The sequence below is a fragment of the Massilia sp. Masssp93 genome (assembly GCF_059491295.1).
Genome location: NZ_CP168502.1, coordinates 914,888 through 970,447 on the forward strand (window position 1 = coordinate 914,888; position 55,560 = coordinate 970,447).

54 protein-coding genes and 1 other RNA gene (2 of these 55 only partly in view) are annotated in these 55,560 nt (G+C 66.4%); 26 read left to right on the forward strand and 29 right to left on the reverse strand.

Annotated elements, in window-relative coordinates; genetic code table 11:
• The 11 genes from ACEN9Q_RS03980 to ACEN9Q_RS04030 form a co-directional block, all read right to left on the reverse strand.
• Positions 1–350: the start of a flavodoxin family protein gene (locus tag ACEN9Q_RS03980; RefSeq protein WP_495627447.1), read on the reverse strand. The gene continues 718 nt to the left of window position 1, outside the view; only the first 350 of its 1,068 coding nucleotides appear in the window; it begins with the start codon at positions 348–350; its stop codon lies off the left edge, out of view.
• A gap of 139 nt (positions 351–489) precedes the next feature.
• Positions 490–1,788: a tetratricopeptide repeat protein gene (locus tag ACEN9Q_RS03985; protein WP_495627448.1), complete on the reverse strand. Its 1,299-nt coding sequence runs from the start codon at positions 1,786–1,788 to the stop codon at positions 490–492.
• A gap of 192 nt (positions 1,789–1,980) precedes the next feature.
• Positions 1,981–3,465: a glycoside hydrolase family 3 N-terminal domain-containing protein gene (locus tag ACEN9Q_RS03990; RefSeq protein ID WP_495627449.1), complete on the reverse strand. Its 1,485-nt coding sequence runs from the start codon at positions 3,463–3,465 to the stop codon at positions 1,981–1,983.
• 6 nt (positions 3,466–3,471) lie between these two features.
• Positions 3,472–4,482, reverse strand: coding sequence for an SIS domain-containing protein (locus tag ACEN9Q_RS03995; protein ID WP_200958298.1), 1,011 nt, complete (start codon positions 4,480–4,482; stop codon positions 3,472–3,474).
• A complete protein-coding gene (gene nagA, locus ACEN9Q_RS04000) occupies positions 4,475–5,584 on the reverse strand; it encodes an N-acetylglucosamine-6-phosphate deacetylase (RefSeq protein WP_495627450.1) in 1,110 nt (369 codons plus the stop codon). The genes ACEN9Q_RS03995 and nagA overlap by 8 nt, the downstream gene beginning before the upstream one ends.
• Before the next feature lie 11 nt (positions 5,585–5,595).
• Positions 5,596–6,471: a glucosamine kinase nucleotide-binding domain-containing protein gene (locus ACEN9Q_RS04005; RefSeq protein WP_495627451.1), complete on the reverse strand. Its 876-nt coding sequence runs from the start codon at positions 6,469–6,471 to the stop codon at positions 5,596–5,598.
• A gap of 65 nt (positions 6,472–6,536) precedes the next feature.
• Positions 6,537–7,667 (reverse strand): AI-2E family transporter, encoded by a 1,131-nt coding sequence (locus tag ACEN9Q_RS04010; protein WP_495627452.1) that lies wholly within the window; start codon positions 7,665–7,667, stop codon positions 6,537–6,539.
• Complete coding sequence (htpX, locus tag ACEN9Q_RS04015; RefSeq protein ID WP_056440617.1) at positions 7,664–8,533, reverse strand: protease HtpX; 870 nt, start codon at positions 8,531–8,533, stop codon at positions 7,664–7,666. Before htpX ends, ACEN9Q_RS04010 begins: the two co-directional genes overlap by 4 nt.
• 148 nt (positions 8,534–8,681) lie before the next feature.
• Positions 8,682–10,637, reverse strand: coding sequence for a CocE/NonD family hydrolase (locus ACEN9Q_RS04020; protein ID WP_495627453.1), 1,956 nt, complete (start codon positions 10,635–10,637; stop codon positions 8,682–8,684).
• Between the two features lie 56 nt (positions 10,638–10,693).
• Complete coding sequence (locus ACEN9Q_RS04025; RefSeq protein ID WP_495627454.1) at positions 10,694–11,068, reverse strand: hypothetical protein; 375 nt, start codon at positions 11,066–11,068, stop codon at positions 10,694–10,696.
• Between the two features lie 16 nt (positions 11,069–11,084).
• A complete protein-coding gene (locus ACEN9Q_RS04030; protein ID WP_495627455.1) occupies positions 11,085–12,461 on the reverse strand; it encodes a GIN domain-containing protein in 1,377 nt (458 codons plus the stop codon).
• Between the two features lie 321 nt (positions 12,462–12,782).
• Between ACEN9Q_RS04030 and ACEN9Q_RS04035 the strand changes: the two genes are divergently transcribed.
• The 8 genes from ACEN9Q_RS04035 to bufB all read left to right on the forward strand — a co-directional run bounded on the left by ACEN9Q_RS04035 (position 12,783) and on the right by bufB (position 18,843).
• A complete protein-coding gene (locus ACEN9Q_RS04035; protein ID WP_056440609.1) occupies positions 12,783–12,968 on the forward strand; it encodes a hypothetical protein in 186 nt (61 codons plus the stop codon).
• Complete coding sequence (locus ACEN9Q_RS04040; protein ID WP_056440606.1) at positions 12,950–13,456, forward strand: hypothetical protein; 507 nt, start codon at positions 12,950–12,952, stop codon at positions 13,454–13,456. Before ACEN9Q_RS04035 ends, ACEN9Q_RS04040 begins: the two co-directional genes overlap by 19 nt.
• A 15-nt stretch (positions 13,457–13,471) precedes the next feature.
• Complete coding sequence (locus tag ACEN9Q_RS04045) at positions 13,472–15,046, forward strand: ExeA family protein (protein WP_495628911.1); 1,575 nt, start codon at positions 13,472–13,474, stop codon at positions 15,044–15,046.
• 1 nt (position 15,047) lies between these two features.
• Positions 15,048–15,842, forward strand: a complete 795-nt coding sequence (locus ACEN9Q_RS04050; protein WP_495627456.1) for a general secretion pathway protein GspB — start codon at positions 15,048–15,050, stop codon at positions 15,840–15,842.
• A 19-nt stretch (positions 15,843–15,861) separates the two neighbouring features.
• The gene (mobB, locus tag ACEN9Q_RS04055) at positions 15,862–16,362 is read left to right on the forward strand and encodes a molybdopterin-guanine dinucleotide biosynthesis protein B (RefSeq protein WP_495628912.1); all 501 of its coding nucleotides are present in this window, start codon (positions 15,862–15,864) and stop codon (positions 16,360–16,362) included.
• A gap of 96 nt (positions 16,363–16,458) precedes the next feature.
• Entirely contained in the window at positions 16,459–16,659 is a 201-nt protein-coding gene (locus tag ACEN9Q_RS04060) for a YjfB family protein (protein WP_056440600.1), read from the forward strand.
• 253 nt (positions 16,660–16,912) lie between these two features.
• Entirely contained in the window at positions 16,913–17,182 is a 270-nt protein-coding gene (locus ACEN9Q_RS04065; RefSeq protein ID WP_056440598.1) for a BufA1 family periplasmic bufferin-type metallophore, read from the forward strand.
• A gap of 11 nt (positions 17,183–17,193) precedes the next feature.
• Complete coding sequence (gene bufB, locus ACEN9Q_RS04070) at positions 17,194–18,843, forward strand: MNIO family bufferin maturase (RefSeq protein WP_495627457.1); 1,650 nt, start codon at positions 17,194–17,196, stop codon at positions 18,841–18,843.
• Between the two features lie 42 nt (positions 18,844–18,885).
• Here the strand turns inward: bufB and ACEN9Q_RS04075 are convergent, their stop codons facing one another.
• The 3 genes from ACEN9Q_RS04075 to fumC all read right to left on the reverse strand — a co-directional run bounded on the left by ACEN9Q_RS04075 (position 18,886) and on the right by fumC (position 21,134).
• On the reverse strand, positions 18,886–19,173 hold the full coding sequence (locus tag ACEN9Q_RS04075) for a DUF883 domain-containing protein (protein WP_056440596.1): 288 nt from the start codon (positions 19,171–19,173) through the stop codon (positions 18,886–18,888).
• 145 nt (positions 19,174–19,318) lie between these two features.
• Positions 19,319–19,531 (reverse strand): RNA-binding S4 domain-containing protein, encoded by a 213-nt coding sequence (locus ACEN9Q_RS04080; protein WP_056440594.1) that lies wholly within the window; start codon positions 19,529–19,531, stop codon positions 19,319–19,321.
• Between the two features lie 208 nt (positions 19,532–19,739).
• Complete coding sequence (gene fumC / locus ACEN9Q_RS04085; protein ID WP_495627458.1) at positions 19,740–21,134, reverse strand: class II fumarate hydratase; 1,395 nt, start codon at positions 21,132–21,134, stop codon at positions 19,740–19,742.
• A gap of 85 nt (positions 21,135–21,219) precedes the next feature.
• On the opposite strand from fumC, the gene ACEN9Q_RS04090 reads away from it, so the two are divergent.
• A complete protein-coding gene (locus ACEN9Q_RS04090) occupies positions 21,220–22,560 on the forward strand; it encodes a type IV pilus assembly protein FimV (protein WP_495627459.1) in 1,341 nt (446 codons plus the stop codon).
• 470 nt (positions 22,561–23,030) lie between these two features.
• Here the strand turns inward: ACEN9Q_RS04090 and ACEN9Q_RS04095 are convergent, their stop codons facing one another.
• A complete protein-coding gene (locus ACEN9Q_RS04095; protein WP_258818456.1) occupies positions 23,031–23,315 on the reverse strand; it encodes a flagellar protein FliT in 285 nt (94 codons plus the stop codon).
• A 199-nt stretch (positions 23,316–23,514) separates the two neighbouring features.
• On the opposite strand from ACEN9Q_RS04095, the gene ACEN9Q_RS04100 reads away from it, so the two are divergent.
• From ACEN9Q_RS04100 to ACEN9Q_RS04110, 3 genes are all read left to right on the forward strand, one after another.
• Complete coding sequence (locus ACEN9Q_RS04100; protein WP_495627460.1) at positions 23,515–25,593, forward strand: M13 family metallopeptidase; 2,079 nt, start codon at positions 23,515–23,517, stop codon at positions 25,591–25,593.
• Between the two features lie 151 nt (positions 25,594–25,744).
• Positions 25,745–26,374 (forward strand): class I SAM-dependent methyltransferase, encoded by a 630-nt coding sequence (locus ACEN9Q_RS04105; protein WP_495628913.1) that lies wholly within the window; start codon positions 25,745–25,747, stop codon positions 26,372–26,374.
• 112 nt (positions 26,375–26,486) lie between these two features.
• Complete coding sequence (locus ACEN9Q_RS04110) at positions 26,487–26,666, forward strand: CsbD family protein (protein WP_056440586.1); 180 nt, start codon at positions 26,487–26,489, stop codon at positions 26,664–26,666.
• A 67-nt stretch (positions 26,667–26,733) separates the two neighbouring features.
• Here ACEN9Q_RS04110 and ACEN9Q_RS04115 read toward each other — a convergent pair whose 3' ends face one another.
• From ACEN9Q_RS04115 to ACEN9Q_RS04130, 4 genes are all read right to left on the reverse strand, one after another.
• Positions 26,734–28,953 (reverse strand): S9 family peptidase, encoded by a 2,220-nt coding sequence (locus tag ACEN9Q_RS04115; RefSeq protein ID WP_495627461.1) that lies wholly within the window; start codon positions 28,951–28,953, stop codon positions 26,734–26,736.
• A 310-nt stretch (positions 28,954–29,263) separates the two neighbouring features.
• Positions 29,264–30,667: an MATE family efflux transporter gene (locus ACEN9Q_RS04120; RefSeq protein ID WP_495627462.1), complete on the reverse strand. Its 1,404-nt coding sequence runs from the start codon at positions 30,665–30,667 to the stop codon at positions 29,264–29,266.
• Between the two features lie 84 nt (positions 30,668–30,751).
• Complete coding sequence (locus ACEN9Q_RS04125; RefSeq protein WP_229412903.1) at positions 30,752–31,657, reverse strand: c-type cytochrome; 906 nt, start codon at positions 31,655–31,657, stop codon at positions 30,752–30,754.
• A gap of 122 nt (positions 31,658–31,779) precedes the next feature.
• Positions 31,780–32,073, reverse strand: a complete 294-nt coding sequence (locus ACEN9Q_RS04130) for a hypothetical protein (RefSeq protein ID WP_495627463.1) — start codon at positions 32,071–32,073, stop codon at positions 31,780–31,782.
• Between the two features lie 276 nt (positions 32,074–32,349).
• Here ACEN9Q_RS04130 and ACEN9Q_RS04135 point away from each other — a divergent pair, with 276 nt between their 5' ends.
• The 8 genes from ACEN9Q_RS04135 to ACEN9Q_RS04170 all read left to right on the forward strand — a co-directional run bounded on the left by ACEN9Q_RS04135 (position 32,350) and on the right by ACEN9Q_RS04170 (position 38,485).
• Positions 32,350–33,084, forward strand: a complete 735-nt coding sequence (locus tag ACEN9Q_RS04135) for an alpha/beta hydrolase (protein WP_229412904.1) — start codon at positions 32,350–32,352, stop codon at positions 33,082–33,084.
• 137 nt (positions 33,085–33,221) lie between these two features.
• Positions 33,222–34,172, forward strand: a complete 951-nt coding sequence (locus ACEN9Q_RS04140; protein WP_495627464.1) for a DnaJ C-terminal domain-containing protein — start codon at positions 33,222–33,224, stop codon at positions 34,170–34,172.
• A 3-nt stretch (positions 34,173–34,175) separates the two neighbouring features.
• Positions 34,176–34,496 (forward strand): chaperone modulator CbpM, encoded by a 321-nt coding sequence (locus tag ACEN9Q_RS04145; protein WP_056450512.1) that lies wholly within the window; start codon positions 34,176–34,178, stop codon positions 34,494–34,496.
• 87 nt (positions 34,497–34,583) lie between these two features.
• Positions 34,584–35,915: an Nramp family divalent metal transporter gene (locus ACEN9Q_RS04150; RefSeq protein ID WP_495627465.1), complete on the forward strand. Its 1,332-nt coding sequence runs from the start codon at positions 34,584–34,586 to the stop codon at positions 35,913–35,915.
• Positions 35,916–36,009: 94 nt separating this feature from the next.
• Positions 36,010–36,585 carry a type 1 glutamine amidotransferase domain-containing protein gene (locus tag ACEN9Q_RS04155; protein ID WP_056450516.1) on the forward strand — a complete coding sequence of 192 codons (576 nt, stop codon included), beginning with the start codon at positions 36,010–36,012 and terminating at the stop codon, positions 36,583–36,585.
• A gap of 123 nt (positions 36,586–36,708) precedes the next feature.
• Positions 36,709–37,296, forward strand: a complete 588-nt coding sequence (locus ACEN9Q_RS04160) for a type 1 glutamine amidotransferase domain-containing protein (RefSeq protein WP_495627466.1) — start codon at positions 36,709–36,711, stop codon at positions 37,294–37,296.
• 80 nt (positions 37,297–37,376) lie between these two features.
• Positions 37,377–37,955, forward strand: coding sequence for a helix-turn-helix domain-containing protein (locus ACEN9Q_RS04165; RefSeq protein ID WP_495627467.1), 579 nt, complete (start codon positions 37,377–37,379; stop codon positions 37,953–37,955).
• Between the two features lie 2 nt (positions 37,956–37,957).
• The gene (locus tag ACEN9Q_RS04170; protein ID WP_495627468.1) at positions 37,958–38,485 is read left to right on the forward strand and encodes a GNAT family N-acetyltransferase; all 528 of its coding nucleotides are present in this window, start codon (positions 37,958–37,960) and stop codon (positions 38,483–38,485) included.
• Between the two features lie 65 nt (positions 38,486–38,550).
• On the opposite strand, the gene ACEN9Q_RS04175 is transcribed toward ACEN9Q_RS04170, so the two are convergent.
• Positions 38,551–38,769, reverse strand: a complete 219-nt coding sequence (locus tag ACEN9Q_RS04175) for a hypothetical protein (protein ID WP_157202159.1) — start codon at positions 38,767–38,769, stop codon at positions 38,551–38,553.
• A 26-nt stretch (positions 38,770–38,795) separates the two neighbouring features.
• Entirely contained in the window at positions 38,796–39,053 is a 258-nt protein-coding gene (locus ACEN9Q_RS04180; protein WP_157202160.1) for a hypothetical protein, read from the reverse strand.
• 516 nt (positions 39,054–39,569) lie between these two features.
• Between ACEN9Q_RS04180 and ACEN9Q_RS04185 the strand changes: the two genes are divergently transcribed.
• On the forward strand, positions 39,570–40,142 hold the full coding sequence (locus ACEN9Q_RS04185) for a hypothetical protein (protein ID WP_495627469.1): 573 nt from the start codon (positions 39,570–39,572) through the stop codon (positions 40,140–40,142).
• Positions 40,139–40,711: a DUF4123 domain-containing protein gene (locus tag ACEN9Q_RS04190; protein ID WP_495627470.1), complete on the forward strand. Its 573-nt coding sequence runs from the start codon at positions 40,139–40,141 to the stop codon at positions 40,709–40,711. The genes ACEN9Q_RS04185 and ACEN9Q_RS04190 overlap by 4 nt, the downstream gene beginning before the upstream one ends.
• Before the next feature lie 43 nt (positions 40,712–40,754).
• Here ACEN9Q_RS04190 and ACEN9Q_RS04195 read toward each other — a convergent pair whose 3' ends face one another.
• The 8 genes from ACEN9Q_RS04195 to ompA form a co-directional block, all read right to left on the reverse strand.
• Positions 40,755–41,474, reverse strand: a complete 720-nt coding sequence (locus ACEN9Q_RS04195) for a hypothetical protein (protein ID WP_495627471.1) — start codon at positions 41,472–41,474, stop codon at positions 40,755–40,757.
• Positions 41,446–44,295 carry an exonuclease/endonuclease/phosphatase family protein gene (locus ACEN9Q_RS04200; RefSeq protein ID WP_495627472.1) on the reverse strand — a complete coding sequence of 950 codons (2,850 nt, stop codon included), beginning with the start codon at positions 44,293–44,295 and terminating at the stop codon, positions 41,446–41,448. Before ACEN9Q_RS04200 ends, ACEN9Q_RS04195 begins: the two co-directional genes overlap by 29 nt.
• Positions 44,292–44,957: a peptidoglycan-binding protein gene (locus ACEN9Q_RS04205; RefSeq protein WP_495627473.1), complete on the reverse strand. Its 666-nt coding sequence runs from the start codon at positions 44,955–44,957 to the stop codon at positions 44,292–44,294. Before ACEN9Q_RS04205 ends, ACEN9Q_RS04200 begins: the two co-directional genes overlap by 4 nt.
• Positions 44,958–45,510: 553 nt before the next feature.
• Positions 45,511–45,869, reverse strand: a transfer-messenger RNA (tmRNA) gene (gene ssrA, locus ACEN9Q_RS04210).
• A gap of 107 nt (positions 45,870–45,976) precedes the next feature.
• Positions 45,977–46,510, reverse strand: a complete 534-nt coding sequence (locus ACEN9Q_RS04215) for a glycine zipper 2TM domain-containing protein (RefSeq protein WP_056450557.1) — start codon at positions 46,508–46,510, stop codon at positions 45,977–45,979.
• A 297-nt stretch (positions 46,511–46,807) separates the two neighbouring features.
• Positions 46,808–47,515 carry an HAD family hydrolase gene (locus ACEN9Q_RS04220; protein ID WP_495627474.1) on the reverse strand — a complete coding sequence of 236 codons (708 nt, stop codon included), beginning with the start codon at positions 47,513–47,515 and terminating at the stop codon, positions 46,808–46,810.
• Positions 47,516–47,525: 10 nt separating this feature from the next.
• Entirely contained in the window at positions 47,526–48,233 is a 708-nt protein-coding gene (ubiG, locus tag ACEN9Q_RS04225; protein WP_056450563.1) for a bifunctional 2-polyprenyl-6-hydroxyphenol methylase/3-demethylubiquinol 3-O-methyltransferase UbiG, read from the reverse strand.
• 117 nt (positions 48,234–48,350) lie between these two features.
• On the reverse strand, positions 48,351–49,067 hold the full coding sequence (ompA, locus tag ACEN9Q_RS04230; protein WP_056450566.1) for an outer membrane protein OmpA: 717 nt from the start codon (positions 49,065–49,067) through the stop codon (positions 48,351–48,353).
• A gap of 395 nt (positions 49,068–49,462) precedes the next feature.
• On the opposite strand from ompA, the gene gyrA reads away from it, so the two are divergent.
• The 4 genes from gyrA to hisC form a co-directional block, all read left to right on the forward strand.
• On the forward strand, positions 49,463–52,078 hold the full coding sequence (gene gyrA, locus ACEN9Q_RS04235; RefSeq protein WP_056450568.1) for a DNA gyrase subunit A: 2,616 nt from the start codon (positions 49,463–49,465) through the stop codon (positions 52,076–52,078).
• 254 nt (positions 52,079–52,332) lie between these two features.
• The gene (gene serC, locus ACEN9Q_RS04240) at positions 52,333–53,454 is read left to right on the forward strand and encodes a 3-phosphoserine/phosphohydroxythreonine transaminase (protein ID WP_495627475.1); all 1,122 of its coding nucleotides are present in this window, start codon (positions 52,333–52,335) and stop codon (positions 53,452–53,454) included.
• A 121-nt stretch (positions 53,455–53,575) separates the two neighbouring features.
• Complete coding sequence (gene pheA / locus ACEN9Q_RS04245) at positions 53,576–54,646, forward strand: prephenate dehydratase (protein ID WP_056450574.1); 1,071 nt, start codon at positions 53,576–53,578, stop codon at positions 54,644–54,646.
• A gap of 44 nt (positions 54,647–54,690) precedes the next feature.
• Positions 54,691–55,560, forward strand: partial view of a histidinol-phosphate transaminase gene (hisC, locus tag ACEN9Q_RS04250; RefSeq protein WP_495627476.1) — the 5' portion only. The gene runs 234 nt beyond the window's last position; the window shows 870 of its 1,104 coding nt (coding positions 1–870); the start codon lies at positions 54,691–54,693; the stop codon falls past the right edge of the window.

Consider the following 55,560-nt stretch of genomic DNA (forward strand, 5'->3'; position numbering starts at 1 on the left):
GAGACCTCGCCCGGGCAGCTGCCGTCGTTGCGGGCCGCGCCGTTGATCAGCAGGATGCGGCTCGGCGTCGCCGGGTCCTTCTGGCGCGCCTCGGCCGCGCGCAGGCGGTCGTGCGTTTCTTTCCATTCGACCGACAGGTCGTAGTCGGGGTCGGCGAAACCGGGGCCCGCCTTGACGGTGACGGGCGCCTTGTGCGAGCCGATGTAGTTCTGCCACGCGACTTCCTCGACGGCCGCCAGTTCCCGCGCCACGGCCTGGTAGGCGGGATCGTAGAAGTCGCGCGCAAAGACGAGGTGGAATTCGTTGCGGTTCAGCTTCGCGGGCGCCTGTCCCTTGCGTACGGTGCTCATGGCCGGCCTTTCGGAAAGTGGTGCGGCGATTATCCGCCGCCGGGCCGGCTGTGCCCGTACGCTGATTCACACAGACGAAAAAAAGCGGCGCGAACGTGAGTCCGCGCCGCCTCGTCCACGGGGCTGGCCCCGCCGGGAATTACTTGGCTGCCGCCGCGCCGCTCGGATGGTTCAGCAGCAGGATCCAGTACTTGGCGGTGTCCGCCAGGCCGCCGCCGGCTTTCACTTCCTGGAAGGTGGCGATGGCCTTGTCTTTCTGGCCGGCTTTCGCATAGGCCATGCCCAGGCGCAGCTTCGCTTCGTCCGGCGACTTCAGGCCGCCCTTGGCGATACCCTGCTGGATGAAGCCGATGCCCTTGTCGTACTGGTCCATCGTCGCGTAGGCCCAGCCCAGGTTGACGAGGCCGGCACCGGTCTTGGCCTTGTTGGCGCCCGCTTCGCCCGCCGCGATGTTCTTGGCGTCGCTCGCGGCTTCCTTGGTGGCGCGGTCGCGCAGCTGGCGGTCCTTGGCGGCGCCGCTGCCCGTGCCCAGCACGCCGGCCGCGAAGCCGGCGTCGACGACTTTCTTCGCCTCGGTCGGGAAGCCGTCCTTCAGGGCCAGCTCGGCCAGTTCCGTATAGGCGTCGCCCGACATCTGCTTGACGGCCGCGAATTCCAGGCGCAGCACGTCCGGGATGCTGGTGTCGGCGAAGCCCGGCTTGCGCACGATGCCGCGGTGGATCAGGTCGGTCCAGTAATCGTCGTTCGGATAGTAGGCGACCAGTTTTTCCAGGCCGCGCAGGTAGGCCGCGTCATCCTTGACCTTGTTCGCGGCGGACGCGTACAGGCGCAGGTCTTCCACCGTCGGCGTCTTGCCGGCCTGTTCCGCGGCCTGCAGCACCGGCTCCTGCGCCTTCAGCGCCGACGCGTAGTCGCCGCTCAGGTAGTAGGCGCGGATCAGCGCCGAGTTGATCTGGTCCGACGCCTTGCCGGACGCCTGGATCTGCTTGTACAGCTCGATCGCCTTCGGGTAGTTCTTGGCGTTGTAGTAGTAGGTCGCCAGCGCCTGAATGAAGTTCGGCTTGTCCGCCTCCGACAGCTTGCCCGAGGCCAGGATCGCTTCCAGCGCGTCCATCGCCATCTTGTCGTTGCCGGTCGACGTACCGAGCGACAGCTTCATGCGGTTCAGCACATAGGTTTCGTACGGGGTCTTGTCGGGGAACGCTTCCGCTTGCGTGATGCGGTTCTGCACCTCGGTGTAGTTCTTCGCGTCCATCAGCGGCTTGATCTGGGCCGGGTCGAGCAGCTTGTACAGTTCCGGGCGGACCGTGTCCGGCTTCGGCTGGGCAGCCGGCGCGTTCTTGTCCTGCGCCGACGCGTTGTGCATCAGGGCCGGCGCGGCATTCAGGCCGAGGGCGCCCAGCAGCAGGGCGAGGCGGGCAAAACGGAATTGGGACATTGAAAAATCCTCTCTTACTCTTTAATGACGATAAGGTTGCACCGCTGGTTGCTCTGGATACATACGCCGACGGTGCCTGGTGCCGAACTCGGACAAAGCGTGCATTCTCCCACAAACTGCTGATGGGTGTGACAATTGTGCCCGAGCCGTGCGGGTGCGCGCGGCCTCGTTACAATGCGTTACCCCGCACCGTCAAAAGCCCGGCACGGGGCAGTGGCCGGGCGCTTCGGCGGCGCCGGCCAGCCACGCCTGCACGGCGTCCAGCGCGGGCGGCGCGAAGCCGTACGTCAGCAGCGCGGGCGCCGCGAAGTCGAGCGCCTGGTACGGATTCCACAGCGCGAGATGCAGGTCCGGCGCCCACGTGGCGCGGGCGTGCGGGCCGTAGCGGCGGCGCGAGGTCGACGCGAGGATCGTGAAGCGTCCGTCGTCCGGCAGGGCGTTCCAGTCGAAGGCTTCCGCATCCGCGAACGTCACGAGGTCGACGTCGAACAGCCGTTGCAGCATCGCCGCGATGGCGCCGGCCGGCACGCCCGCTTCCGACACGCCGTCGCTGACGACGTCCTGGCGCGCCACCAGGCGCACCCTGGCCTGCGGCGCGGGCCTGTGCGGATTGCCGCGCGCCGTCAGTGCCCGGCGCCAGGCTTGCGCCATCAGCGCGCGGTCCGCGTCCTCCGTGGCGTACGGCACGGCTGCTGCCGGATGCGCGTGCGCGAGGCCGTCCAGGCGGGCCAGCCGCGCGTGCACCTCGTTCAGCGGCAGGCGGCCGTCCGCGATGGCGGCGGCGATGGCGGCTATGGTCTCTTCCTGCGTGGCGCGGCTGCCGATGGCCATCACCATGTCGGCGCCGGCCACCAGCGCGTTCACTGCGGCCTCGCCGGCGCCGTAGCGGTGCGCGATCGCATGCATGTCCATGCCGTCCGTGATGATCACGCCTTCATAACCCCATTGCGCGCGCAGCAGGTCGTGCAGGATCGCGCGCGACATCGTGGCCGGATGGTCCGCGTCGAGGGCGGGGTAGACGATGTGCGCCGTCATCACAGCGGGTGCGTGCGGTGCCGCCGCGCGGAACGGCGCGAATTCGAAGCGCTCCAGTTCCGCCAAGGGTTTGTTCACCGTGGGCAGGTCGCGGTGCGAGTCGACGTGCGTGTCGCCGTGGCCGGGGAAGTGCTTGACGCAGCAGGCCACGCCTTCGCTCTCGCTGCCGGCCATCCACGCGAGCGCCAGCCTGGTCGCCTGCGCCGGATCGGCGCCGAACGAGCGCTCGGCGATGACCGGGTTCTGCGGATTGTTGTTCAGGTCCAGCACGGGCGCGAAGTTCCAGTTGAAGCCGAGCGCGCGGATCGCCCGCGCCACGGCCGCGCCCACGTCGCGCGCGAGGGCCGCGTCGCCGGCGGCGCCCAGCGCCATCGCGGATGGCGGCGGGGGCACCCACAGCGCGCGCACGACGGCGCCGCCTTCCTGGTCGAGCGCGATCAGCGCTTCCTCGCCCATCGCGTTTTTCAGGTCGCCGGTGAAGCGCGCCAGCTGCGCGGCGTCGACCATGTTCTGGCGGAACAGGCACGCGCCGCGGATGCGGTTGGCGCGGATGAAGTCGGCCGTATCGGCATCGAGTGCCGTGCCGAACAGCCGGATCATGATCAGCCGGCCCGCCAGTCGGCGCAAATCGTTCGTGTGCATCGGTGGTCAGTGCGTCTTCGTGACTTTGTTCAGGTGGCGCGGCTTGTCCGGATCGAGCCCGCGCGCCTTCGCCAGGTGCGCCGCCATCACGTAGAACGCGTTGATCGCGACGATCGGGTCGAGGTCCGGGCAGCTCGCGACCGGCAGGTCGAGGTCGCGCGACGGCACGTCCGTCGGCGCGGCGAGCAGCACGCGCGCGCCGCGGCCGCGCATCTCGTCGGCCAGCGCGACGAGGCCCGCCTGCGTGGGGCCGCGCGTGGCGAAGATCAGCAGCGGATAGCCGTCGTCGATCAATGCCATCGGGCCGTGCTTGATCTCGGCGCCGGAAAACGCCTCGGCCTGCAGCGCGGACGTCTCCTTGAATTTCAGCGCCGCTTCCAGCGCGATGGGGAAGCTGATGCCGCGGCCCACGACCATGATGTTGCGCGCCGGGGCCAGCACGCCCAGCGCGGCCGACCAGTCGGTGTGCGCGGCCTGGCGCAACGCGTCCGGCAGCGCGGCCAGGCCGGCTTTCAGTTCGTCGTCCTGCTGCCACTCGGCCACGAGGCGCGCGCCGGCCGTCAGGCTCGTGATGAAGCTCTTCGTCGCGGCGACGCTGTGCTCCTTCCCGGCGCGCAGCGGCAGCGCCCATTCGGCTTCGTGCGCGAGCGGCGAATCGATGTCGTTCACGAGCGCCACCGTCGTCGCGCCGCCGGCGCGGAAGTAGCGCATCGGTTCCACCACGTCCGGGCTCTGGCCGGACTGCGAGATCGACACCGCGAGCGTGCCGGCCGCCTGCAGCGGCGCCTTGTACAGGGTGAGGAGCGACATCGGCAGCGACGTCACCAGGCGGCCCATGCGCGCCATGATCAGGTAGGCGAGGTAGCCCGACGCATGGTCCGAACTGCCGCGCGCCACCGTCACCGCGTTGTGGAAGGGCGCGCTGCGCAGGTGATGGCCCAGGGCCGCGTAGCGCTCGGCGTCGTTCGACAACTGCAGGGCGACGCAGTCGGCCGCGGATACGGCTTCTTCAAGCATCAGCGAGGTCACGGGGCTCTCCTTCGATATAAACGGTTTTCAGGTTCAGGTTGCGGTCGAGGACGACCAGGTCGGCGAAGCAGCCCGGCGCGATGCGGCCGCGGCGCGTCTCGCCCAGGTAGTCGGCGGCGTTGGTCGACACGCGGCGGGCGGCGTCGGCGAGATCGAGCCCGATGGATACCAGGTTGCGCAGCGCCTGGTCCATCGTGAGCGTGCTGCCGGCCAGCGTGCCGTCCGCGAGGCGCACGCCGCCCATGCATTTGTGGACGACCTGGCGGCCCAGCATGTACTGGCCGTCCGGCATGCCGGCGGCGGCCGTGGAATCCGTCACGCAGTAGAGGTGCGGGATGCAGCGCAGCGCGGTCTTGATGGCGCCGGGGTGCACGTGCAGCAGGTCGGGAATGATCTCGGCGTACTGCGCATGCGCGAGCGCCGCGCCGACCATGCCGGGGTCGCGGTGGTGCAGGCCCGGCATCGCGTTGAACAGGTGGGTGAAGCCGGCCGCGCCGTGTTCCAGCGCGCGCACGCCGTCGTCGTAGTTGCCGTTCGTGTGGCCGATCTGGACGCGGATGCCGGCGTCGGCCATCTTGCGCACGAGGGCCAGGTGGCCGTCGACTTCGGGCGCCACGGTGATGAGGCGCAGCGGCGCCTGCGCGTTGAAACGCTCGACCTCCGTCATGCTTGCTTCGCGTGCGAACGGCGGTTGCGCCCCCAGTTTGCCGGAGTTGATGTACGGCCCCTCCAGGTGCACGCCGAGGATGCGGGCCTCGCCCTTGCCGCGCTGTTCGCACGCGCCGCCGATCGCGGCGAGCGCGCGGTCGATGTCGTCCAGCGGCGCGGTCATCGTCGTGGCCAGCAGGCTCGTCGTGCCGTGCCGGGCGTGCAGGCGCGCGATCACGTGCGGGGCGTCGCCGCCTTCCATCATGTCGCGCCCGGCGCCGCCGTGCACGTGCAGGTCGATGAAGCCGGGGAGGATATAGTCGTCCGGATTGGATGCCGGATCGGCCGCCGCGCCGTCGATGGCGGCGATCGTCGCGGCGCCGTCCCCGATGTGGAGGCGGCCGCGGATCCAGCCGTCCGGGGTCAGGATATTGCCTTGCATGGGGAATCCTTTCATGCCGCGAGGTGCAGCTCGATCAGGCGCAGTGCGCCGCGTGCCGAATCGCCGGCGGGCGCGCTCGCGCGGGCCGCGAGCGCGGGCGGGAGCCAGTCGCGCAGGGCGCTACCCAAGCCGCCGCACAGCGCGAGCGGCAGCGTGCCGTCGGGGTCGAGCGCGCGGGCGATGGCGGCCGCTTCGTCGCCGGCCTTCGTCAGGATGGCGCGCGCGGCCGGATCGTCGGCATGCCTGAGCACCAGCGGTGCCAGACTCGCATACGTCGTCTGCGTGGCCTTGCCGAGCCAGACCTGGATGGCGGCGCGGTTGCCGCCGCAGGCTTCGATCACGTCGGTGGCGAAGCTGCTCGCGGGACGGCGTCCGTCCAATACCTGTTCGATGTGGTTGACGGCGGCGAGGCCGATCCAGCCGCCGCTCGCTTCGTCGCCGGCGGGGAAGCCCCAGCCGCCCACTTCGCGCCGCGTGCCGTCGGGCAGCAGGACTTCGCCGACGCTGCCCGTGCCGATGGCGACGATGGCGCCGGGCCGGCCGCCATGCGCGCCCATGAGCGTCGTGAACGCGTCCGTTTCGAGGACGAGCGCGGCGTAGCCGGGGTCAAACGCTTCGAATTCCTGCGCCCACTGGCGATTGTGCACGCCGGCCAGGCCGAGGCCGATGGCCATGCGGTCCGGGGGCGGCGGCGCGATGCCGGCCGCGGCGAACGCCTGGGCGACGGCTTCCTGGACGGCCGCCCAGGCGCGGGCGATGCCCAGGCCCAGGCCGGACGGGCCGCTGGCGCCCTGGGCCAGTTCGGCGGCGCCGTCGGGCGCGCGCCGTGCGATGCGCACGCGGGTGCCGGTGCCGCCGCCGTCGACGCCGATGAGATAGTCGATCATAGTGAATGCTGTGCCGGGAAAGTCAGGGCACTATAGGCAGCACTGATAGGCTTGTCAACAGGTATTTAATTGGTATTGTCGCGTTGCCCGGGCGGCGGCGAACTGGTCTCGTTTTTGCTGATTGGAGAGCCAGAAAAATGCATTGAATTGGTATTCAGTGCGGTATTGTCGTCCTCATCGCCGCGCAGCCACTCGAACAGGATCGCCATCATGAACGGCCCGGCGAACAGGCCGATGACGCCGAGCGTCGACACGCCGCCGAGCAGGCCGAACAGCACGGCGAGGAAGGGCAGGTTGACGCGCCGGCCGATGAGTTTGGGGCGGATGAATTTGTCGACCATGAACAGCTCGAACGCGCCCCAGCAGAACAGCCCGAGCGCGGCGCCGGAATGGCCCTGGCCCAGCAGCAGCAGCGCGACGAGCGAGAACGACAGCGGCGCGCCGCCCGGCACGAGCGCGAGATAGCCCGTGAAGACGGCCAGCAGCGCCGGCGCCGGCGCGCCCGCGATGGCGTAGGCGGCGCCCAGCACGCAGCCTTCGAGGATGGCGACCGAGACGAGGCCCAGCGCCGTGCCGCGCACGGACAGCGGGAACACGCGGCGCAGCATCGGATACTGGCGCGGCAGCGCACGCATGCCGGCGGTGTCGACGTGGCGGATGGCGGCGGGCCCGTGCAGGTACAGCACGAACAGGGTGAGCAGGGCGAGGAACAGGTACAGCGCGTTGGCGAGGATCGTCGACCCCCAGATGCGCGCGGCGCCCGTCAGGTGCGGGGCGAAGTCGCCGGCCGCGCTGCCGACGAGGCGATTCAGGCCGCCGGGCAAGGCCAGATGTTCGTTCCACCATTGGGTGGCGTGTTCGGCGACGAGAGGCAGCCGCGCGAGCCACGCGGGCACCGGCACGCCGGTCTCGTTGAGGCGCGTGAGCAGGCGCTGCACGCCGGCCAGTTCGCCGCCGAGCGTATCGAGCAGCAGCAGCGACGGGCCCACGAAACCGAGGATGAGCAGGCCGACGAGGATTGCCGCGCTGGCGGCCGGCGGCCAGCCGCGCGCCTGCAGGCGCACGTGCGCGGGCCAGGTGATGACGGCGAGCAGGCCGGCCCAGGCCAGCGCGCCGAGGAAGTGCTGCAGGAGGACGGCAAGCGCCAGCGCGAACAGCGCCGGCGCCACGAGCGTGCTGGTGCGGCGGTCCGTCATGCGTGCCGCAAGGCCGCGATGCGGTCCTCGCACGAGGGGTGGCTGCTGAACAGGGCCAGCACGCCGCCGCCGGCGATGCCCGATGCCGCCAGGTTCTTCGGCAGGTCGGCGTGATCGATGCCGCCGAGACGCTGCAGCGCGGCGATCATCGGGCGCGGCGTGCCCATGATCTGCGCGGCGCCGCGGTCGGCGCGGTATTCGCGCTTGCGCGAGAACCACGCGACGATGATGCTGGCCACGAGGCCGAACAGCAGGTCGCACACGACCGACGTGATCGTGAACGCGAGGCCGGGGCCGCGCTCCTCGCCGTCGCGGCGCAGGAACTGGTCGACGGCATACGCGACGACGCGCGCCAGGAAGATCACGAACGTGTTCACGACGCCCTGGATCAGGGTGAGCGTCACCATGTCGCCGTTCGCGACGTGCGCCACTTCGTGCGCCAGCACGGCCTCCACTTCATCGTGCGTCATCGAGGTGAGCAGGCCCGTCGACACGGCGACGAGCGACGCGTTCTTCGTCGCGCCGGTGGCGAACGCGTTCGGCGCGCCCTCGTAGATGGCCACTTCCGGCGTCGGGATGCCGGCCTTGCGGGCCTGGTCCGCGACCGTGTCGACGAGCCAGCGCTCGGTCGCGTTGGCAGGTTGCTCGATCACGCGCGCACCCGTGGTCCATTTCGCGATCGGCTTGGACAGCCACAGCGAGATGAAGGCGCCGCCGAAGCCCATCAGGCCGGCGAAGACGAGCAGGGCGCCGAGGTTCAGGCCCTTGGCCGTCAGGTAGCGGTCGACGCCGAGCAGGCTCGCCGTGATGCCCAGCACGAGCATGATGGCGAGGTTGGTGGCAAGGAAAAGCAGGATTCGTTTCATGGTCGTATCTCTCATCGGTAACAAGAATCATGGCCTCGAAGGCCGTTGTCAAGGCGAAGGATAGGGCAATGACGAATCTTGAAAAAGCGAAGTATCTGGAAGGATTTCTTCGAAAAAATATGATTCTACAGGTTGCGCACGCCGCCCGTCACTGCGCCGCCCGCACCAGCGGCAGTTCGACGTAGCTGCTGTGGTAGATGCGCTGGGTGGCCTTCTTGTAGTCGCCCGGCCGGGCGAAGAAGATATTCGGCACGAAGGTCTGCGGATTGCGGTCGTACAGCGGGAACCAGCTCGACTGCACCTGCACCATGATGCGGTGGCCGGGCAGGAACACGTGGTTCGCCGTCGGCAGGGCAAAGCGGTAAGGCAGTGCCTTGTTCGGCGCCAGCGCCTTTGGCGTGGCGAAGCTGTCGCGGTAGCGGCCGCGGAAGATGTCGCCGGCGATCATCAGCTGGTAGCCGCCCATCGCCGGTTGCGCGCCCACCTGGTCAGGGTACACGTCGATCAGCTTGACGACCCAGTCCGAATCGGTGCCGCTCGTCGAGGCGACGAGGTGGGCGACGGGCTCGCCGCTGATCTTGACGGGCGCCGCCAGCACGTCGGACACGAACGTCGCCACGTCGGTGCGGCCGGAGGCTTCGCGCTGGTCGTCGACGAGCCAGCGCGGCCACGTCTGGCCCTTCGTCTCGTCGTAGCCGTACGGCGGAATGGGGCGCTGGCGGAACGGCACGGGCTTCGCGGGATCGGACACGTATTCGTCATAGCCGTGCGCGTCGGCGGGGCCGCCGAGGACGGCTTTCTGGCCCGCCGCGAGGCGCAGCACGGCCGGTTCGATGGCGCAGCCGGCGTTGCAACCGCTGGGCCACGCGGCGAGGTTGCGCCACTTGTTCGTGCCCGTCTCGAACGCCGTCACCGTGGGGATCGCGGGGACGGTGGTGTCGCCTTTCAGGTAGCGCGCGAGGAACGGTTTCAACACCTGCTGGCGCCAGTACAGCGCCGTGTCGCTGCCGAACTTCAGCGTGCCGAGCGTGCTGCCGTCGCCGATGGCGCCGCCGTGCGACCACGGGCCCAGCGACAGGAACACCTTGTTCTCCGTATCGTGCGGCTTGATCGCCTTCCACACGGCGATGGCGGCGTAGATGTCTTCCGCGTCCCACAGGCTGTGCACGAGCAGGGTCGGCACCGTGACGGGTTGGCGGGCGAGGATTCGGTCCATCGCCTGCTGCTGCCAGAAGTCGTCATACGATGGATGCGCGACGAGCTTGTTCCAGAAGCCGCTCTGTTCCAGGCCCCGTTCGCGTCCCAGGCTGCCGGCCGAACCGGCGCGCATGTACATGTCGTAGTCGTCGTAGTTCGTGACGGGCCACTTGGCGGTGTTGGCGCGCGTGACGACCTGCTCGAGGATGTACGACATATTGATCTGCCGGAAGGCGCCGTTGTGGAACCAGTCGTCGCCCATCCAGCCGTCCACCATCGGGTTCATCGGCACCGCGACCTTCAGCGCCGGGTGCGGATTCACGAGCGCCATCAGCGGCAGGAAGCCGTCGTAGGAAATGCCGATGATGCCCACGCGGCCGTTGGTTTCCGGGACGTTCTTGGTCAGCCACTCGATGGTGTCCCACGTGTCCGTCGAGTGGTCGACGGGCGTCGGGTTCAGCGGCCCGTGCAGCGGGCGGTTCATCACATAGTCGCCTTCCGAGCCGTACTTGCCGCGCACGTCCTGCACGACGCGGATATAGCCTTCTTCCGCGATGACGTCGGCCGCGTTGTCGTAGCCGGTCAGGATCGTTTCCAGGTCCGAACTCTCCGCGTGGTTCACGAGGCTGGCCGCGTCGTACGGCGTGCGCGTCAGCAGGATCGGCGCGTTCCGCACGCCCTTGGGCACGACGATGATGGTGTTCAGCTTCGTGCCGTCGCGCATCGGGATCATCACCGTGCGCTTGACGTAATTGAAGCCGGCGTTCGGCGGCGTGAATTCGGCCGGGGTCTCGGAGGGCAGGGCGGGATATTGCGGGGCCGACTGGGCGTGGGCCAGGCCGGCGAGCGCCAGGGCGCCGAGCAGCGATGACAGGCGGAGCGCGGGGCGGACTGGGATTGGCGTCATCGGGATCCTTGGCGTGTCGTAGGCGGCGCCGCTACATTAGCACAAGGATCGCGGCATCAGCCGTGGGCGCTGCGCGGCGCGGGATGCGGATCGGCGCGCCGGACTTCGCGCAGCGCGGCCTCGAACAGCACCACGCGGCGCGCGCGCGGCAGCGCCTCCCACCACGCGAGCGGGAAGGCCAGGCGCCGGTCGGCCATGCGCACGAAGGCGTCGAAGCCGGGCTGCGTGTCGGCCAGCACGACGGGGTCCTCGAGGTGCGCGGCGCGCACTTCGATGCGCATGCCGTCCGCGTCCGCATGGGCCAGCACGCGGCTGACGTCGTCCCACGGCACGACGATGCCCGGCGTGGCGAAACGGTCCTGGAAGACGCACACGGCGGGTCCGGGCGCCGGCGCGAGGCAGCGTTTCAGGCGGGCGAACACGGACAGCATGATGCGGCGCCTTGCGTTACCGGGACGTGTGCGAACCGCTGCGGTCGACCAGCAGCAACTGGCCGCGTCCGACGGTCTTCGCGTTGGCGCGGGCGCTGCTGCCGGCGGTGTCGACGACGTTGACGCTGGCGCTGCCCGGCCCGTGCACGGCGATGTCCGCATGGCCCGCCGTCAGGCCGTGGCCATCCAGGCTGCCCGATCCCGACAGCTGCGCATCGACCTGCGCCACGTTGCCGTCGATGCGGACGTCGCCCGGACCGTTCATGCGCAGCAGCAGGCGCCTGGCGGACAGGTTCGCCGTGAGGCCGCCGGAGCCGCTCAGTTCCGCGTCGAGCGTGTCGCCCACGTTCGCCAGCGTGACGCCGCCCGGACCGCGCCCGCGCACCGTCGCCTTGCCCGCCTTGAGGCCGCCGGCGTCGAGGTCGCCCGAGCCGCCGATGTCGACGGTCAGGTCGCCCACCGTGCCGGCCAGCGCGGCGTTGCCCGGTCCGTTCATGTGCAACTGCGCCGTCGCCGCCTGCAGGCCGCGCACGGCCAGCTCGCCGGAACCGTCCACTTCGCCGTCGAACTTGCGCACGGTGCCCGCGATGCAGGCATTGCCCGGTCCCCGCTGCACGCTGTGCGCGGCGCCGTCGATCCGCAGGTCGCAGCCTTCGAAATCGCCCGAGCCGGACATCTCGAGGTCCAGTTCGCGGCTCGTGCCGGACAGCTTGACGTCGCCCGGACCGCGCATGCGCGCCGTGACCTTGCTGGTGCGCAGGCCGTCCGCCTGCAGGTCGCCCGAGCCGCCCTGTTGCACGGCGAGGGTGCTGGCCACGTCCGCCAGCTGCACGTCGCCGGGACCGTTCATCGCGAGGTCGACGTCGGCCGCTTTCAGGCGGCGCAGGTCCAGGTCGCCGCTGCCGCTGCTCGTCACGGCCAACTGGCGCACGGCGCCGCTCGCGTGGACGTCGCCGGGACCGTTGCCGGCGAGGGTGAAGCGATCGCCGGCAATGCGGTCGATGTCGACGTCGCCGCTGCCGGCCACCGTCAGGCGTTTCAGTGCGCTGGCGCCGATGTGCACGGTGACCGTCTCGCGGCGCTTGCCGAAACTGAAGAAGAAGCCGTTGCGCTGCACCGGCCGCACGACGAGGGTATCGCCGCGCACGACGGTCTCGACCTCGGCCAGCTGCTTGCGCTCGCCCGTCAGCGCCAGCGCCGGCTTCGCCTGCGCGTCGATCACCACGTGGTAGGGACCCGCCAGCTCGATCGCGGAAAACGCCGTCACCGCACGCTGTTCGGTGGCGGCGCCGGCGCCCGCGTCCTGCGGCTGGGCGAACGAGGCGGGCGTCGTGGCGATGGCGGCGGCCGCGAGCGCGGCGGCGAGGGCGGTGAGCTTGAGGGCGTTTTTCATGATGTGTCGTTGTCGTGTGGCGGTGCCGGGAGATTGCACCATACGGCATGCGGCACCCCGGCGCAGCCGCCTTTCGACGAATGCGCGAAAACGCGGGACAGGCTGCGCAAAACAGGGGGCGGACGGCGGCCCGCCCGGCCGTGGAAAACATGACAGTCTGTCCACGCAGCGCGGCCGCGGCGCCGTCTGAATGTGGCTCAAGCGCAACGACCGCGCCTGCCCGGTCATGATCAGCAGCCCATCCCGACGCACGGCTGCCGCACGGCCGTGGCCGGAACGGGGGGCGAATGTCATAATGGGCGGCACGTCAAGGAGACCATCGTGATTCGCTACATGGGCACTCGCAAGAATGCGGAAGGTGCCGCCGTTTATGTTTTCATCGTCAACGGCCTGGAAAAGGAAGTGCGCGAGCATGCGCTCAAACAGCATCCGGGCTGTTACGAAGCCCTGCCGGCCTCGGTGAAGGCGAAGATCGCCGCCAACCGCGCATGGCTGTCCAAGCTGTGACCTCGCTGCGCCGGCGGGCGGCCCCGCTCGCACTGGCGCTGACGCTCGCCGGGACGGCGCACGCGCAAACGCAGGACAAGCAGCCGTCCACGTTCGCCCCCGTCATCGGCGCGGCGCTGCTGTGCCACGACCATCTCGACAACGCGTATTTCTATTCCTGGCTCAAGACCCATTTCGGCCCGGCCTACAAGCACGAGGGCGGCGCATACTGGTTCCGCACGGGCGAGACGACGCTGTGGGGCGCGCCCGTCACCGAGGTCATGGTCAGCGACGACACGAGCGAATGGGTGTTCCTGGGCGCCGTCGCCGAGGTGGCGCCGGACGAGCTGGAGCAGGACGTCCGCAAGGCGGCCGGCGTGCGCCATGTGGCGGCCGATGCGTCGCCTTACCCTTTGCGCGTATCCGTCCCCGGCAGTACGATCGCTTACTACAATGCCAAAAGCAAAATATACTGCGCGAAGTTCAAACCGCTGCCGCCGCGCCGGTAAGCCTTTGCTATGGGTATGTACACAAATTACTTTCATCTGAAGCAGGCGCCGTTCTCGATCGCGCCCGATCCGCGTTACCTGTTCATGAGCGAGCGCCACCGCGAGGCGCTCGCGCACCTGCTGTACGGGATAGGCAGCGGCGGCGGCTTCGTGCTGCTCACGGGCGAGATCGGCGCCGGCAAGACGACCGTCTGCCGCTGCTTCATCGAACAGGTGCCGGACGACTGCCGCCTGGCCTATATCTTCAATCCGAAGCTGACGGTCGAAGAGCTGCTGCAGACGATCTGCGACGAATTCCGCATCGGGGTCGCGCCCGCGGCCGGCGTCAAAGCCTATGTCGACGCGATCAACGCCTACCTGCTGGAAAGCCACGCGCGCGGCCACAACAACGTGCTCGTGATCGACGAGGCGCAGAACCTGTCGGCCCAGGTGCTGGAGCAGTTGCGGCTGCTGACGAACCTCGAGACGAGCGAGCGCAAGCTCCTGCAGATCATCCTGATCGGCCAGCCGGAATTGCGCGCGATGCTGGCGCGGCCGGAACTGGAGCAACTGGCCCAGCGCGTCATCGCCCGCTATCACCTGGGCCCCCTGTCGGCCTCCGACACGGGCGCGTATGTCGCGCACCGGCTGGCCGTCGCGGGCGTGCAGGGCGCGGCGCCCGTTCCCGCTGCGCTGGTGCCGCAGATCCACCGCCTGACGGACGGCGTGCCGCGCCGCATCAACCTGCTGTGCGACCGCGCGCTGCTCGGGGCGTACGTCGAGAACAGCCGCGAGGTGACGCCGAAGATCCTGCGCCGCGCCGCGCGCGAAGTGTTCGCCGGCGAGGGCGCGGCGGCCGCCGCGCCGCGCAAGCCGATGCGCTGGCCGCTCGTCGCCGGCGGCGTGCTGGCCGGTGCGGCGATCAGCGCGGCGGCCTGGCAGGCCGTCCCGCACAATCCGCCGCCGGCGCCTGCCGCCGCACCCATGCCCGCGCGGGCACAGGGCGGCGCGCCGGCCAGGCCGCTGGCGCTGTCCCCGCAGAACGATGCGCTGCGCGAACTGGGGGCGTTGTGGGGCCAGCAACTGCCGGCCGGCGCGCCGTGCGACGGCGCCCCGCGCCTCGGCCTGCGCTGCTACCAGGGCCGCGGCGGGCTGTACGAACTGCGCCTGCTCGACCGGCCGGCCATCATCGCCCTGCACGACGGCGCCAAGGTCGGCTACGCCGTGCTGACCGGCATGGACGACGGCAGCGCCACCCTCACCATCGACGGCCAGCCCCATTCGGTGAGCCTGGGCGCGCTGGCAACCCGCGTCGACGGCGAGTACACGACGTTGTGGAAAGTGCCGCGCGGTTTCCGCGACCAGGTGGGGCCGGGCGACCGCGGCCCGGACGTCGACTGGATCGCCGCCCGCCTGGCGGAACTGGACGGCAAGCACGCGGCGCCGCCCGCCGGGCAGGTCCTGGACGAGCCGTCGCTGCGCCTGCTGCGCGCGTTCCAGGTCAAGCAGAACCTGAAGGCGGACGGCCTGGCCGGTCCGCGCACCTATATGCGCCTGAACCAGCTGTCCGGCGTCGACGAGCCGCATCTGCTGGCAGCCACGGGAAAATGATATGTCGTACATCCTCGAAGCGTTGAAGAAGGCCCAGGCCGAACGCCAGCTCGGCAGCGCGCCGACGATCCACGCGCCGCAGGTCGTGCCCGCGGCGCCGGCCGGCGCGGCGGCCAGCCGCAAGTCCTTGCTCGTGGGCCTGGCCGGCGGCGCCCTCGTCGTGGCGGCCGGCGCGCTGTTCGTGTGGCCGCGCGCGCAGGCGCCCGTGCCCGCGCCTATGCCCGCGCCCGCGCCGCAACCGGTGGCGGCGCATGCGCCGGCGCCTGCGGCCGGTGCGCCGGATACGCTGGCCGTCACTGCGCCGCCCGCGCCCACGCCCGTGCGCGAGCCGGCGCCCGCATCCGCATACACATCCGTGCGCGAACCTGCATCAGCCCCCGTTCCCGCGCCAGCACCCGCGCGCGCGCGCGAATCCGAACGCGAACCGGCGATCGCGGCCGCCCATCCGGCGTCGCCGCGCCCGGCCCCGACGGCGCCAGCCGCCCCGCTGCCTGCGCCGGCCGCCGTGGCCGCGGCCGCACGCGCGGCCGCACCCGCCGCCTCCACCGCCAGGCCGGCGCCGGAAGAGAGCCTGCCGTTCCTGCAGCAGTTGCCGGAGGCCCGGCAGCGCGACATCCCGCGCGTGGCGTTCGGCGGCTACATGTATTCGTCGAATCCGGCCGACCGCCTGCTGATCGTCGACAAGGCCCTGCGCCACGAGGGCGAGGAGGTCGCGCCCGGCCTCGTGCTGGAAAAACTGCTGCCCAGGGCGGCCGTCATGAATTACCGGGGAACCCGCTACCGTGTCCCGTATTGAGCCCGACCGCGGGCCCGTGATGGGCATCATCGGCTGGTCCGGCAGCGGCAAGACGACGCTGCTGGAATACGTCGTGGGCCGGCTGGCGGCGGCGGGACTGCGCGTCAACGTCATCAAGCACAGCCACCACGACGTCACGCTGGAGCCGCCGCACAAGGACAGCGCCCGCGTGCGCGCGGCCGGCGCGGCGGAGGTGATGATCGCGTCGCCGTACCGCGTGGCCATCATGCGCGAACTGCGCGGCGCGGCCGAACCGTCGCTGGCCGAGCACCTGGCGCGTCTTGCGCCGGCCGACCTGACGCTGGTGGAAGGCTATAAATGGGAAGCGCTGCCCAAGCTGGAGGTGTACCGGCCCGAAGTCGGCAAGCCGCCGATGTTCCCGGACGACCCGCACATCGTGGCCGTCGCGTCCAGCAGCGCCCGGCCGGACGGGCTGGCGCCGCACGTGGCGTGGCTCGATTTGCTCGACCCTGACGCCGTCCTGACCTGGATCAGGAATTTCAATCGGCTACCGGCCTAAAGTCCGCGCGCGTGCTGCCGTTAATATCAGATGAGCGGCAGTGCGGGCGAACCCGCGGCCGGTCGACCCGTCGAGAACACCCACCAGGAGCGCATCATGGACGCCGTAGGTATCGCCAAGCTTGCCACCAGCATCGCCGACACCGGCACCCGCCAGGACGTCGCCATCGCCGTGCTCAAGAAGTCGCAGGACATCCAGGCCGCGGCGGCCACCCAGATGCTGGAAGCCGTGCAGTCGGCCGCCCCGGCGCCGAACCTGCCGCCGCACCTGGGCAACCATATCAACACCACCGCCTGAACCGGCGCATTCACCCGGGCGCGTCAACGGGATCGCCGCCCGCCGCGTTATCGGCCCAGTACCCGGCGCGACGGGGGCGGCCACACAACATACATCCGCTCAGCCGCCACCAACGGGTTGCGCAGCCAGGACCGGCGTCCGGCGCGCAGCCGATAACGGCCGCCCCGGCCGGCGTACACTTCCCCTCGTCACGCCCGGCCGCGATAGAATGCTTGCCGCGGTGCATGTACGTACCGGTATTTGGAGACCCCTCATGAACAAACGACAAGCCCTGATCGCCGCTGCGCTCGCGAGCGTCTGCGCCGCCCAGGCATCGGCCGCCGGCCAGATGGACACGCAATCCGGCAACCAGGAAAAATGCTACGGCATCACCAAGGCCGGCCAGAACGACTGCGGCACCGCCACCCACGGCTGCGCCGGCCAGGCGACGGCCGACAAGGACCCGGGCGATTGGAAATACGTCCCCAAGGGCACCTGCGAAAAGGCGGGCGGCAAGCGCAATCCGCCCAAGCAGGGCAAATAAGCACGCGACCCGTGACAGGCGCCGGCATCGGCTTGCGCGCGCCGCACTACCGCGCCTTCCTCGACCGGAAGCCGGACGTCGGCTGGGTCGAAGTCCACACGGACAACTTCCTCGCGCGCGCCGGCCGCGACTGGCAGGTCCTGCGCGACGTGCGGCGCGACTATCCGGTCAGCCTGCACGGCGTCGGCCTCGGCCTCGGGTCCGTGCACGGCTTTTCCGACGGCCACCTGGCCCGCGTCGCCGCGCTCGTGCGCGCGCTGGAACCGGTCCTCGTGTCGGAACACCTCAGCTGGGGCGCCCTGCGCGACCGCCAGCTGAACGACCTGCTGCCCCTCCAGCTCGACGCCGCCGCCCTCGACCTCGTCGCCGCGCGCGTCCAGCGCGTGCAGGAACTGCTCAAGCGGCGCATCCTCGTCGAAAACGTCTCGACCTATGTGCGCTTCGCGGGCGACGCGATGAGCGAGGCGGCATTCCTCGCCGAACTCGCGCGCCGCACGGGCTGCGGCGTGCTGCTGGACGTGAACAATCTGTACGTCAATGAGGTCAACCACGGCGAGGACCCGCATGCCGCCATCGCGGCGCTGCCGATCGCCAGCGTGGGCGAGATCCACCTGGGCGGCCACCTCGTGACAAGCGATGGCCTCATCGACCACCACGGTGCCAGGGTCGCGCCGCCCGTGTGGGACCTGTACCGCGCGGCGCTGGCGCGCTTCGGCGCCGTGCCCACGCTGGTCGAGTGGGACACCGACCTGCCCGCGCTCGACGTGCTGCTGGACGAGGCGGCGCAGGCGGGCCGCATTGCGGCCGCGGCAAGGCCCGCCGCCTTCGCTCCGGGCGCCGCCGCGCCGGTCACGACGGCGGCAGCCGCCGCAGGCCTCGACGCCGTCCAGCAAGCCTTCGGCGCCGCGCTGTTCGACGGCGCGCGCGAGGCCGCGCTGGCGCCGCTGCTCAAGGGCGATCCGCGCCGCGTCGGCATCTATCGCGGCAATCTGGGCGCGCACTGGAGCCGCGCCTTGTCGTCCGCCTATCCGGTACTGCGCCGGCTCGTCGGCGACGAATTCTTTGACGCGCTGGCGCGCGTCTACGGCCGCGCGCATCCCGCGCACGACCCGGACCTGAACCGCTTCGGCGCCGCGCTGCCGGATTTCCTCGCCGGCTTCGCGCCGGCCGCCGATTATCCGTATCTGCCCGACGTCGCGCGCCTCGAGTGGGCCGTGCACGAGGCCTGGTTCGCCGCGGACGCGGACGGTTCTCCCGCGCCGCTGGCCGGCGTCTCACCCGATGTCTTCGAGGCCGCGCGCGCGGTGCTGCACCCGTCGCTGCGCCTGCATGCGTCGCCCTGGGCCACGGTGGCGTTGTGGCGGGCGCACCAGGACGGCGGCCCGGCATTCCCGGACGTGCTGAGCGTGGACACGCGGGCGCTGGTACGGCGTTCCCGCGGCGACGTCATCGTGGACGCCATCGGCGCGCCGGACTACGCGGCGCTGGCCTGCCTCGCGCGCGGCGGCACGTTCGGCATGGCGCTCGACGCGGCCTTCGATCTGGACGGGGATTTCGACGTGGCCGCGCACTTGCGGCGCTGGCTGGATGGACAGATCGTGACGGCGATCGTGACAGGCGGGGACGGAGACAGCGGGGACGGAGACAGCGGGGAGGGGTGATGCGGCGGCAAGGGCGGCGCCTTCGAGGCGGCGCCGCGCTGTTCAGTGGTAGAAGGCGCGCAGGATGCGTGCTTCGCCGGTGTTGTCGTGGTGCAGTTCGCTCGCCGCACGCGTCGCTTCCATCATCCGGTTCAGCTGTTCCTCCTCGAAGCGGGCCAGTTCCTCGTTGGCTGCATTGAGCGCCACTGCCAGCTTGGCACGGGCGTTCTGGTACACGACACCGGTGTAGTGATCGGTATTCTTGAGCAATTCTTCCGCGTTTTCGATGACGAGACGCAGGTCGCCGATCAAGCGCTGCTGCGTCATGGAGCTTGGTTCTGGGGTTTCCATCTTCCTCACCTTTAGCCGAATGTTACGACTTCAATATAGAGAAGGGGGACTGCCCAAGTTTGTCAGCGCGCAAACGTCAACCCCTACCGTCGGGGACGGCTCGCCCGGTGCGACCCGCGGGTGCACACGGCGCGCCTGGACGCGATCAGCGCACGGTGATGCGGACGTCGCCCAGCGTCACCACCTGGCCCGAGCGGATCTTGGCCGTCTTGCGCAGTTCCTTCTTGCCGTCGACCGACACGTCGCCGCTCGCCACCACGTGCTTGCCGGCGCCGCCGCTGTCCACCACGCCGACCAGCTTCAGCAGCTGGTTCAGCTCGATGAACTCCGATGTCAATTCAAAAGTTGTCGTTTGCATTCTATCCTCGGTCAAAAATCAATGTCGTACTGTTGTGTTCGTTTAGACAACACAGTGCCTAAAATACGTCGCTCCTGCTTAAAACACGTCGCCCCGCTTAAAACACGTCGTCCCCGCGAAGGCGGGGACCCAAGTCATGCGCCGCGGCGGTGCATGCAATATTGGATCCCCGCGTGCGCGGGGACGACGGCAGATCGCCGGCGACGGCTTATGCCGGGCTCGGCCGCGTCATCTCGATCGGCACGATCCACTGGTCGAACTGCGCCTCGTCGACGAAGCCCGAGCGCAGTGCCGCCTGGCGCAGCGTGAGCCCGTCGTGCTGGGCGGTCTTGGCGATCTGGGCGGCGCGATCATACCCGATATGCGGGGCCAGCGCGGTCACCAGCATCAGCGACTGCTCCATCAGCTCGCCGATCCGCTTGCGGTTCGGTTCGATGCCCTGGGCGCAGTGCTCGTCGAACGACCGCATGCCGTCGGCCAGCAGGCGCGCGCTCTGCAGGAAGTTGTGGGCGATCATCGGCTTGAACACGTTCAGCTCGAAGTTGCCCTGGGACCCGCCGACGGTGAGCGCGACGTCGTTGCCGAACACCTGGCAACACAGCATCGTCAGCGCCTCGCACTGCGTGGGGTTCACCTTGCCCGGCATGATGGAGCTGCCCGGCTCGTTTTCCGGAATCGTGATCTCGCCCAGGCCCGAACGAGGGCCGGACGCCATCCAGCGCACATCGTTGGCGATCTTCATGAGCGCCGTGGCCAGCGTCTTGAAGGCGCCGTGCGCCAGCACCATCGCGTCGTGGCCGGCCAGCGCCATGAACTTGTTCGGCGCCGACTTGAATTGCAGGCCGGTACGCGACGAGATCTCGGCCGCGATGCGGTTGGCGAATTCCGGATGCGCGTTCAGGCCCGTGCCGACCGCCGTGCCGCCGGCGGCCAGCAGCAGCAGGCCGGGGAGGGCGTTCTTGATCGCGTGCTCGGAAAATTCCAGCTGCGCCACGTAGCCGGAGAATTCCTGGCCGAGCGTGAGCGGCGTCGCGTCCTGCAGGTGGGTGCGGCCGATCTTGACGATGTCGACGAAGTCGCGCGCCTTCACTTCCAGCGTGCCGCGCAACCTGGCCAGCGCCGGCAGCACGTCCTTGGCGACGGCCTGCGCGGCCGCCACGTGCATCGCGGTGGGGAACATGTCGTTCGACGACTGCCCCATGTTGACGTGGTCGTTCGGGTGCAGCAGGCGCGCTTCGCCGCGCTCGCCGCCCAGCAGTTCCGAGGCGCGGTTGGCCAGCACCTCGTTCATGTTCATATTGCTCTGCGTGCCGGAGCCGGTCTGCCAGACGGACAGCGGGAATTCGGACGGATGGCGGCCATCCAGCACCTCGTCGGCGGCGCGGATGATGGCGTCGGCCTTGTCCTGCGGGAGCTTGCCGAGCGAGCGATTGACGGCCGCGGCCGCGCGTTTCACCTGCGCCAGGGCGGCGACCAGCTCGGGCGGCATCGTTTCGCTCGAGATGTGGAAATGGTGCAGCGAGCGCTGGGTCTGCGCGCCCCACAGGCGATCGTTCGGTACGTCGATCGGGCCAAAGCTGTCCTTTTCAGTCCGGTTTTCCATGGAGGGATCCTGTTGGTTTGACAATGGATTAAAGAGTGTACCGCAACGACCGTTAACAACGCTGAAGCCCTTAATTTTCCACGCCATGGCCCGCCGTTCCCGCCTTTTCCTCGCCAGCCTCGCCCTTGCCGCGTTCGTGCCTGCCCATGCGGCCGAGCTGGGCGATCCGCGCGTGGTCTCCCATATCGGGCAACCCCTCGTGGCCGACGTCGAACTGACGATGCTCGAGGATGCCGCCACGCCCGTGCGCGTGCGCGTGGCCAGTCCGGATGTCTACGACGGTGCCGGCATCGCCGTGCCGCCCGTGCTGTCCAGCCTGAACCTGTCCGTGATGCGGCGCGACGGCCGCCAATTCCTGCACGTGACGTCGCTGCGTCCCGTCGACGCGGACCACGTGCACCTGTACCTGGAACTCGTCGACAAGGGCGACCGCGCCGTGCGCCTGGCCACGCTGTGGCTGACGCCCGATCCGAACCCCGCGCCTGCGCCTGCGCGCGTGGCCGGCCCGGTCGTCGTTCCCGAGCCTGCGGCTGTGCCCGCGCGCAAGCCCGGTCCGGTCGCCGTTCCCGGCCCCGCTGCGGCGCCCGTGTCCGCGCGCAAGGTCGCTGTTCCCGCGTCCGCGCCGCTGCCGCTGTCGGATGCCGTCCTGCTCGCCCAGGTGGAGCGGGCGCGGGCCGCGGCTGTCGCCGAGGCGCCGGCGCGGCCCGCGCACATCTCGGTGCGGCGGCCGCACCCGGCGCCCGCCGTCAACGCACCGGTCGCCGGGGCGCCCGCGCTGCCGGTGGCGCACCAGGACGCCCATCCGGCGGCCTGCGCGATCCCGGCCGGGGAGGCCCAGGCCTGCGCGGCCCTCGGCGCGAAGAACGACGAGTTGCGGTCCCGCCTCGGCCAGGTCGAGGACCGGATGAAGAAATTGCAGGCGTCGCTGGGCGTCTCCGGCACAGCCCAGCCGCCGGCGGGACCGGAGGCCAGAACGGCGCCGGCCAAGGCAGCCGCCGCTGCTGCAGGCCCGGTCGCGGCAGCCCCAGCCCCAGCCGCGGCAGCCCCCGTCGCGGCAACCCCGGCCGCAGCTGCGCCCGCCACGGACGCCGCCGTTGCCGCCGCGCACGAACAGCCGAAGCCCGTCGTGCCGGCCGGCCCGCGCCCCATCCATTCGATCAAACCGCTCGTGCCGCACAAGCCCAAGGCTCCGCCTCCGGACGCGGGCTTGCCGTGGGGCTGGATCGGCGCCGCCATCGGCGTGCTCGTATTGGCACTGGGCGGGGCGGGCGCCTTCGTCGTCGTGCGCCGGCGCAAGGCGGGCGGCGCTGCGGCGCCCGGCCTGTTCGGCAAGCTCAAGGCACGCTTTGCCGCCCGCACCCGGACGCCGCAGGCAGAGGCGCCGGAGCGCCGGACGACCGAGCCCGCCGAGCCGACGCTCGAGTAAACCGGCTCGTGTTCAAAATCTTCGCGCGAGTCGTCTACACAAGTCCGAATTTTGCGTTATACTGCGTTTCGATGATGTTTTGATCACAGATCAGAAGATCATAAAAACGGCTCAGGGTCCGCCGCAGCCACCACCGATTGCGTGGCGCGGGGTTGGACGGTCGCTGACGAAGCGCCTGAGTCCGGAAGCGGTTCGCCTGCCGACAGTGGCAGGTGGACGCCGGAGGCAACCGGCAAGAGGCGACGCCAGGGGATGCCTGGTGCTCGCTCTCCCCAATTCCGGCCCGCGCAGACGACCGACGTCGCTGCGCGGGTTTTTCGTTTGGCGGACACGTTGCGCAATGCGTTGGCCCCATGTCCGGCTGATCGCTACCATGGCGTGTCACCCGATCGGGCGTGCCGTTGCCCGTCGAGAAAGCAAAAAGCCCCTTGGACCGTGTCGAAGGGGCTTCGGGGCGGGAGGCGGGTGGATCAGTGGGCCGGGCTCAGGGCGCGGTCCAGCTGGCCCATCCAGGGCTCGGTGATGTCGCGCACGGCGCGGTCGTTGGCCATGATCTGCTTGAGCAGGTCGATCTTGCGCTTGCGCTCGACGCCGGCCAACGGCGGCACGCCGCTTTTCGCCGCGCTGGCTTGCAGGGCGCACTGGGTTTCCAGGCGGGCCAGTCCGTCCCAATCCCCTTCGCGCGCCGCCACGGCCATGCGGCTGCTCAGTGCGGCGATGTTTTCATACATTGCGAGGACTTCGTTGGACGTCATGACTGCGCTCCACTATCGGGACAACCACCGGCCGGATTACCGGTTGTCTGTCTTTTACGGCAGCGTTTTGGAGAACTTTAGGGTTTTCGAAAGATTTTTTTGAAATTTTTTTGGGGACGGCGCGTTATAGTGCTCGCCGGCGCGTGTCGGTCTGCCGCGACGCGCCAACGAGACCAATGAACTCTAGAAAAGGGACACCATGAACATCAGCTGGACGCCGATCAAGACCGCCATCGTTCTCGCGTTGTGCGGCACTGTGCTCGTTACCACGGGCGCGGGTGCATCCGGGCAGACCCCGCCCGCGGCCGCAGGGGCCGGGACCACCGCCGGGACCGCCCAGGCCGCCCTGCGGCCGGGCGACGATTTCTTTACCTGGGCCAACAAGGACTGGCTCGCCAAGACCGCCATCCCCGAGGACCGCAGCCGCTGGGGCGCGATGGACAATCTGGCGGAAGACACCAACCAGCGCATCGTCAAGCTGATCGAAGGCGTGAGCGACGATAAAAAGGCCGGTCCGGAGGCGCGCAAGGTCGCCGACTACTACAACGCCTACATGGACGAGGCCGCAATCGAGGCGCGCGGCGCGGCGCCCCTGAAGCCGGCGCTGGCGCAGATCGCCGCCATCAAGGACAAGGCCGGCCTCGTGCGCGCGCTGGGGGCGTCCGTGCGCGCGGACGTCGATCCGCTGAACAATACGCACTTTGCCACCGAAAATATCTTCGGCCTGTGGGTGGCGCCCGGCCTGCACGACCCGGCGCACAACTGGCCTTATCTGCTGCAGGGCGGCCTGGGCATGCCGGATCGCGCCTATTATCTGGACAACAACGAACGCATGGCCGGCCTGCGCGCGCAGTACCAGAAGCATATTGCCGCGATGCTGAAACTGGCCGGCTACGCCACGACGGATGCGGACGCCGACGCGCGCGCCGCGAAGATCTTCGCGCTCGAGGTCGACATCGCCAACGCCCACGGCACCCGCGCCGATTCCGCCGACGTGCTGAAAGCCGACAATACGTGGACCCGCAAGGATTTCGCCGCCCACGCCCCGGGCCTGGACTGGGACGCGTTCTTCAAGGCCGCGCGCCTGTCCGACCAGGACAAGTTCACCGTCTGGCACCCGTCCGCCGTGAAAGGCGAGGCGGCGCTCGTCGGCAAGACCGACCTGGCCACGTGGAAGGATTATCTTGCCTTCCACACCATCAACCGCATGGCCAACGTCTTGCCCAAGGCGTTCGTGGAGCAGCGTTTCGCGTTCTATGGCAAGGCGCTGTCCGGAACGCCGCAGCAGTCCGCGCGCTGGAAACGGGCGCTGGGCGCGACGAACGAGGCGATGGACGAGGCCGTCGGCAAGCTCTATGTGGCGAAATATTTTCCGGCCGACAACAAGGCGCAGCTGCAGCGGATGGTCGCCAACATCGTGACGGCGTTCGGCAAGCGCATCGACAAGCTCGACTGGATGGCGCCCGCCACCCGCGCCCAGGCCAAGGAAAAACTCAGGACGCTGTACGTGGGCGTCGGTTATCCGGACAAGTGGAAATCGTATGCCGGCCTCAAGGTCGAACCGAAGGATGCGTTCGGCAACGCGCTGCGCGCCGACGCCTTCCACACGGACCAGGAACTGGCGAAACTGCACGCGAAGCCGGACCGCACGGCATGGTCGATGCCGCCGCAGCTCGTCAACGCCGTCAACCTGCCGCTGCAGAACGCGCTGAACTTCCCGGCCGCGATCCTGCAGCCGCCGTTCTTCGATCCGAAGGCGCCGGACGCCGTCAACTACGGCGCGATCGGCGCCATCATCGGCCACGAGATCAGCCACAGCTTCGACGACCAGGGTTCCCAGTTCGACGCCCAGGGCCGCCTGCGCGACTGGTGGACGAAGCAGGACATGGAGCACTTCAAGGCCGCGTCGCACAAGCTCGTCGAGCAGTACAACGCCTATAAACCTTACCCCGACCTCGCCGTCAACGGCCAGCTGACCCTGTCCGAAAACCTGGCCGACCTGGCCGGCCTGGAAGCGTCGTACGACGCCTACCACGCCGCCGCCGGCAAGAATGCGACGGAAGAAACCGACCGCCAGTTCTTCACCGGTTACGCGCAGAGCTGGCGCACGAAGGCGCGCGAGGCGGCCGAGCGGCGCGGCATCCTGACCGACGGCCACGCGCCGCCGCAATACCGCACGGCCACGGTGCGCAACCTGGACGCGTGGTACAAGGCGTTCGACGTGCAGCCGGGCCAGGCGCTGTACCTGCCGCCGGACGAGCGCGTGCGCGTCTGGTAAGCGTCCTTCGGCGGGACGGCTTATGTCCCGCGGGTAAGCTGCGCCGGTCGGCAAGAGGCCCGGACTAGAATGATCCGGGCATCTTTCATCGCGGTTATTGCTTATGAAACAGCACCATCTCGATGTCGACCGGCGCATCGTTCATCACTTCCTGCATATGATCGAAGACGACTACGAAGACATCACCCGCCGCACGCTGCACCATTACGACGACAATGCGCGCCGTTTCTTTGCCGGCACGATCGACCATGACGTCAGCCAGAACATCGAGGCGCTGCTGACGGCCATCGAAGCGCCGGCACCGTACACGATCCTCGACTTCGGCTGCGGCCCCGGCCGCGATCTCAAGACGTTCGCGGCGCTCGGCCACCGTGCCATCGGCCTGGACGGCAGCGAGCAGTTCGTGGCGATGGCGCACGAGTACAGCGGCTGCGAAGTGTGGCACCAGAACTTCATCGACCTGCATCTGCCGGACGGGGTCTTCGACGGCGTGTTCGCCAACGCGTCGCTGTTCCACGTGCCGCGCGACCTGTTGCCGAAAGTGTTGAGCGAGTTGTACGCGACCCTGAAGCCGGGCGGCGTGCTGTTCAGCTCGAATCCGCGCGGCCATAACGAAGAGGGCTGGAACGGGCCGCGCTACGGCAGCTTCCACGATTACCCGGCCTGGGAGCGGTATGTCGTCGCGGCGGGCTTCGTGCCGCTGCGCCATTACTATCGGCCGGAAGGCGTGCCGCGCGAGCAGCAGCCATGGCTGGCCAGCGTCTGGCGCAAGCCCGTTTGACGAATATTTTCTTTTGTTAGTTTGCGTACAGAATGAAGATCGGCATCCAATTATTCTGAATGCATCCCGCTTGATTCAGCAAGCGGTCTTACTCACCAAGGAGGATTCCGACATGAACGACGACCAAATCAAAGGTAAAGCCAAGGACATCGGCGGTAAGGTTCAGGAGGAAGTCGGCAAGGTTGTCGGCAGCAGCGAGCAGCAAGCCAAGGGCCTGTCCAAGCAGGTCGAAGGCAAGGTGCAGGAAAAGGCCGGCGATCTGCGCGACGCGATCGACAAGGGCAATCGCTGATACCCGAATAGCAGGCAAGCAAAAAAACAGCCGCGATCTGCGGCTGTTTTTCATGGAAGCGCGACGTTTATTTCGCTTCGGTCCCGCCCAGGTGCTTCTTGAAGAACGCCTCGATCAAGCCATACACGTGGCGCTGACCCGCACGCGACGAAATGCCATGCTTGGCGCCCGGATACGTCATCAGCTCGAACTGCACGTTGCGGTTGACGAGCGCGTCGATCAGGCGCGTCGAGTTCGTGAACAGCACGTTGTCGTCGGCCATGCCGTGCACCAGCAGCAGCGGCGATTTCAGGCCGTCAAGGTGCGCGAACACGCCGCTGCGCTCGTAGGCGGCGGGGTCCGATTGCGGCGTCGCGCCCACGAATTGCTCCGTGTAGTGGGTGTCGTACAGCGACCAGTCCGTCACCGGCGCCACCGCCACGCCCATCGCGATCTTGCTTGAGCCGGCTTCCAGCAGGCGCAGGGTCATGAAGCCGCCATAGCTCCAGCCGAACACGCCCACGCGCTTCGGGTCGACGAAGCTTTGCTGGGCGAGCCAGTCGATGCCCGTCAGCTGGTCCTCGACTTCGTGTGCGCCGAGGTTGCCGTAGATGACGTCGGTGAAGGCGCGTTCGCGGCGCGACGAGCCGCGGTTGTCCAGCACGAACACGACGAAGCCCTGCTGCGCCATGTACTGGTTGAACAGGCTGCCCCACTGGCGCGTCACGCGCTGCGAGTGCGGGCCGCCGTACGTGAACAGGAAGACCGGGTAGCGCTTGGCCGCATCGAAATGGGCCGGCTTGATCATCGAGTAGTGCAGCGTCTGGCCATCGTGCGCCTTGATGGTCCCGTATTCCGTCGGCAAATGATCCTTCACATAGTTCGCGTACGGGTGGGATGCGTTCAGCTCGTTATGCTCGAGCCACTCGACCATGGCGCCGTCGGCGCGGCGGATCGACACTTGCGGCGGCGTGTCCGGATCGGAGAAGGTGTCGACGAAAATCTTGCCGTTGCGGGCGAACACGTCCTCGTGCCAGCCGTCCTGCTTCGTCAGCCGCACGGGGTGGTTCGCATTGCTGCCGTCCAGGTTCAGCGCGTACGCCTGCTTGTCGATGACGGCGTCCTTGTTCGACGCGATATAGACCTTGCCGGCCTGTTCGTCGACGGCGAGGATGTTGTCGACGCCCCATTCGCCGCTCGAGATCGGGTGCAGCAGCTTGCCGGACATGTCGTACAAGTACAGATGCTTGCGGCCGCTGCGCTCGGACGCCCAGATGAACGCATTCCGGTGGCTGAGGAAGCGCAGGTCGTCGTGGATGCTGACCCAGGTCTTCGACGTTTCGCTCAAGAGCGGGCGCTGGGCCAGCGTGGCGGCGTCGACCGCGACGAGGTCGAGGCGCTTCTGGTCGCGCGACTGGCGCTGGTAGACGAGCGTCCTGCCGTCCGCGCTCCAGTCGGCGCGCACGAGGTAGATATCCTTCTCGGGGCCGAGGTCGACCTGCTTCTGCGCGCCCGTTGCCGGGTTCACGATCATCAGGTCGATCAGCACGTTCTTCGCGCCCGCGGCGGGGTAGCGCTGGTCGATGACTTCGGTGCGGTCGGCGAAGATCTCGAAGCGGCGCGCGACGGGCACCTGGGCCTCGTCGTAGCGGCGGTAGGCGATGGCGGAATCGTCCGGTGCCCAGTAATAGCCCGTCTGCTGGTCCATCTCTTCCTGCGCGACGAATTCCGCTTCGCCGTTGTGCACGGTGCCCTTGCCGTCCGTCGTCAGCTGGCGCTCCTGGCCTGTCGCCAGGTCGATGACGAACAGGTTCTGGTCGCGCACGTACGAGACGTAGCGGCCTTTCGGCGAAATCTTCGGGTCGCCGACGTTGCCCGACGCAACCTTGCGCGCGGCATCCGGCTTGTTAACATCGACGAGGTACAGGTCGCCCGCGATCGGGACCAGCAGCTGCTTGCCGTCCGGCGACCAGCTGTAGCTCAGGATGCCGGACAGGCTGGCCGTGCGGGCGCGCTCGCGCCGGGCCTTCTCTTCCAGCGACAGGTTTTCGTTGGGGACCAGTTGCTTGGAGTCGACCAGGCGGTGCGTGGTCTTGTCCTTCATGTTGAATTCCCACAGGTCCAGCTGGAACTGGTTGTCGGCGCGTCCGCGCAGGAAGGTCACGCGTTCGCCGTCGGGCGAGACGCGCAGGCTGCGGACGCCTGGACCGGACAACGCCGGGTCGGCGTGGATACGGTCCAGCGTCAGCCGTTCCGCATGTGCGGGAACGGCCGACAATGCGGCTAAAAGGCAGAGAAGAGGGCGCATGGAATCTCTTGGGTAAAGAATGGGGAAATTTATTTTCTGCAACGGCGGAACGATACCAGAGTCGATCCGGAAAAGCTGCAAATACGTCCCCGCGCCACGCCCGCGCGAAGCGATGGCGAATTGTCAAAGATGGATGGATCGTAATGTTTGCATTCGATGCCATCGCATATGATCTCCTCGTCGGCGCCCCAATGCCGACAATAGGATGAAACTCTCTCCTAGGGTTATGCCGATGGATTCCCCGTCCATCGGCTTTTTTTTGCCCGAAAGATTGTGCCAAAAACCGGGCTCTGACCCCGAATTCACGACTTCATGCGACCTCGCGGACGCGCAGCTTCGACAACTGGTTCAGCGACCACGCCAGCAGCACGGCGGCCACGGTCAGGCCCAGCACGAGGCCGATCCAGAAGCCGGTCGCCGCCATCGGCTTGCCCGGCGACCACGGGAACCAGTCCGGCGCCAATCCGAGAATCCAGCCGACGGGCAGGGCGACGCCCCAGAACGCGATCATCTGGATCACCATCGGCGAGCGCGTCACCTTGTAGCCGCGGATGGCGGACGCGGCCGCGACCTGCGTCGCATCCGACAACTGGAACAGGGCGGCGAACAGCAGCAGCATCACGCACGTGGCCTGGACGCCCGCGTCCGACGTGTACATCGCCGCGATCTGCCAGCGGAACAAGGCGATGCAGATGGCCGACAGCAGGCCGAACGCGATGCACATCCCGGTGCCGACCCACGCGACGAAGCGCGCGCGCACCGGATTGCCTTCGCCCATCGCCTGGCCCACGCGCGTCAGCGCGCCGATGCCGAAACTCAAGGGCACCATGAACACGAGCGAGACGAAATTCAGCGCGATCTGGTGCGCCGATACCTCGATCACGCCGAAGCGCGCGACGAGCAGGCTGATGATGCCGAACGCGCTGACCTCCGCGAAATACGTGATGCCGATGGGCAGGCCCAGGCGCAGCATGCTGCCGATCTCTTTCCAGTTCGGCCCTTCCCAGCGCGTGAACGGATACGTCAGGCGGTAGGCGACGCCCCATTTGATCCACCAGACCATCGCGCCGAGCATCAGCCACATGCCGGTCGCCGTCGACAGCGCACAGCCGAGCGCGCCCAGCCTGGGCAGGCCGAACTCGCCGAAGATGAACAGCCAGTTCATGACGATGTTGTAGAGCAGGCCGCAGATGGCGATGACCATGATGGGCTTGGTCTGGTTGATGCTCGTCGTGTAGCCGTACAGCGCGCGGTAGCAGGCGAACGCGGGCATGCCGAAGCTGATGATGTGCAGGAACGTCGACGCACGGTCGGCCACGGCCGCGTCGAGGCCGATGTGGTCGAACACGAGCGTGCACAGGTTCGCGGCGAGGCATCCCGCGACGCCGACGCCGAAGCCCATCCACAGCGATTCGCGCACCGAGTGCGAGATGCGGTCGTAGCGGCCGGCGCCCATCTCGTGCGAGACGACCGAGTTCACGGCCATCATGATGCCCATGACGGTCACGAGGATGATCGACCACACGGACGTGCCGAGCGACACGGCGGCGAGTTCGGCCGCGCTGACGTGGCCCGTCATGGCGACGTCCGCCACGCCCATGCCGACGGTCGCGAGCTGGCCCACGAGCATGGGCCACGAGAGCCGCCACAGCGTGGCGATCTCGGTGCGGACGGGATGCGCCGCGCGGGCGCCGGTGCTGGACAAATTCGTCATGTTCGGTTTGCTGGGAGAAACCGCGCATTTTACTGAGGAATTGCCAAGCCCGTGTGACCGGCGCGCGACGCGCTCGGGACTGCCTCAGCGCTGCGCCAACGTCGTTCCCGGCACCGACTTCAGGTAGGCATACAACGCCCGCAGGTCCGTCTCGTTCATCTGCCGGAACGACCCGAACGGCATCACGGCACTGACCGCGCTGCCGTCCGGCCGATGGCCCGTCCTGAGCATGGCGATGAACGCGTCCGGCGTCGGATACCGGTTCATCGCACTGCCCTTGCCGGGCGCCAGCCGGGCGGCGGGCGGCCACGACGGCGGCGCGCCCGGCACGCGGCCGCCGGCCAGGTCCGCGCCGTGGCAGCCGATGCAGGTGGCGGCGACATAGGCGCCATACGCCGGCGTGACGGCGGCCGGCACGGCCTGCGGCGGCGCCAGCGCGTGGTCGATCTTTTCCGATGCGTCCTTGATGACGCCGAACGCGTACAGCGCCTTGACGGGCACCGGCACGTCGACGACGGCCTTCGCCCCGGACACGGGCCGCATCTGCTCCAGGTAGGCGACGAGCGCCGCCATGTCCTCGTCGCTGAGGCGGCTGTAATCCTCGCTGGGCATGATCATGACGGGATTGCCGTTCGGCTTGACGCCATGGCGCACGGTACGCACCCAGTCGACGACGCGGTAGTGCGCCGTGGTGCCGTTCGGACCCGCCGTGATGTTGGGCGCGACGACGAGCATGCCGCCGTCGCGCACGACGGTCTTGCCGGCGCCGTCCGCACCGTGGCACTCGGCGCAGCCGCGCGTGTTGTACAGGTAGCGACCGTGGTCGACCCGGGCGACGTCGGGCACGATGTCGAGCGGACGCACGTCCAGCGTGATGCTGCGTGCCATCTTGCGTTCCCCCAGCACCTTGCCGACGCCGGCCGTGGCCACGCCCAGCAGGGCGAGTGCCGCCAATGCGATGCTCGTGCGCCTGACCCATTTGCTCACCATGATTTTCCCCTTGTTGGACGAACGGCAACACGAGGAATCTAGCACTGCCGTTCATGGCCCGATACTGGTTGAAATGCTAATGACGGCCGGGCGAACACGATGCGTCATGCGTCAAGCATGCATCATCGAACGGCGTCGCGATTCACTTCGTCGTGAAGCTGGTGAGCCACTGCGGGTTGGCGTCCTTGCTCCAGTTCGCCGTGCCGTTCATCGCCTTGGCCCACCATATCGTTGACGGCCGCCATGGCCGCCGCATTGTCGTAGGTCTCGCTGGTGCCCACGATGTCGATGAACACGTAGGGGCCCGGCCCGGACGGCTCCACGCCGGCGATGCTGTAGCTCATCGAGCACGAGCCGCGGGCGGTGCCGGCGCCAAGGCTACGCCGGTAACTCATCACGTAGTCCGGCCAGTTCATCACACGCCTGCCCACGGAGGCCTTGTCTGATAGACACTTCTAGTGAAGCCTGGGAAGTGGCTTTGAGCTAAAAACCATTACAGGGGAAAGACAGTGCGTATATGTTTCTTGATAAGTCTTGCTTTGTTCTTGATCAATTTCGCATCGGCCCAAGCGGCGACTTGGCAGCCGTCGCCGGAACATCGGCAGATTGCAATTTGGCCTGGTGCAATACCTAATGCAACATCTATTGAACAGCCAGAGTCGGTAGTTCATGCAACAGGACACGGTGGGTGGATGCAGATCAATGACGTCAGCAACCCGACGATGACGGTGTACCCGCCGAAGGGCCTGAACACTGGAGCTGCTGTCATCGTATTTCCCGGCGGGGGATTCCGAGTCTTGGCCATCGATCTGGAAGGTACCGAAATCTGCGATTGGCTGACATCCCAGGGGATGACTTGCGTATTGCTCAAATACCGCGTCCCCGGCGGGAATGACTACTTTGACGAAAAATGTCGATGCAGAATCTTTCCAAAGATACCACTCGCGCTACAGGATGCGCAGCGGACCATTAAGCTAGTGCGATCGAAGGCGAGAGAGATGAACCTGAACCCGCGAAAGATCGGCGTCATCGGCTTCTCGGCAGGGGGCTATTTGGTGGCGCAGGTCAGCAATATTGTCTCGTCTGCCTACGCAACGGTTGATGCTGTGGACGAGCTAAGCAGTCGCCCTGACTTTGCTATTGCGCTTTATCCGGGTCACCTTTGTCGCTCTGGAGCACTCGAATCAAGCATTCACGTGACGAAGGAAACGCCGCCCACATTTCTAGTGCAAGCTTGGGACGACCCGGTCGACCCCATCTGCAATAGCACGCTGTATGCCCGGGCGCTCAATGAGGCAGGTGTATCGGCAGAGGTTCATTTGTTTGCAAAGGGCGGACACGCTTTCGGTCTTAGGGAAAAAGACCATCCGATAACCGCCTGGCCATCGTTGCTGAAAAGCTGGCTAAAGGAAATCGGCGTTCTATAAATGCGATAAATTAATGTCACTTTGGGTTGATAGCGGTTTCTCGACACCAAGCGTCTGGTAGGAAGTGATTGAAAAGCAAGCCCCCCGCCTCAACATACGGGTGAACCAACCATCCAACCCGATCGGGAGCGACGCTCGTGGAATACAAGGACTACTACCAGACCCTTGGTGTCGAGAAAACGGCGACCCAGGACGATATCAAGAAGGCGTACCGCAAGCTGGTGCGGCAGTACCACCCCGACGTCAGCAAGCACAAGGACGCGGACGCGAAGACCAAGGAAATCAACGAAGCCTACGATGTGCTGGGCGACGCCGAAAAGCGTGCCGCCTATGATGAGCTGGGGCGGGGCCATCGTCCCGGCCAGGGCTTCCAGCCGCCGCCGGACTGGGGCACGCAGTTCGATTTCGGCGGCGCCGGTGCGGACGATTTCTTCAACGACCTGTTCTCCCACGTGGGCCGGCGTGCGCGCGGCGGCGCGGGCGCGGGCGCAGGCGCGCGGGCGGGCGGCGGCGGTTTTCAGATGCCCGGCGAAGACATCCACGCGGCGATCGCCATCGACCTGCGCGACGCCTACCAGGGCGCCACGCGCACCATCAGCCTGCGCGTCCCGCAGCACGATGCGCAGGGCCAGGTGACGATGCAGGACAAGACGCTCAGCGTGAACATCCCGCAAGGCGTCACGCCGGGCCAGCAGCTGCGCATGCGCGGGCAGGGGCATCCGGGATTCGGCGGCGGGCCGGCCGGCGACCTCTACCTGGAAATCCAGTTGAACCCCGACGCGCGCTATCGCGTCGAAGGAACACACGTGTACCAGGACGTGCCCGTGGCCCCGTGGGAAGCGGCGCTGGGTGCGAGCATCCCGGTGCAGACGCCGTCCGGCACGGTCGAGGTGACGGTGCCGCCGGGGTCGCAGAGCGGGCGCAAGCTGCGCCTGAAAGGACGCGGCATTCCCGCCAGGACGCCGGGCGATTTGTACCTGATGCTGAACGTGGTGTTGCCGCCCGCCACGAGCGAACGGGCGCGCGAGCTGTACGAGGCGATGGCGCGCGACCTTGCCTTCAATCCACGCGAACGCATAGGAGCCTGAACGATGCATGACGATATTCTCACCGGCGTGCTGCTGGAGGACGTGGCGCTGACCCTCGACGAACTGGCGCGCGCCTGCAACGTGGAACCCGACTGGGTCGTGCGCCACGTGCGCGCGGGGGTGCTGGGCGGCGAGGTCAGCGTGCAGGTGACGAGCTGGCGTTTCCGCAGCAACGACCTGGCCAGGGCCCGGCACCTGCTGAGCGTCGAGCGCGATTTCGACGCCAACGAGGACCTCGCCGCGCTCGTGGTCGACATGGCCGACGAGATCCGCCGCCTGCGCGCGCGCCTGCGTGTGCTGGGCGTCGATGCCGGTAACGGCTGAGCACTGCGCCGGCGCCCGTGCGCCGGTTTTTCGGCGGGCTCGGGCGGCACGAGGCGTGCGCGAGAATCCCCGTGTTATCTTGCCCTCATGCTCAAACGACCGACCGACGCCAACGCACCGTTTTGCCCGTCCGAAGTCTCAGGCACCGTCAACGTGCCCGAGAACGGTCCGCTGTGGAAAAAGATCCTGCGCTATGCCGGCCCCGGGCTGCTCGTGTCGGTGGGCTATATGGACCCGGGCAACTGGGCCACCGCCATCCAGGGGGGCTCCCAGTTCGGTTACGACCTCCTGTTCGTCGTCGTGCTGTCCAGCCTGGCGGCCATCGTGCTGCAATGCCTCAGCATGCGGCTCGGCATCGTCACGGGCAAGGATCTGGCGGTACATTGCCGCGAGCAATATTCGCCGGTCCAAGCGAAGGGTCTATGGGCATTCGCCGAGCTGTCGATCATCGCCTGCGACCTGGCCGAAGTGCTCGGCTGCGCACTCGCATTCAAGCTGCTGCTGGGGGTGTCGCTGCCCGTCGGCGTGGCGCTGACGGCGCTCGATACCATCATCGTGCTGGGCCTCAAGGGCAAGGGATTCCGGCGACTGGAAGCCATCGTGCTGGGGCTCATCCTGACCATCGGCGTCTGCCTGTTCGCCGAACTGTTCCTCGTCGACCCGGACCCGCTCGCCGTCATGGCTGGCCTCGTGCCGTCGCTGGAAAAGCTGGGCCAGCGCGACGCGCTGTACCTCGCCATCGGCATCCTCGGTGCGACCGTCATGCCGCATAACCTGTACCTGCACTCGTCCGTCGTGCAGACGCGCATCATGCGCCACGACCTCAACCAGGACGGCACACGGCTGGCCGAAGCGATCAAGCTGTCGCGCATCGATACCGTCGTGTCGCTGTTCCTCGCGCTGTTCATCAACGGCGCGATCCTCGTGCTGGCCGCCGCCGCGTTTTATAAACCGGGCGGCGGTAACGTGATGGACATCGACCAGGCCTATTACCTGCTGGCCCCCGTGGCGGGCACGGCGGCGGCGGCCATCCTGTTCGGCCTGGCGCTGCTGGCGTCCGGCCAGAGCTCCACGTTCACAGGCACCATCGCCGGCCAGGTCATCATGGAAGGCTTCTTGAAACTCAGGATTCCTGGCTGGCAGCGCCGCCTGCTCACGCGCGCGCTGGCGTTGGGGCCGGCGATGGTCGGCGTGCTCACGCTGGGCGACCACGTCATCGGCAAGATGCTCGTCGGCAGCCAGGTCGTGCTGAGCCTGCAATTGCCGTTCGCCATGTATCCGTTGATCCGTTTGACGGGAAGAGGCGACCTGATGGGGCAGTTCGTCAATGCCTGGTGGACTCAGGCGCTGTCGTGGTTCCTGTTCGTCGTCATCTCCAGTGCGAATCTCTGGCTGGTGTGGCAGGCGCTGTTCGGCTGACCCGGCCATATCTTCGCGCGCGCCGTTCCGGATCGGGCAAATCTACAATGCACTTCCTGCTTAGCTATTTTTTGAACGCTGATACGGAGGTTACATGCAACGAGGAACGAACCAGGCCCTGCAGGGCAAACGCGTGGCCATCCTTATGACGGATGGCGTGGAGCAAGTCGAATATACGGGCCCGCGCGGCTTTCTCGAACAACAGGGCGCCCAGGTGACGCTCGTGTCTCCAAAACCCACCGGCGACGAGATCCAGGGCTTCAATCACCTGACCCCGGCCGACAAATTCAAGGTCGAACTGGACGTGCGCGACGCGCGCCCGGCCGACTTCGACGCGCTCGTGCTGCCGGGCGGCGTCGCCAACCCGGACCAGTTGCGCCTGTCGATGGAAGCGATCACATTCATTCGCGCATTCGGCCGCGAGAACAAGCCGATCGCCGCGATCTGCCACGGGCCGTGGACGCTGATCGACGCCGACCTCGTCACCGGCAAGCACGTCACCAGCTGGCCCACCTTGCAGCTCGACCTGCAGAATGCCGGAGCGGAATGGACCGATGAACCGGTCGTCGTCGACGGCAAGCTCGTCACGAGCCGCAAGCCGGACGACATCCCGGCCTTCAACCAGGCCCTGCTGAGCGAGCTGCAGTCGGCCGGGCAGACGCGCCACTGACGCATCCTTCGCGTGATCGATGCGCCGGCGCTTTTCTTGTTGCGCATGCGGCGTGCGACGTGTCCCCTATACCGTGCCTAGAATGGTCGATCGTCTTCATACGTTCGACCAAAAGGAGTTTATATGGAACAAGTTGCCAGCAAGCCCTTACAAGGCAAGCGCATCGCCATGCTGATGACGGATGGCGTCGAACAGATCGAATACACGAGCCCCCGTTCTTTCCTGGAAGAGCAGGGGGCGACTGTCGTCCTGCTGGCGCCCAAGGCCGCAGGCGATGAAGTGCAGGGCTTCGACCACCTGCATCCGGCCGACCGCTTCAAGGTCGAGATGAACGTGAGCGATGCGAAACCGGCCGATTTCGATGGTCTCGTACTACCGGGCGGCGTCGCCAATCCAGATCAACTGCGCATGAGCAAGGAAGCCATCGCATTCATTCGTGATTTCGATGCCGAGGACAAGATGGTCGCGGCAATCTGTCACGGTCCGTGGACGCTGATCGACGCGGGCATCGCCACCGGCAAGCACCTGACCAGTTGGCCAAGCCTCAAGCGCGACCTGACGAATGCGGGCGCCGAATGGACCGATGAGGAAGTCGTGCTGGACGCGCGCCTCGTCACGAGCCGCAAGCCGGACGATCTGCCGGCATTCAATGACATGTTGCTGAAGGAATTGCTCGTCGCGCCAGGGACGGACCCTGGACCGACCTCCTGATCGTGTCGCCATCCAGTAAATTGGAGAATTAATCCAAAATAGTTGACGGAAAATCTTTCATATTGGAGAATTAGTCCATTATGAAAGAGGATTCTTCCGTCAACGGGCGTATCGCCCAACAGGTGCGGCTGCTGCGCGGCGCGCAGGGACTGTCGCTGGATGCGCTGTCGACCCAATGCGGCGTCAGCCGTTCGATGCTGTCGCTGATCGAGCGGGGCGAGACCAGTCCCACAGCCGTCGTGCTCGACAAACTCGCGGCCGGGCTCGGCGTGCCGCTGGCGTCGCTGTTCGACGATCCTGCGCGCAAGCCCGAGCCCGTCGCGCGCCTTGCCGACCAGGTCACCTGGCAGGACCCGCATTCCGGCTATCTGCGCCGCAATGTCTCGCCAGAAGGGCTCCAGTCGCCGACGCGTATCGTCGAAGTGACGTTTCCGCCGCGTACGCGTGTGACGTACGAGGCCGGCGCCCGCACGCCTGCCGTGCTGCAACAGATCTGGATCCTGGAAGGCAGGATGCAGATCGTCTACGGCGCGCAATCCTGGCTGCTGGAGACCGGCGACTGCCTCGCCATCCCGCTCGACGAACCGAATTCCTTCCACAACCCCGGGGACGTTCCGGCGCGCTATGCCGTCGTCCTCACCACGCTTGCCAGGAGCTGACCATGAGTTGCCGCGTTCGCCGTGTTGATACGTTGACCGATTCCGACATCGACGGGCTGGCCGCCGTGCTGCTCGACTGCGTCGAGGGTGGGGCGTCCGTCGGGTTCATGCAGCCGTTTTCCAGTGATCGGGCATCGGCATGGTGGCGTGGGCTTGCCGCCGACGTCGAGGCCGGCAAGCGTGCGTTGTTCGTGGCCGAGGACGAGATCGGCATCGTCGGCACCGTGCACCTCGTGCTGGCGCAGCCGGACAATCAGCCGCACCGGGCCGATCTGTGCAAGATGCTCGTGATGCAGCGTGCGCGCAAGCGGGGTATCGGCGCCGCGCTGATGGATGCGGCGGAGAAGGCAGCACGGTCGGCCGGCAAGACGCTGCTGGTGCTGGATACGGCCAGCCAGGATGCGGAGCGCCTGTATGCGCGCATGGGCTGGACCAGGCTGGGTGTCGTGCCCGGGTTCGCGCTGTGGCCCAATGGGGGATTGTGCGATACGACATATTTTTATCGCGATCTCACTGAGAGATCTCACTGAGAGGTAGTTGGTTTGCCGTATAAAAGTACGAAGCGGAGTGTCCTCCGCCTCATCCATCTTTCTGCTCAGTGCTTGATCAGTGACATCAGATGCTCTGCCGCTTCGGCGACAGGGCGCCCTTTTACCTGGCTTTCCTCGACTTGCACCTGATGGTGCGCCTGATCGTGACGTTGCCGAAAGATGGGCTGGATTTTCTGTTTGCCGATCATGACGGGATCAGTCCTGATTGCGCCCAGAAACCGGGTGCTGTTGGGGTCGGTAATGACGGTCATATTCACTTTCATGGCATCCTCCGTATATCAATGCTGTGTTAATCGGCCGTGAATCCGCCGCCGCACAGCGCATAGCGCGTGCCGACGCCATCACAATGCAGCTGGAACCAATAGGCGTGCTTGCCATCGGTTCCAAAGGAAATACCCTCATTATTGGTCGTAAGGGTGTTGTTGGCATCCTGCGGTTTTCCTTCGAAAAATTGCGCACCGAAATCCTGACCGTCATTGATTAAAAGGCCGACTTCGATGGTGGAGCCACCATTGATATAACCCCAGTTGTCGACATTAATTGCCATGTTCATACTCCTAGATGGTTAAGAAAACGATCAACTGACGTGATTGCCCATCACGTTAGTACACAGAGGCCAATGGGCGTATCGCAACAATATTTTGCGTTGATTTATAGCGCCTGCGTTCACTCATCGTAAGCCCGCAAGGAGGCCTGTAAAGGGTGATTCGTCGTGGTATTGACGCTTATCTACCGAGTCCAGATAGGATTAGGAAATTTCCTGAAAATTCAATCGGTAAGTCGCTGATTTAAAAAGGAATAGCTTTTGGTGTAAATGCCGGACATTGCGCATGGCGGCCGATAAACGTCGATGTTCTATTTATCGTTGGAAGTGGCCGAGGCGAAGCAAAAATGCATGAGCCGCGACATGTCCGCCCGCGAGCGCAGCGAAATGAAATGGACAGCCGTTGAGATTTCGACGCTATTCCAATCGTGCGGCAATAAATCAGCTTGGGCTTGTACGCCGCCGCGCTCCCTTGTATCCTTGGCAAGAACATCGACCAGGCGGCCGCTCCGACCACGCATGCACATCACGCTCACGCTAGACACTGGCGGGGAAACCCTTCACATCCACTCGTTCGCCGACCGCTGCCCGAACTGCGCCGGCGAGACGATCGCGTTCGCGGACGAATGGAGCGCCAGCCGCTTCCTGCACCGGCACCGCCACGACGCGGCCAGCATGGCCCGCCTGCGGGCTGCGCTCGCTGCGGACGTCGTCGGCCTGGACCGCCTGACGGACGACGACGTCATCGCGGCCGGCGCCTGGCGGCTGGGCCGCGGCGCGTGGAAAGTCAGCCGTCACGCCCAGCGGCAATCCACTGGCGGTGGCGGTGGCGGAGGTGGGGCGGCGAGCGCCGCGGGCAGTAGCGCGGCCGCGTCGGCGGCGCCGCGGCGCAGCCCGACGCCCGCGGCGGCGCGCACGGCATCGCCCGCGGCGGCAGCCGCCGGTGCGGCGGTCGCAGCGCCCGCCGAGTGGCCCGAAGCGGCGGACCAGATCGCGCAGGCGCAAACGCTCGAACGGGCCGCGCAGTCCGGCGCGCCGTTCTGCGAAATCTGCGAGCAGCGCCGGCGCGAGCGCGCGGGAGCCGCAGCATGACCGACGCGGAACTGCAGGCATTGACAGGCGTCCTCTGGCCCGACGGCGACGGCACGTCGCGCCAGCAGGCCTATTGGCTGCTGGACGGCGCGCGCGATCCGGCCATCTTCGGCCTGCTGCGGGCCGGCGGGCTCGAATACAGCTGCCTGTACACGGGCAACCTGCATCCGCGCCTGCAGGCCGCCGCGCCTTACCTGGTGCATCTGGCGGCGAATTCGCTCACCACCAACCGGTTGCTGCGCAGCGGCTGGGGCAAGTCCTGGGGCATCCTGACGACGGCGGCGCCGGACGTGACACTGGCGCGCCAGCGTCTCCATTTCAAGAAATTCCTGCGGGTCAGGACGGAGGACGGCCGCGAGCTGGCGTTCCGCTTCTACGACCCGCGCGTGCTTAACGTCTACCTGCCGACCTGTACGGATGCGGAGTTCAAGACGCTGCTCGGCCCGGTGGCGCGGCTGCTGGCCGAGGCGCCCGGCGGCGCCGGCCTGCGCCAGTTCGATCTCGACGGTCAGCGCATGCGCACGCGCGAACTGGCGCTTGCCGGCGTGGACCCCGCGGCAGCATGCTAGTCCAGGCCTCCTCGTCAGCAATCGGTGGCGATGCCTGATTTGTCTACCGGGGACGTTCGCTTGTGCTCTCCATGAACGACACGGCATCCTTGTCGATCTCTGGAAAACGAATCTTGCAGCTTCCGGCCGTCGTGAGGCCATCGAAACGGGCAAATCCCTCCCCATCGAGGTAGCCTGCAGTTACCTCGCCCGACGGCAACACGACTTCGTAAGCGGCCCACGAGATGCCCGCGCCATCTTCGCCCACCAGTTCGATCTCGAGCCAATGCGTGGATTGCCGTTCCGGACAGGCCTCGACGACCGCTGCCGGCGCCACGTTGACGCGAGCGCTGGACTGTCCCGTGTTGCTGCGCATGTCCGCAGGGGGCGGAGCGGCCTGCGCGTCGGATCCGGCGCCATCCTGGCCCTGGGCCGCGCGCTGGCTCCCGGACCAGCTTTCCAGCGCCGCCAGCTTGGACTCGGGATCGCCGCCGTAGGCCAGAAGCGAACCCGATACGTCGCGCGGTAAATCCGCCGGCGCCGTGCCGTCAAGCGCGACTGCCATGCGCGCGACCTGCTGCGCCTGCGTCAGGCCGCACCGCCGCGCAAAGTCAACCGTTTCAGCCAGCACTGCCGCGTCTACCGGCTTGCCCGGCGATGCCGCCTGCACGGCGCCGGCGACCTGTTCCAGCAAGCGTTCCCCAACCGCTTGCGCCATCGAATCCATTTGAAATTGACGTATGATCAACATGCCATCACACCACCATGTTGATTTGTTCTTCACGGCAGCCCTCGAGCAATGCCATGGCATAGCCGCCGACCTTGGGCGGAAGGCTGCAGTTGTCCGGTACCGGCAATACGCACCGATACCGGTCTACGGCCACACGCATTTTCTTGCCGTCGCTGGATATCCGCATGATTTTTCCCATCACGAACACCAAGGCGCTCCGTCCCTGCGGCTCGATCACTGTGATTGCTTCCCTCGGTTCGGAAAGGCCGATAGCGAGGTGGACGTACGGCTTGTCGCCCTTTACATGCACGATCGCAACGGGGAGGTCGGGCACTATCATGCCCTGAGGGCTCTTGGGCAGCGGCAACTGCAGCGGTCCGTCCGCCGTTTCGACATTCATGTACGCCGGAGCAAGCGAGGTCACCACGGCGATATGGAAGTCGGCCTTGGGACCTTCCAGCGTGAGCAGTGCCACGGCTGGCCAGGTATCCACGTGCGTGCAATTGGTGTAAGCCAGACGGTGCACCCGTATCCTGTCGCGTTGATCCCTGATCCTGCGATACAGCGACAGATCGTGCTGCAATTTGTAGAACTCGGGTTTCAGCGGCTCCACCTCGATGTCGACCACGACCGGAAGATGGTCGCTGACATAGTTCCGGTAGATGAAAAACGCTTGCTGCAGCGGCGTCAGGTTGGTAAAACCCGGCCAGTCATGCGCCGCTCCCGCGGGGTCGACGGTGCCTTGGACGATCTCATCCTGGATCCACCCTACCACGTCGACGACGGCCGCAGTCACTATCTTCGACTGGAGTTTCTGACCGCGCACGAGGACATTGTCGTAGGCGCTCGAGGTAAAGCTTGTGACATCGCCACCCAGTTTTTGATATGGCACGTCTTCGAAGCGCTTGTAAGGGCCATCGCTGTTCGTCTTCTTTTTGCTGTTGAAGACCGTCGTCAACGAGCTCGGTACTTTCGGTATCGCAGGCTCGAATCCCGCCGCCAGCAGACCCGAATAGGCGCGGCCCGCGGCGGCGCCCTTCATATTGCCGAGGCTTTCGGTCGGGTCGAGGTTCAGGTCGCCGATGATAATCGCATTGTCGTGATCGCCCAGGCGCTTTTTGTCGCCCGCATCGGCGTCGAGCATCTGGAGCACGGCATCGACGCGGATCTGCATGCCCTTCGCGTTATCGTCGCCAAACGGGGCATGGAAACCAACCACCGGGAAATCGATGGCCGTCGTTTCAGTACTCAGCGTCGCGGACATCGACAAAATGAAGGGGCTCCTGCCGTACGTGCTTGCGGAGGGATCCAGATAGGGCAATTTCGGGCCCTGCGGAGCAATGGTCGGGAATTTTATGCGATCGAGCCCGGCACTGAACGCCACCGCCTTGGGGTGCGCGCCATTCTGCGCCAGCACGTCCCCCACTGCCTTGCCGGGGTACCGCTGCGTGAATACCTGGCGGCGCTCGTCGTGGCTCATATCGCGCTCCGGCTGCACGACCGAGTTCGCGATGCCGACGATATCGAGCTTCTGGCCGAGGGTGAGCGGGTTGGGATCGATGCCCTTCGTTGCCACTTCGCGATTCAGCACATACTCCGGATTCGAGTTGGGTTGCAATTTCGTCAGAAATTCGGCCCAGCGGCTGCCATCATCCCGCGGTACGGGGGGAGGCATCACCCGTTTATCAATGCCGAGCGCGTCGAACATGGCCGATTCCGCAAACTGGTCCGCATCGATCCCGCGTGCATCCAGGTCCGCCGCCATCAGGTGCCACTTCTGGTCTTCGGTGGAAGTCGCCGAATGTCCACGGCCGAACAGGTAGGCCGCGCAGCGCTCTTGCGGCGTGTACGGCGCCAAAGGCGGTACCGTGTGCCGCAGCAGGCCAGTGCGATACCGGTATGCCTGCGCCGCCTTGTCACACATCTGGATCACGCCGTCGAACGATCCTTGCGGCTGGCCGCGCGCCAGGATGGCATAGGTCTCCAGGTCGACGCCGCCCAAGGAAAAAGCGCACGCCTTGATTTCATTGCGCAGGTTGTCGGACGCCGTCGAATATGGATTCCAGTCCTGGCATGCTGCGCAAACCACGCTGATCCCGAGCCGTTCGCCGCACGCCGCGCATGATTTCAGCCGGAACATGACGTTGGATTCGGCAACGTCGTTCAGCGGCACCAGCGCCAGATCGGCGATCGCCGCGCTCGTATCGATGTACGTCGGCTCGTAATAGGCACGCAGCACGTCGCTGCCCAGGTAGAATCTTTTCCACTCGCCGCTGTACACGGGGTTGTTTTTGGGGGAGCGCGGGTTGATGGAGAATGCCTTTGACATCGACGGGAAAAATTTTTCATTTTTTCCGCTGTCGTACAGGTAAATGCGGAATGGCGGCTTATAGCGTTTGCCGGTCAATTCGGTGGACAGCATCTCGTACGTGCTCACCATCGAAGCGACGGACTCCGAATTCTTCAGCACATCCGCGGCCTCCGTTTCCAGTTCCCTGACATCCCACGCTTCTTCGCTGGACTCGTCTTCCTTGTAAGTCGACGGGTTTGCCAGCCGGTGTTCGATCGCGGCGAGATTGACCGAATTATTCTCGCGGCTCTCCAGCAGCAGGCAAATATCCGCTTTCAACTCATCCAGGATGCGGTTGATGACGACATTGACGTAGGCATTCCGTATCGCCTTGCTCTCTTCGTACTTCTGCACATTCCACGAGACGATCGTCAGCACCTTCTTGGGGGGCGGTCCCAGCGTTGTCAGCCCCATGGCGCTCGACGACGGAAAGGCGCTGATCGGCCCGCCGGATGCGGTGATCGGCCTGCGCTTGACGACGTCGGCGGGCTTCAGCGGACGGTTGGGTTGCGGGGGAAAGGTCATGATGCGGACTGTGCGTTGGTTGCCGGGAGCGCGCCGGGGGCATCGTGCAGCTGCTGCAGCCTGGCGCGAGTGGTGTCGTCAGCCGTGCCGGTGACCGGCAGGCCGACACGCTCCTGAAATTTACGCAGCGCTATGTCCAGTTGGGTATCCAGCGGTGCATCGGGATCGCCGCAGAAAAAGCCCAGGTTGTTCAGACGCTTTCGCACACCCGTCAGTTCGTCGACGGGATCGAGGGTTCCCAACTGCAATTGATAGGTTTCGCCTTCGATCGTGACCTCACCGCTCTGCGCATTTGGCGGTACGAAGACGTCGAGGACGCCATCGCCGTCCGTCCGACCTTCCATCCTGTGCTGATCGATCGTTAATACATAGCTTGCGCCCGTACGCGGCCCCTTGTCGGACAGAAACTGCAGGCGCAACCGCGCCGGTACGCCCCGCCGCTTGAAGCGGTGTCGTTGCGACGTCGGCTTGTCGAAGGCGGCCGCACGGCGATCCGGAATCGTCAGCACGTCGCCCGGCATCAGGACATCGCCATTGACGCGCAGTTCCCGCAGCGCCTGGTTTTCCGGCAGCGTCCAGAGCGTGTCCGGGAAAAAACCGAACTGGAACGCGATACTGGTGATCGTTTCGCCCTGCTTTACCGTATGACTTGTCGCCGCCACGCTCGCTCCTTATTCGATGTAGATAATCGGCCGCCGCTCGCCGCAACGGCCGCAGCTCGATCAAGGCGTGCAAGGCGCAGTCGCCATAAGCGATCGTCCGTCTGGATCACGCCTATCGAGAGGCGTCAATGCCGCCAGGTGGCGTTAGCGGATGATTTTGCGATCTTTCACGTCGAGCAAACCACCACGTCCGCGACGCTTGATGCGGGCCACGCCCAGCCAATTTCCAGGAGAGATCGTTGGTGGAATTGCATGTCAGCATTATAGAGTTTTCACGGGGCGATCAGCAGGATTTTGAACGCGACGACTTGGGAGACACGCCTGGGCGGGGGCGTCGGCTCGATGGGGTCGGACAGAAGTATCAGGCCCGGCCGGCCCTTGCAGTATCGCCCGGGCGGCGTGCTCGTTGCCGCCGTTTTATCGAACTCGGAGGATCAGGCGCGCGCCGGCTCGGCCTTCGTCCGTGCAGGATGAGGATTCGATACCTCGGTTCAAGAGGTAATTAAACAAAAGCCCCGCCGGCTTGCGCCGGTGGGGCTTTTATTTTGAATACTGGTGGAGGCGGAGGGAATCGAACCCTCGTCCGCAAGCACTCTACAGACAGTTCTACATACTTAGCACTATCTTTTAATTTAACGCGGCCGACGGGGATGTGCACCCTTCGACCAAGCGAGTTACCTTAAATTTCGGAAGCAACCAAGTAACCCGGTTGAGTCCTAGCCTCTGTAAATGACTCTACTTGCCTTGCGGCCCACCCCAGAGGCGAGGTAGTGTAGAGCTAGCAGCGATTAAGCTGCGAGTGCGTACGAGTTATCGTTTGCAGTTATTGATTTCTGGATGTATTTACGAGGTGACCAGTCCTCGGTATGCCCTGTTCTGCTTTGCAACCCACGTCGAAACCAGGTCGCCCCCAGAAAGAGAATGCTCATTGTACCGCAATCGGCCAGTGAGCGGAGGGCCTGGACGCGCCCTCACACCCGATATGGGCGCGAGGTGCGGAGAATCAAGGCCCGGACCGTTCAACGGCCCTGGTTCTGGTTGGCGATCTGGTTGCCCAGCATGCCGCCGCCGATGATGCCGGCCACCGTGGCCAGCTTGCGCCCGTTGCCGCTGCCGACCTGGTTGCCCAGCAGGCCGCCCACGACGGCGCCCGTGCCGATGGCGACGTAGTTCGGCTGCGCTGCGGGACGCGGTGCCGGTTCATGATAGGCCGGCGCATCGTTTTGTGCGTAGCTTGCGTGGTGCACGGTGTGCCGCGGTTTCGCCGGCACTTCCTTGATCACGGTTTCCTTGATCACGACCGGGGCCGGAGCCGGCTGGGCACTTGCGACGGCCGGTTGGGCGTAGGCGGCTTGCAGCGGTTGCGCACCCTGGGGCGCTTCCGCGGCCATCGGCAGGGCGGCCGTCGTGGCGCCCGCCTCGGGTGCGCTGTGCGAGCTCGGCAGGAGGCCGGTGATCGCGGCCGCGCCGGCCAGGCTGACGACGATGACGGACACTGCGGCAGCTGCCATCAGCGGGTGGATGCGGGAGGTGGCGGTCTTGATCGTTTCCATTTTTCTGCTCCTGAGACGTTGTTGTCGTATGGCTCTAGATTACTCAGAGGCACTGTGAAGAGATAGACAGTGAGCTGTATCAATCGTAAAGATATGTAAATGCCGAGCCGGACGGCCGAAGAAAGCCGTCCAACGAGGACGCGATACTGCCAAGTAGTTTGCAACTAACCGACAGCTGGCCGCGGCACCGGAACAAGGCCACCACGATCGGTGGCAAGGCGCAGGCAAGAGGTGGATCGATCGCTCCGCGTCACTGCCCGCCTGGGGCAGGCAGGACGCGGCAGTCAGCGCGGTGAATCAGGCTGCCTTTTCCGCGGCCCGGGCGGCATCCGCCAGTTCCAGCAGCATCCGCAGCAACTGGCGCGGCGTGTCGAGCTGGTAGTCGGCGCCCCACGTGGCCGGATCGATGGAACCGCAATAGCCCCAGTTGCACGCCACGGTGACCATGCCGGCCGCGCGGCCCGCTTCGATGTCGCGCAGGTCGTCGCCCACGTACCAGCAGTGGGTCGGATCGATGTCCAGGCGGCGGGCCGCTTCCAGCAGCGGGGCGGGGTGCGGTTTCGCGTGCGGCGTCGTGTCGCCCGAGATCACGCAGCCGGCGTGCGCCAGCCCGATCATCGGCACCAGCGGGTCGGTAAAGCGCGCCGACTTGTTGGTGACGATGCCCCACGCCATGCCGGCCGCCATGATGCCGTCCAGCAGGTCGGGCACGCCGTCGAACAGCGTGCTGTGTACGGCCATCGCCGACCGGTAGCGCTCGAACCATTGATCGCGCAGTTCGTCGAAGCCCGCGTCGCCCGGTGCCAGGCCGAAGGCGGCGCCGATCATGCCGCGGGCGCCGTGCGATGCGGTCGGGCGCAGCAGCGCGTACGGCGTCGGTTCCAGGCCACGCTCGGTGCGCATCCAGTTGACGGCGGCCGCGAGGTCGGGCGCGGTGTCGGCCAGGGTGCCGTCGAGATCGAACAGGACGGCGCGCGGCGCGGGCAGGGAAGAAGGAAAAGTCATGAGGCAATCGTCAGAGCGGTTTGCTGCAGGCCACCATGTAGTTGACGTCGGTGTCCTGGTTCAGCGAGTAGATCTTGGTCAGCGGGTTGTACGTCAGGCCCTTCAGCCCGTCGACGATGAGGCCGGCGTCGCGCGCGAAGTTCGACAGTTCGGCCGGCGTGATGAATTTGGCATAGTCGTGGGTGCCGCGCGGCAGCATGCGCAGCACGTATTCGGCGCCGACGACGGCGAACAGATACGATTTGACGTTGCGGTTCAAGGTCGAGAAGAACACGCGGCCGCCCGGTTTGACGAGGGTCGCGGCGGCGCGCACGATGGCGGCCGGGTCCGGGACGTGCTCGAGCATTTCCATGCAGGTCACGACGTCGAACTGGCCCGGCTCCGCCGCGGCCATGTCCTCGGCCGCGATCAGTTGATAGCGCACTTCCACGCCCGATTCCAGGCTGTGCAGGTCGGCCACCTTGAGGGCCTTTTTCGACAGGTCGATGCCCGTCACCTTGGCGCCCTTGCGCGCCATGGATTCGGCCAGGATGCCGCCGCCGCAGCCGATGTCGATGACGTTCTTGCCAGCCAGCGGCACGCGCGCGTTGATCCATTCCAGGCGCAACGGGTTGATGTCGTGCAGCGGACGGAATTCGGACGTCGGGTCCCACCAGCGGTGGGCCAGCTCACTGAACTTCTGGATCTCTAAGGGATCGGCGTTGGTCGTCGTAGTCATAGGACGGAATGATAGCGGAAATGGGTAGCCGGCACGGATGGGGTCGCGAAAAAAACACAGGGCCGGCGAGCATAAAAAAACCCCGCCGGAGCGGGGTTGTTCGGGCGCCAGGCCGGATTACTGCTGCTGGCTGCCGCGGGTACCGACGACTTCGATTTCGACGCGACGGTTCTTGGCGCGGCCGGCGGCGGTCTTGTTGTCGGCGACCGGCTGTTTCTCGCCCTTGCCTTCGGTGTAGACGCGCTTGGCTTCCACGCCCTTGCTCTGCAGATAAGCCTTGACGGCTTCGGCGCGGCGCACGGACAGCTTCTGGTTGTATTCGTCGGTGCCGACCGAGTCCGTGTGGCCGACGGCGATGATGACTTCCAGGTTGATGTCCTTCAGCTTGCCGACCAGGTCGTCCAGCGATGCCTTGCCGGCAGGCTTCAGCACGGCCTTGTCGAAGTCGAAGAAGGCGTCAGCCGAGTAGCTCACCTTTTCCGAGGTCGGGACCGGGGCTGCTGCCGGGGCCGGAGCCGGGGCAGGTGCCGGGGCGGCGGCCGGCGCCGGAGGCGGCGGTGCGACGCACTTGCCGTTTTCCAGATGCTCGGGTTCCACGCACAGCGGTGCGTCGCAGCCGGGGACCGCGTCGGCCGGGGTCCAGTAGCCGGTGCGCCAGCACAGGCCGAAAGGATCGCGGGCGATAACGCCACGGGCATCCTGCACGTAAGCGCTGTACGGCGTGCGAGCGTGAATATCGGTGGTCAGCGGCGCATACGGCGGTGCGCTTTGCGCGGATGCACTGCCCGCCATCGCGGCCGTGGCTGCGAATACGAGGGTTGCCAATTTATTCATATTTCTTCTTCCTTTCGGTAAAATCTTCTAGCAGCGAAACTGCTCAGAGGCAATAAGACGTGAGCATAATATTAACACTCGAAACAGCACGTCGGTTCCGCATTGTGAAACAAGCAATTAACGTCTCGGCCATTTTGCCACATACGCCACATCCGCACGATCAGGCGTCGACCAATTGCCGTGCATGGTATTTGTCGCGTTGTTTCTGCACAACAAGGTGTCGGAAAGCGCATGCAAGCTTGACGAACGTTTATGACAGGAATGTGTCAAGGCGTTAATTGTGCCAATTTGCCATCGCCGTCGGTTGCCCCCGAATTGCGTTGCTGACAGGTCGGCCGTGGTAAAATCATGGGCTTGGAATTCAACAAATCAGCCTGAAGGCGCCGACCCGCACAATGGATCAATTCGCAAAAGAAACAGTTCCAATTTCCCTGGAAGAAGAGATGCGCAAGAGCTACCTCGATTACGCCATGAGCGTGATCGTGGGCCGCGCTCTGCCGGACGTGCGCGACGGTTTGAAACCCGTGCACCGCCGCGTGCTGTACGCGATGCACGAGATGAACAACGTCTGGAACCGTCCCTACCTCAAGTGCGCGCGCGTGGTCGGCGACACGATGGGTAAGTATCACCCGCACGGCGATGCGTCGATCTACGACACCCTGGTCCGCATGGCCCAGGATTTCTCGCTGCGCTACACGCTCGTGGACGGGCAGGGCAACTTCGGTTCGATCGACGGCGATTCCGCCGCGGCGATGCGTTACACCGAGTGCCGCCTGGACAAGATCTCGAACGAGCTGCTGGCCGATATCGACAAGGACACGGTCGACTTCCAGCCGAACTATGACGGCAAGGAAAAAGAACCGACCGTCCTGCCGACGCGCATCCCGAACCTGCTGATCAACGGCTCGTCCGGCATCGCGGTCGGCATGGCGACGAACATCCCGCCGCACAACCTGTCGGAAGTGATCAGCGGCGCGCTGCACGTGCTCCGGAATCCGGATTGCACGATCGACGAGCTGATCGAGCTGATCCCGGCGCCGGACTTCCCGACGGCCGGCATCATCTACGGCGTCTCCGGCGTGCGCGACGGCTATCGCACGGGCCGCGGCCGCGTCGTGATGCGCGCCAAGACGCACTTCGAGGAATACGGCAAGGACGGCGGCCGCATCGCGATCATCGTCGACGAGCTGCCGTACCAGGTCAACAAGAAATCGCTGCTGGAGCGCATCGCCGAAAACGTGCGCGACAAGAAGCTGGAAGGCATTTCCGACATCCGCGACGAGTCCGACAAATCGGGCATGCGCGTCGTGATCGAGCTGAAGCGCGGCGAAGTGCCGGAAGTCGTGCTGAACAACCTGTACAAGCAGACCCAGCTGCAAGACACGTTCGGCATGAACATGGTGGCCCTCGTCAACGGCCAGCCGAAGCTGCTGAACCTCAAGCAGATGCTGGAGTGCTTCCTGTCGCACCGCCGCGAAGTGGTCACGCGCCGCACCGTGTTCGAACTGCGCAAGGCGCGCGAACGCGGCCACATGCTGGAAGGCCTGGCCGTCGCGCTGGCGAACATCGACGATTTCATCGCGATCATCAAGGCCGCGCCCACGCCGCCGGTCGCGAAGACGGAACTGATGGCGCGCGCCTGGGATTCGTCCCTCGTGCGCGAGATGCTGAACCGCACCGAACTGGGCGCCTCCGGCGGCATCGAGGCATTCCGTCCGGAGCACCTGCCGAAGCACTACGGCATGCAGACCGACGGCCTGTACAAGCTGTCGGACGAGCAGGCCCAGGAAATCCTGCAGATGCGCCTGCAGCGCCTCACCGGCCTGGAGCAGGACAAGATCATCAACGAGTACCGCGACGTGATGCTGCACATCGCCGACCTGCTCGACATCCTGGCCCGCCCGGAGCGCGTCACGCAGATCATCACGGACGAAATGCTGCACGTGAAGTCCGAATACGCCGACAACGGCAAGGACACGCGCCGCTCCGCGATCGAGCACAACGCGTCCGACCTGGAAACGGAAGACCTGATCACGCCGCAGGACATGGTCGTCACGCTGTCGCACACAGGTTATATGAAGTCGCAGCCGATTTCCGAATACCGCGCGCAGAAGCGCGGCGGCCGCGGCAAGCAGGCGATGGCGACGAAGGACGAGGACTGGATCGACCAGCTGTTCATCGCCAACACGCACGACTACATGCTGTGCTTCAGCAACCGCGGCCGGATGTACTGGCTGAAGGTGTGGGAAGTGCCGCAGGGTTCGCGCAACTCGCGGGGCAAGCCGATCGTCAACATGTTCCCGCTGCAGGACGGCGAGAAGATCACGGTGATCCTGCCGCTGTCGGGCGAGAACTCGACGTTCCCCGAAGACCACTATGTGTTCATGTCGACGAGCCTCGGCACGGTCAAGAAGACGCCGCTGCGCGACTTTTCCAACCCGCGCAAGGCCGGCATCATCGCCGTCGACCTGGACGAAGGCGACTTCCTGATCGGCGCCGCCCTCACGGACGGCAAGCACGACGTGATGCTGTTCTCGGACGCCGGCAAGGCCGTGCGCTTCGACGAGAACGATGTGCGTCCGATGGGCCGCACGGCGCGCGGCGTGCGCGGCATGAACCTGGAAGAGGGCCAGAACGTGATCGCGCTGCTGGTCGCCGAGAACGAGCGGCAGTCGGTGCTGACCGCGACCGAGAACGGCTTCGGCAAGCGTACCCCGATCACCGAGTACACCCGCCACGGCCGCGGCACGAAGGGCATGATCGCGATCCAGACGTCGGAGCGCAACGGTAAAGTCGTCGCCGCGACGCTGGTCGACGAAACGGACGAGATCATGCTGATCACGACCGGTGGCGTGCTGATCCGCACCCGCGTGGCCGAGATCCGCGAGATGGGCCGCGCCACCCAGGGCGTGACCTTGATCGCGGTGGAGGACGGCACCCGGCTGTCCGGCCTGCAGCGCGTGGTCGAGACGGACCTCGAGGAAACCGAGCTGGAACCGGCACCGGAATAAGCCGGTCCCGCCGCCGACAAGCCGCCGCGCGCCAACGCCGGCGGCTTTTTTATTTCCAAAAACCGGGGTCAGAGCCCTTATTTTGGCTATTTTCCACGATCAACATCGGAACGTTCGCCTTTTCGCAATGTGGCACCGTCCGGCGAAATGGCGGCGGTTGAGGATTTTTTGCAAGTTTCGTGCGAAAATCGAGGAACCCGCATTGCCATGTCGGGCATGCAGGCCCCCGCTCCAGCTCTCATTCAAGGATATTCGTGAATCAATCTCTCGCCGCCACCCAGGTCTATAACTTCTCCGCCGGCCCGGCCGTCCTGCCGAAGGAAGTCCTGCGCCAGGCCGCCGACGAGATGCTGGACTGGCACGGCAGCGGCATGTCCGTGATGGAGATGAGCCACCGCGGCCCCGAATTCATCTCGATCGCGAAGCAGGCCGAAGCCGACCTGCGCGAACTGCTGGCGGTGCCGGCCAACTACAAGGTCCTGTTCATGCAGGGCGGGGGCCTGGGCCAGAACGCCATCACGCCGCTCAACCTGCTGGGCCGCAAGCCGCACGGTGCCGCGTCCGGCCCGGCGACGATCGACTTCGTCCACACGGGTTCGTGGTCGGGCAAGTCGATCAAGGAAGCGCGCCGCTACGCCAACGTGAACGTCGCGGCGTCGGGCGAGGCGAGCCGCTTCACGACCGTGCCGCCGCAGGAGACGTGGACGCTGAGCGCGGACGCAGCCTACCTGCACCTGTGCACCAACGAGACCATCGACGGCGTCGAGATCGGCTACGTGCCGACGGTGCAGGGTGAGACCCCGCTGGTCGTGGACATGTCGTCGCACATCCTGTCGCGCCAGATCGACGTGTCGAAATACGGCGTGATCTTCGCCGGCGCGCAAAAGAACATCGGTCCGGCCGGCCTGACGATCACCATCGTGCGCGAGGACCTGCTCGATCACGCGCTGCCGATCTGCCCCGGCGTGTTCAACTGGCGCGCCGTGGCCGAGGCGGACTCGATGCTGAACACGCCGCCGACGTACGCGATCTATATCGCCGGCCTCGTGTTCGCGCACCTGAAAAAACTGGGCGGCGTGGCCGCGATGGAACGCCGCAACATCGAAAAAGCGCGCCTGCTGTACGCGGCGCTGGACGCCGACGACTTCTACCAGAATCGTGTGGCGCCCGAATATCGCTCGCGCATGAACGTACCGTTCTACCTGCGCGACGAGTCGTTGAACGAACAATTCCTGGCCGGCGCCAAAGCGCGCGGCCTGCTGCAACTGAAGGGCCACAAGTCCGTCGGCGGTATGCGGGCATCGATCTACAACGCGATGCCGATCGAGGGCGTGCAAGCCCTGATCGATTATTTGAACGAGTTCGCGGGCCGGTAATCCGGCGTAGGGTGGGCACCCCCGTGCCCACGCGTAACGTGTGCGTAACGCGAACATCCGCGTGGGCACGGGGTGCCCACCCAACGGAGCAAAAGCGCGAACGGCACATCAAGAGCAGACAATGACAGACAAACTGAAACCCCTGCGCGAACAGATCGATGCGATCGACGCGCAAATCCTCGAACTCCTCTCCCGCCGCGGCAAGGTCGCGCAGGAAGTCGGCCACGTGAAGGCCGAGACGAACGCCCCCGTGTTCCGCCCCGAGCGCGAAGCGCAGGTGCTGCGCGGCGTCGCCGAGCGCAATCCCGGTCCGCTGAAGAACCAGGACGTGCAGACCATCTTCCGCGAGATCATGTCGTCCTGCCGCGCGCTGGAAAAGCGCGTGACGGTCGCCTTCCTCGGTCCCACCGGCACGTTCAGCGAACAGGCCGTGTTCCAGCAGTTCGGCAGCGCCGTGCAAGGCCTGCCGTGCGTGTCGATCGACGAAGTGTTCCGCGCCACCGAGGCCGGCACGGCCGACTACGGCGTCGTCCCGGTCGAGAACTCGTCCGAGGGCGCCATCAACCGCACGCTCGACCTGATGCTCGCGACCACGACCATCATCAGCGGCGAAGTGTCGATCCCCGTGCACCACAGCCTCATGACGAAGACCGGCAGCATGGACGGCGTCAAGGTCGTCTGCGCCCATTCGCAGGCGCTGGCCCAGTGCCAGGTGTGGCTCAACCTGCACCATCCGGACGTCGAACGCCGCGCCGTCGCGTCGAACGCGGAAGCGGCCGTGCTGGCGAGCCAGGACCCGACCATCGCGGCGATCGCCAGCGAGATGGCCGGCGAACAGTACAAGCTGGGCGTCGTGCAGGCGCACATCCAGGACGACCCGCACAACCGCACGCGCTTCCTGATCATCGGCAGCCAGGCCACGGGGCCGTCGGGCCGTGACCGCACGTCGATCGTGCTGGCCGTGCCGAACAAGGCCGGCGCCGTCTACAGCCTGCTCGCGCCGCTGGCCAAGCACGGCGTGTCGATGACGCGCTTCGAATCGCGTCCCGCGCGCATCGGCACTTGGGAGTATTACTTCTACGTCGACGTCGAAGGCCACATCGCCGATGCGGCGGTCGGCCGCGCGCTCGAAGAACTCAAGGACAACGCCGCCTTCTTCAAGGTGCTGGGTTCCTATCCGGTCGGCCTCTGAGCCGGGCATCACAGAATCATTCACAGTTCAGCCAAGAGAGTCCCATGTCGCAATTCGGTCCAGACTACGTCCGCGCCATCGCCCCCTACCAGGCCGGCAAACCCATTTCCGAAGTCGCCCGCGAGTTCGGTCTCGATGAAGCCAACATCGTCAAGCTGGCGTCCAACGAGAATCCGTTCGGCGTGCCCGAATCGGCCAAGGTCGCGATGGCCGCCGCTGCCGCGGAACTCGGCCGCTACCCGGACGCCAACGGCTTCGAACTGAAAGCCGCGCTGGCCAGGCGGTACGACGTGCCGGCCGACTGGATCACGCTCGGCAACGGCTCCAACGACATCCTCGAGATCGCGGCCCACGCCTTCGTGCAGAAGGGCCTGGCAGTCGTCTACGCGCAGTACTCGTTCGCCGTGTACGCGCTGGCCACGCAGGGCGTCGGCGCGCGCGGCATCGTGGTGCCGGCCAAGAACCACGGCCACGACCTCGACGCGATGGCAGCCGCCATCGATGCGGACACCCGTCTCGTCTACATCGCCAACCCGAACAACCCGACCGGCACGTTCATCCCGGCCGCCGGGATCGAAGCGTTCCTGGCCAAGGTGCCGGCCTCCGTCGTCGTCGTGCTGGACGAGGCGTACAACGAATACCTGGAGCCGAAGGACCAGTTCGAATCGACGCAGTGGGTCCGCAACTACCCGAACCTGATCGTCTCGCGCACGTTCTCGAAGGCGTACGGACTCGCCGGCCTGCGCGTCGGTTTCGCCATCGCCCAGCCGGCCGTGACGGACCTGATGAACCGCATCCGCCAGCCGTTCAACGTGAATTCGCTGGCGCAGGCCGCCGCCATCGCCGCGCTGAACGACAAGGCGTTCCTGCAAAAGGGTTTTGAAAACAACCGCGCCGGCTACAGGCAGCTGACC

What these genes read in the sequence shown, in the direction of transcription:
- fumC (WP_495627458.1), bottom strand. Translation starts at nt 21,134, where the DNA reads ATGGAAAACCGGACTGAAAAGGACAGCTTTGGCCCGATCGACGTACCG.
- ACEN9Q_RS04160 (WP_495627466.1), top strand. Translation starts at nt 36,709, where the DNA reads ATGGAACAAGTTGCCAGCAAGCCCTTACAAGGCAAGCGCATCGCCATG.
- ACEN9Q_RS04040 (WP_056440606.1), top strand. Translation starts at nt 12,950, where the DNA reads ATGGCTGTCCAAGCTGTGACCTCGCTGCGCCGGCGGGCGGCCCCGCTC.
- ACEN9Q_RS04010 (WP_495627452.1), bottom strand. Translation starts at nt 7,667, where the DNA reads ATGACGGACCGCCGCACCAGCACGCTCGTGGCGCCGGCGCTGTTCGCG.
- ACEN9Q_RS04125 (WP_229412903.1), bottom strand. Translation starts at nt 31,657, where the DNA reads ATGGTGAGCAAATGGGTCAGGCGCACGAGCATCGCATTGGCGGCACTC.
- ACEN9Q_RS04150 (WP_495627465.1), top strand. Translation starts at nt 34,584, where the DNA reads ATGCTCAAACGACCGACCGACGCCAACGCACCGTTTTGCCCGTCCGAA.
- ACEN9Q_RS04215 (WP_056450557.1), bottom strand. Translation starts at nt 46,510, where the DNA reads ATGGAAACGATCAAGACCGCCACCTCCCGCATCCACCCGCTGATGGCA.
- ACEN9Q_RS03985 (WP_495627448.1), bottom strand. Translation starts at nt 1,788, where the DNA reads ATGTCCCAATTCCGTTTTGCCCGCCTCGCCCTGCTGCTGGGCGCCCTC.
- htpX (WP_056440617.1), bottom strand. Translation starts at nt 8,533, where the DNA reads ATGAAACGAATCCTGCTTTTCCTTGCCACCAACCTCGCCATCATGCTC.
- ACEN9Q_RS04180 (WP_157202160.1), bottom strand. Translation starts at nt 39,053, where the DNA reads ATGGCAATTAATGTCGACAACTGGGGTTATATCAATGGTGGCTCCACC.
- ACEN9Q_RS04120 (WP_495627462.1), bottom strand. Translation starts at nt 30,667, where the DNA reads ATGACGAATTTGTCCAGCACCGGCGCCCGCGCGGCGCATCCCGTCCGC.
- ACEN9Q_RS04190 (WP_495627470.1), top strand. Translation starts at nt 40,139, where the DNA reads ATGACCGACGCGGAACTGCAGGCATTGACAGGCGTCCTCTGGCCCGAC.
- ACEN9Q_RS04090 (WP_495627459.1), top strand. Translation starts at nt 21,220, where the DNA reads ATGGCCCGCCGTTCCCGCCTTTTCCTCGCCAGCCTCGCCCTTGCCGCG.
- gyrA (WP_056450568.1), top strand. Translation starts at nt 49,463, where the DNA reads ATGGATCAATTCGCAAAAGAAACAGTTCCAATTTCCCTGGAAGAAGAG.
- ACEN9Q_RS04080 (WP_056440594.1), bottom strand. Translation starts at nt 19,531, where the DNA reads ATGCAAACGACAACTTTTGAATTGACATCGGAGTTCATCGAGCTGAAC.
- ACEN9Q_RS04115 (WP_495627461.1), bottom strand. Translation starts at nt 28,953, where the DNA reads ATGCGCCCTCTTCTCTGCCTTTTAGCCGCATTGTCGGCCGTTCCCGCA.
- ACEN9Q_RS04170 (WP_495627468.1), top strand. Translation starts at nt 37,958, where the DNA reads ATGAGTTGCCGCGTTCGCCGTGTTGATACGTTGACCGATTCCGACATC.
- nagA (WP_495627450.1), bottom strand. Translation starts at nt 5,584, where the DNA reads ATGCAAGGCAATATCCTGACCCCGGACGGCTGGATCCGCGGCCGCCTC.
- ACEN9Q_RS04095 (WP_258818456.1), bottom strand. Translation starts at nt 23,315, where the DNA reads ATGACGTCCAACGAAGTCCTCGCAATGTATGAAAACATCGCCGCACTG.
- ACEN9Q_RS04100 (WP_495627460.1), top strand. Translation starts at nt 23,515, where the DNA reads ATGAACATCAGCTGGACGCCGATCAAGACCGCCATCGTTCTCGCGTTG.
- ACEN9Q_RS04130 (WP_495627463.1), bottom strand. Translation starts at nt 32,073, where the DNA reads ATGAACTGGCCGGACTACGTGATGAGTTACCGGCGTAGCCTTGGCGCC.
- pheA (WP_056450574.1), top strand. Translation starts at nt 53,576, where the DNA reads ATGACAGACAAACTGAAACCCCTGCGCGAACAGATCGATGCGATCGAC.
- ACEN9Q_RS04165 (WP_495627467.1), top strand. Translation starts at nt 37,377, where the DNA reads ATGAAAGAGGATTCTTCCGTCAACGGGCGTATCGCCCAACAGGTGCGG.
- ACEN9Q_RS04030 (WP_495627455.1), bottom strand. Translation starts at nt 12,461, where the DNA reads ATGAAAAACGCCCTCAAGCTCACCGCCCTCGCCGCCGCGCTCGCGGCC.
- ACEN9Q_RS04145 (WP_056450512.1), top strand. Translation starts at nt 34,176, where the DNA reads ATGCATGACGATATTCTCACCGGCGTGCTGCTGGAGGACGTGGCGCTG.
- ACEN9Q_RS04075 (WP_056440596.1), bottom strand. Translation starts at nt 19,173, where the DNA reads ATGGAAACCCCAGAACCAAGCTCCATGACGCAGCAGCGCTTGATCGGC.
- ACEN9Q_RS04050 (WP_495627456.1), top strand. Translation starts at nt 15,048, where the DNA reads ATGTCGTACATCCTCGAAGCGTTGAAGAAGGCCCAGGCCGAACGCCAG.
- ACEN9Q_RS04135 (WP_229412904.1), top strand. Translation starts at nt 32,350, where the DNA reads ATGCAGATCAATGACGTCAGCAACCCGACGATGACGGTGTACCCGCCG.
- ACEN9Q_RS04220 (WP_495627474.1), bottom strand. Translation starts at nt 47,515, where the DNA reads ATGACTTTTCCTTCTTCCCTGCCCGCGCCGCGCGCCGTCCTGTTCGAT.
- ACEN9Q_RS04200 (WP_495627472.1), bottom strand. Translation starts at nt 44,295, where the DNA reads ATGACCTTTCCCCCGCAACCCAACCGTCCGCTGAAGCCCGCCGACGTC.
- ompA (WP_056450566.1), bottom strand. Translation starts at nt 49,067, where the DNA reads ATGAATAAATTGGCAACCCTCGTATTCGCAGCCACGGCCGCGATGGCG.
- ACEN9Q_RS04185 (WP_495627469.1), top strand. Translation starts at nt 39,570, where the DNA reads ATGCACATCACGCTCACGCTAGACACTGGCGGGGAAACCCTTCACATC.
- ACEN9Q_RS04175 (WP_157202159.1), bottom strand. Translation starts at nt 38,769, where the DNA reads ATGAAAGTGAATATGACCGTCATTACCGACCCCAACAGCACCCGGTTT.
- ACEN9Q_RS04155 (WP_056450516.1), top strand. Translation starts at nt 36,010, where the DNA reads ATGCAACGAGGAACGAACCAGGCCCTGCAGGGCAAACGCGTGGCCATC.
- ACEN9Q_RS03990 (WP_495627449.1), bottom strand. Translation starts at nt 3,465, where the DNA reads ATGCACACGAACGATTTGCGCCGACTGGCGGGCCGGCTGATCATGATC.
- ubiG (WP_056450563.1), bottom strand. Translation starts at nt 48,233, where the DNA reads ATGACTACGACGACCAACGCCGATCCCTTAGAGATCCAGAAGTTCAGT.
- ACEN9Q_RS04110 (WP_056440586.1), top strand. Translation starts at nt 26,487, where the DNA reads ATGAACGACGACCAAATCAAAGGTAAAGCCAAGGACATCGGCGGTAAG.
- ACEN9Q_RS04005 (WP_495627451.1), bottom strand. Translation starts at nt 6,471, where the DNA reads ATGATCGACTATCTCATCGGCGTCGACGGCGGCGGCACCGGCACCCGC.
- ACEN9Q_RS03995 (WP_200958298.1), bottom strand. Translation starts at nt 4,482, where the DNA reads ATGCTTGAAGAAGCCGTATCCGCGGCCGACTGCGTCGCCCTGCAGTTG.
- ACEN9Q_RS04045 (WP_495628911.1), top strand. Translation starts at nt 13,472, where the DNA reads ATGTACACAAATTACTTTCATCTGAAGCAGGCGCCGTTCTCGATCGCG.
- ACEN9Q_RS04060 (WP_056440600.1), top strand. Translation starts at nt 16,459, where the DNA reads ATGGACGCCGTAGGTATCGCCAAGCTTGCCACCAGCATCGCCGACACC.
- ACEN9Q_RS04065 (WP_056440598.1), top strand. Translation starts at nt 16,913, where the DNA reads ATGAACAAACGACAAGCCCTGATCGCCGCTGCGCTCGCGAGCGTCTGC.
- ACEN9Q_RS04025 (WP_495627454.1), bottom strand. Translation starts at nt 11,068, where the DNA reads ATGCTGTCCGTGTTCGCCCGCCTGAAACGCTGCCTCGCGCCGGCGCCC.
- mobB (WP_495628912.1), top strand. Translation starts at nt 15,862, where the DNA reads ATGGGCATCATCGGCTGGTCCGGCAGCGGCAAGACGACGCTGCTGGAA.
- ACEN9Q_RS04020 (WP_495627453.1), bottom strand. Translation starts at nt 10,637, where the DNA reads ATGACGCCAATCCCAGTCCGCCCCGCGCTCCGCCTGTCATCGCTGCTC.